The sequence below is a fragment of the Ignavibacteriales bacterium genome (assembly GCA_026390595.1).
GTDB lineage: Bacteria > Bacteroidota > Ignavibacteria > UBA10030 > UBA10030 > UBA9647.
On record JAPLFQ010000007.1, the window covers coordinates 1 to 57671 of the forward strand.

52 protein-coding genes (1 of these 52 running past the window's edge) are annotated in these 57671 nt (G+C 54.3%); 19 read left to right on the forward strand and 33 right to left on the reverse strand.

Annotated features, from left to right (window positions below; translation table 11 throughout):
* Positions 1-89: 89 nt before the first annotated feature.
* Positions 90-791, forward strand: a complete 702-nt coding sequence (locus NTU47_02425; GenBank protein MCX6132644.1) for a cytochrome C biogenesis protein — start codon at positions 90-92, stop codon at positions 789-791.
* A gap of 26 nt (positions 792-817) precedes the next feature.
* Positions 818-1090, forward strand: coding sequence for a hypothetical protein (locus NTU47_02430; GenBank protein MCX6132645.1), 273 nt, complete (start codon positions 818-820; stop codon positions 1088-1090).
* A gap of 609 nt (positions 1091-1699) precedes the next feature.
* On the opposite strand, the gene NTU47_02435 is transcribed toward NTU47_02430, so the two are convergent.
* The 7 genes from NTU47_02435 to NTU47_02465 form a co-directional block, all read right to left on the reverse strand.
* On the reverse strand, positions 1700-3175 hold the full coding sequence (locus NTU47_02435) for an aminotransferase class V-fold PLP-dependent enzyme (GenBank protein ID MCX6132646.1): 1476 nt from the start codon (positions 3173-3175) through the stop codon (positions 1700-1702).
* Between the two features lie 124 nt (positions 3176-3299).
* Complete coding sequence (locus tag NTU47_02440; protein MCX6132647.1) at positions 3300-4082, reverse strand: SDR family oxidoreductase; 783 nt, start codon at positions 4080-4082, stop codon at positions 3300-3302.
* 63 nt (positions 4083-4145) lie between these two features.
* Positions 4146-5396 (reverse strand): Nramp family divalent metal transporter, encoded by a 1251-nt coding sequence (locus tag NTU47_02445; GenBank protein MCX6132648.1) that lies wholly within the window; start codon positions 5394-5396, stop codon positions 4146-4148.
* 1 nt (position 5397) lies between these two features.
* Positions 5398-6693 carry a CBS domain-containing protein gene (locus NTU47_02450; GenBank protein ID MCX6132649.1) on the reverse strand — a complete coding sequence of 432 codons (1296 nt, stop codon included), beginning with the start codon at positions 6691-6693 and terminating at the stop codon, positions 5398-5400.
* 186 nt (positions 6694-6879) lie between these two features.
* The gene (locus NTU47_02455; GenBank protein MCX6132650.1) at positions 6880-8025 is read right to left on the reverse strand and encodes an alanine racemase; all 1146 of its coding nucleotides are present in this window, start codon (positions 8023-8025) and stop codon (positions 6880-6882) included.
* A gap of 309 nt (positions 8026-8334) precedes the next feature.
* Positions 8335-9801: a Xaa-Pro peptidase family protein gene (locus NTU47_02460; GenBank protein ID MCX6132651.1), complete on the reverse strand. Its 1467-nt coding sequence runs from the start codon at positions 9799-9801 to the stop codon at positions 8335-8337.
* A gap of 204 nt (positions 9802-10005) precedes the next feature.
* The gene (locus NTU47_02465) at positions 10006-10722 is read right to left on the reverse strand and encodes a pyridoxine 5'-phosphate synthase (GenBank protein MCX6132652.1); all 717 of its coding nucleotides are present in this window, start codon (positions 10720-10722) and stop codon (positions 10006-10008) included.
* A 188-nt stretch (positions 10723-10910) separates the two neighbouring features.
* Here NTU47_02465 and NTU47_02470 point away from each other — a divergent pair, with 188 nt between their 5' ends.
* From NTU47_02470 to NTU47_02485, 4 genes are all read left to right on the forward strand, one after another.
* Entirely contained in the window at positions 10911-12605 is a 1695-nt protein-coding gene (locus NTU47_02470; protein ID MCX6132653.1) for a DUF5686 family protein, read from the forward strand.
* Between the two features lie 272 nt (positions 12606-12877).
* Positions 12878-14083, forward strand: coding sequence for a M14 family zinc carboxypeptidase (locus NTU47_02475; GenBank protein ID MCX6132654.1), 1206 nt, complete (start codon positions 12878-12880; stop codon positions 14081-14083).
* A gap of 234 nt (positions 14084-14317) precedes the next feature.
* Complete coding sequence (locus tag NTU47_02480; protein ID MCX6132655.1) at positions 14318-14911, forward strand: sigma-70 family RNA polymerase sigma factor; 594 nt, start codon at positions 14318-14320, stop codon at positions 14909-14911.
* 189 nt (positions 14912-15100) lie between these two features.
* The gene (locus tag NTU47_02485) at positions 15101-15790 is read left to right on the forward strand and encodes a hypothetical protein (GenBank protein ID MCX6132656.1); all 690 of its coding nucleotides are present in this window, start codon (positions 15101-15103) and stop codon (positions 15788-15790) included.
* Between the two features lie 31 nt (positions 15791-15821).
* Here NTU47_02485 and NTU47_02490 read toward each other — a convergent pair whose 3' ends face one another.
* Both NTU47_02490 and NTU47_02495 read right to left on the reverse strand, forming a co-directional pair.
* Complete coding sequence (locus NTU47_02490) at positions 15822-16523, reverse strand: metallophosphoesterase family protein (GenBank protein ID MCX6132657.1); 702 nt, start codon at positions 16521-16523, stop codon at positions 15822-15824.
* A gap of 101 nt (positions 16524-16624) precedes the next feature.
* The gene (locus NTU47_02495; protein ID MCX6132658.1) at positions 16625-17281 is read right to left on the reverse strand and encodes a DinB family protein; all 657 of its coding nucleotides are present in this window, start codon (positions 17279-17281) and stop codon (positions 16625-16627) included.
* 126 nt (positions 17282-17407) lie between these two features.
* On the opposite strand from NTU47_02495, the gene NTU47_02500 reads away from it, so the two are divergent.
* Complete coding sequence (locus NTU47_02500) at positions 17408-18619, forward strand: TIGR00300 family protein (protein MCX6132659.1); 1212 nt, start codon at positions 17408-17410, stop codon at positions 18617-18619.
* Between the two features lie 86 nt (positions 18620-18705).
* On the opposite strand, the gene NTU47_02505 is transcribed toward NTU47_02500, so the two are convergent.
* The 14 genes from NTU47_02505 to NTU47_02570 all read right to left on the reverse strand — a co-directional run bounded on the left by NTU47_02505 (position 18706) and on the right by NTU47_02570 (position 37295).
* A complete protein-coding gene (locus tag NTU47_02505; GenBank protein MCX6132660.1) occupies positions 18706-20028 on the reverse strand; it encodes an amidohydrolase family protein in 1323 nt (440 codons plus the stop codon).
* Positions 20015-23101: an amidohydrolase family protein gene (locus tag NTU47_02510; protein MCX6132661.1), complete on the reverse strand. Its 3087-nt coding sequence runs from the start codon at positions 23099-23101 to the stop codon at positions 20015-20017. The genes NTU47_02505 and NTU47_02510 overlap by 14 nt, the downstream gene beginning before the upstream one ends.
* A gap of 88 nt (positions 23102-23189) precedes the next feature.
* Entirely contained in the window at positions 23190-23735 is a 546-nt protein-coding gene (locus NTU47_02515) for a methyltransferase domain-containing protein (protein MCX6132662.1), read from the reverse strand.
* Positions 23736-23847: 112 nt separating this feature from the next.
* Positions 23848-24306 carry a GNAT family N-acetyltransferase gene (locus NTU47_02520; GenBank protein MCX6132663.1) on the reverse strand — a complete coding sequence of 153 codons (459 nt, stop codon included), beginning with the start codon at positions 24304-24306 and terminating at the stop codon, positions 23848-23850.
* Positions 24306-24830: a putative metal-dependent hydrolase gene (locus tag NTU47_02525; protein MCX6132664.1), complete on the reverse strand. Its 525-nt coding sequence runs from the start codon at positions 24828-24830 to the stop codon at positions 24306-24308. The genes NTU47_02520 and NTU47_02525 overlap by 1 nt, the downstream gene beginning before the upstream one ends.
* Positions 24831-24871: 41 nt before the next feature.
* Complete coding sequence (locus NTU47_02530) at positions 24872-26752, reverse strand: PQQ-binding-like beta-propeller repeat protein (protein MCX6132665.1); 1881 nt, start codon at positions 26750-26752, stop codon at positions 24872-24874.
* Positions 26749-27138, reverse strand: a complete 390-nt coding sequence (locus NTU47_02535; GenBank protein ID MCX6132666.1) for a RidA family protein — start codon at positions 27136-27138, stop codon at positions 26749-26751. The genes NTU47_02530 and NTU47_02535 overlap by 4 nt, the downstream gene beginning before the upstream one ends.
* An 81-nt stretch (positions 27139-27219) precedes the next feature.
* The gene (locus tag NTU47_02540) at positions 27220-27876 is read right to left on the reverse strand and encodes a DedA family protein (protein ID MCX6132667.1); all 657 of its coding nucleotides are present in this window, start codon (positions 27874-27876) and stop codon (positions 27220-27222) included.
* A gap of 170 nt (positions 27877-28046) precedes the next feature.
* Positions 28047-30191 carry a S46 family peptidase gene (locus NTU47_02545; protein ID MCX6132668.1) on the reverse strand — a complete coding sequence of 715 codons (2145 nt, stop codon included), beginning with the start codon at positions 30189-30191 and terminating at the stop codon, positions 28047-28049.
* A 198-nt stretch (positions 30192-30389) separates the two neighbouring features.
* Positions 30390-32699 carry a hypothetical protein gene (locus NTU47_02550; protein MCX6132669.1) on the reverse strand — a complete coding sequence of 770 codons (2310 nt, stop codon included), beginning with the start codon at positions 32697-32699 and terminating at the stop codon, positions 30390-30392.
* A 103-nt stretch (positions 32700-32802) separates the two neighbouring features.
* Positions 32803-33831 (reverse strand): zinc-binding dehydrogenase, encoded by a 1029-nt coding sequence (locus NTU47_02555; GenBank protein ID MCX6132670.1) that lies wholly within the window; start codon positions 33829-33831, stop codon positions 32803-32805.
* 241 nt (positions 33832-34072) lie between these two features.
* Complete coding sequence (locus tag NTU47_02560) at positions 34073-35140, reverse strand: serine hydrolase (GenBank protein ID MCX6132671.1); 1068 nt, start codon at positions 35138-35140, stop codon at positions 34073-34075.
* A gap of 62 nt (positions 35141-35202) precedes the next feature.
* The gene (locus tag NTU47_02565; GenBank protein ID MCX6132672.1) at positions 35203-36585 is read right to left on the reverse strand and encodes a M20/M25/M40 family metallo-hydrolase; all 1383 of its coding nucleotides are present in this window, start codon (positions 36583-36585) and stop codon (positions 35203-35205) included.
* Positions 36586-36629: 44 nt separating this feature from the next.
* The gene (locus NTU47_02570) at positions 36630-37295 is read right to left on the reverse strand and encodes an NAD(P)H-binding protein (GenBank protein MCX6132673.1); all 666 of its coding nucleotides are present in this window, start codon (positions 37293-37295) and stop codon (positions 36630-36632) included.
* Between the two features lie 175 nt (positions 37296-37470).
* Between NTU47_02570 and NTU47_02575 the strand changes: the two genes are divergently transcribed.
* Positions 37471-37863, forward strand: coding sequence for an ACT domain-containing protein (locus tag NTU47_02575; protein ID MCX6132674.1), 393 nt, complete (start codon positions 37471-37473; stop codon positions 37861-37863).
* Between the two features lie 5 nt (positions 37864-37868).
* Here NTU47_02575 and hisIE read toward each other — a convergent pair whose 3' ends face one another.
* From hisIE to NTU47_02620, 9 genes are read right to left on the reverse strand one after another with little or no spacing between them, the layout of a single operon-like run.
* Positions 37869-38513, reverse strand: coding sequence for a bifunctional phosphoribosyl-AMP cyclohydrolase/phosphoribosyl-ATP diphosphatase HisIE (gene hisIE, locus NTU47_02580; GenBank protein MCX6132675.1), 645 nt, complete (start codon positions 38511-38513; stop codon positions 37869-37871).
* On the reverse strand, positions 38510-39265 hold the full coding sequence (hisF, locus tag NTU47_02585) for an imidazole glycerol phosphate synthase subunit HisF (GenBank protein MCX6132676.1): 756 nt from the start codon (positions 39263-39265) through the stop codon (positions 38510-38512). The genes hisIE and hisF overlap by 4 nt, the downstream gene beginning before the upstream one ends.
* 6 nt (positions 39266-39271) lie before the next feature.
* Positions 39272-39994, reverse strand: a complete 723-nt coding sequence (gene hisA / locus NTU47_02590; protein ID MCX6132677.1) for a 1-(5-phosphoribosyl)-5-[(5-phosphoribosylamino)methylideneamino]imidazole-4-carboxamide isomerase — start codon at positions 39992-39994, stop codon at positions 39272-39274.
* Positions 39988-40575, reverse strand: a complete 588-nt coding sequence (gene hisH, locus NTU47_02595) for an imidazole glycerol phosphate synthase subunit HisH (protein ID MCX6132678.1) — start codon at positions 40573-40575, stop codon at positions 39988-39990. Before hisH ends, hisA begins: the two co-directional genes overlap by 7 nt.
* Positions 40572-41663 (reverse strand): bifunctional histidinol-phosphatase/imidazoleglycerol-phosphate dehydratase HisB, encoded by a 1092-nt coding sequence (gene hisB / locus NTU47_02600; protein ID MCX6132679.1) that lies wholly within the window; start codon positions 41661-41663, stop codon positions 40572-40574. Before hisB ends, hisH begins: the two co-directional genes overlap by 4 nt.
* A complete protein-coding gene (gene hisC / locus NTU47_02605; GenBank protein ID MCX6132680.1) occupies positions 41660-42709 on the reverse strand; it encodes a histidinol-phosphate transaminase in 1050 nt (349 codons plus the stop codon). Before hisC ends, hisB begins: the two co-directional genes overlap by 4 nt.
* 11 nt (positions 42710-42720) lie before the next feature.
* Positions 42721-44010 carry a histidinol dehydrogenase gene (hisD, locus tag NTU47_02610; GenBank protein MCX6132681.1) on the reverse strand — a complete coding sequence of 430 codons (1290 nt, stop codon included), beginning with the start codon at positions 44008-44010 and terminating at the stop codon, positions 42721-42723.
* Complete coding sequence (gene hisG, locus NTU47_02615) at positions 44007-44882, reverse strand: ATP phosphoribosyltransferase (protein MCX6132682.1); 876 nt, start codon at positions 44880-44882, stop codon at positions 44007-44009. The genes hisD and hisG overlap by 4 nt, the downstream gene beginning before the upstream one ends.
* Before the next feature lie 37 nt (positions 44883-44919).
* Positions 44920-45216 (reverse strand): YerC/YecD family TrpR-related protein, encoded by a 297-nt coding sequence (locus tag NTU47_02620; GenBank protein MCX6132683.1) that lies wholly within the window; start codon positions 45214-45216, stop codon positions 44920-44922.
* A gap of 105 nt (positions 45217-45321) precedes the next feature.
* Between NTU47_02620 and NTU47_02625 the strand changes: the two genes are divergently transcribed.
* From NTU47_02625 to NTU47_02645, 5 genes are all read left to right on the forward strand, one after another.
* Positions 45322-46269, forward strand: coding sequence for a threonine/serine dehydratase (locus NTU47_02625; protein ID MCX6132684.1), 948 nt, complete (start codon positions 45322-45324; stop codon positions 46267-46269).
* A gap of 127 nt (positions 46270-46396) precedes the next feature.
* Complete coding sequence (locus tag NTU47_02630; protein MCX6132685.1) at positions 46397-47143, forward strand: electron transfer flavoprotein subunit beta/FixA family protein; 747 nt, start codon at positions 46397-46399, stop codon at positions 47141-47143.
* A gap of 73 nt (positions 47144-47216) precedes the next feature.
* A complete protein-coding gene (locus NTU47_02635) occupies positions 47217-48194 on the forward strand; it encodes an electron transfer flavoprotein subunit alpha/FixB family protein (GenBank protein MCX6132686.1) in 978 nt (325 codons plus the stop codon).
* 117 nt (positions 48195-48311) lie between these two features.
* Positions 48312-48893 (forward strand): DUF151 domain-containing protein, encoded by a 582-nt coding sequence (locus NTU47_02640; protein MCX6132687.1) that lies wholly within the window; start codon positions 48312-48314, stop codon positions 48891-48893.
* A 97-nt stretch (positions 48894-48990) separates the two neighbouring features.
* Positions 48991-49791 carry a tetratricopeptide repeat protein gene (locus NTU47_02645; GenBank protein ID MCX6132688.1) on the forward strand — a complete coding sequence of 267 codons (801 nt, stop codon included), beginning with the start codon at positions 48991-48993 and terminating at the stop codon, positions 49789-49791.
* An 82-nt stretch (positions 49792-49873) separates the two neighbouring features.
* On the opposite strand, the gene NTU47_02650 is transcribed toward NTU47_02645, so the two are convergent.
* A complete protein-coding gene (locus NTU47_02650) occupies positions 49874-51085 on the reverse strand; it encodes an MFS transporter (GenBank protein MCX6132689.1) in 1212 nt (403 codons plus the stop codon).
* Between the two features lie 119 nt (positions 51086-51204).
* Between NTU47_02650 and NTU47_02655 the strand changes: the two genes are divergently transcribed.
* From NTU47_02655 to NTU47_02680, 6 genes are all read left to right on the forward strand, one after another.
* Positions 51205-52107, forward strand: a complete 903-nt coding sequence (locus NTU47_02655; protein MCX6132690.1) for a deoxyribonuclease IV — start codon at positions 51205-51207, stop codon at positions 52105-52107.
* Positions 52108-52416: 309 nt separating this feature from the next.
* Positions 52417-54003, forward strand: coding sequence for an efflux RND transporter periplasmic adaptor subunit (locus NTU47_02660; GenBank protein ID MCX6132691.1), 1587 nt, complete (start codon positions 52417-52419; stop codon positions 54001-54003).
* On the forward strand, positions 54000-54785 hold the full coding sequence (locus NTU47_02665; protein MCX6132692.1) for an ABC transporter ATP-binding protein: 786 nt from the start codon (positions 54000-54002) through the stop codon (positions 54783-54785). Before NTU47_02660 ends, NTU47_02665 begins: the two co-directional genes overlap by 4 nt.
* Positions 54782-55999: an ABC transporter permease gene (locus NTU47_02670; GenBank protein ID MCX6132693.1), complete on the forward strand. Its 1218-nt coding sequence runs from the start codon at positions 54782-54784 to the stop codon at positions 55997-55999. The genes NTU47_02665 and NTU47_02670 overlap by 4 nt, the downstream gene beginning before the upstream one ends.
* A gap of 251 nt (positions 56000-56250) precedes the next feature.
* On the forward strand, positions 56251-57306 hold the full coding sequence (gene amrS / locus NTU47_02675) for an AmmeMemoRadiSam system radical SAM enzyme (GenBank protein MCX6132694.1): 1056 nt from the start codon (positions 56251-56253) through the stop codon (positions 57304-57306).
* 330 nt (positions 57307-57636) lie between these two features.
* Positions 57637-57671, forward strand: the beginning of a protein-coding gene (locus NTU47_02680; protein ID MCX6132695.1) for a methylated-DNA--[protein]-cysteine S-methyltransferase. The gene runs 1027 nt beyond the window's last position; 35 of the gene's 1062 nt are visible here — the first part of the coding sequence; it begins with the start codon at positions 57637-57639; its stop codon lies beyond the right edge, outside the window.

The window sequence follows — 57671 nt, forward strand, 5'->3', positions numbered from 1 at the left end:
TCTTTCGGCACGAGGGATTTTATCCGGAAGCAGAGATTGACAAGCTACTTCAGAAGCAAGGGCTGAAAATCCTATCGGGGAGTTGACCTATGCTCGACAGCCTTTTTACATGGTTGACAACCGCCTTGAATGAGCAGTTCGGCATTGCACTCGTCGCCGCGATGGGTTGGGGCGTTGCCAGCATTCTGCTCAGTCCGTGTCACCTGTCCAGTATCCCCCTTGTCATCGGATATATCAGCAGTCAGGGACAGCAAGGGATGAAGCGCTCGTACTCACTCTCTCTCGTGTTTGCCCTCGGTATTCTCATCACGATTGGATTGATCGGGGCGATCACAGCTTCAGCCGGCCGGATGATGGGCGATGTCGGCGTGTGGGGCAATATCATCGTGGCAGGAGTGTTTTTTGTTGTTGGTCTCTATCTTATGGACATCATCAGTCTCTCGTGGGGTGGGATCCTCCCGCGAACGTCGTTTGCCCGAGGATGGAAAGGCGCGCTGCTCCTGGGCCTCATCTTCGGCATCGGGCTCGGTCCGTGCACGTTTGCCTATATGGCGCCGGTGCTCGGCGTTGTGTTCAGCGTTGGGTCGATCGATCCGTTGCGAGCTTTCTCATTGATTGCGGCCTTTGGCGCAGGGCACTGCGCTGTCATTGCAGCAGCAGGAGGTGCAACGGGAACAGTCCAGAAATATCTCAACTGGACAGAACAGTCACGAGGCACGACGTACCTTAAGCGCGGCGCGGGTGCGCTCGTGGTCCTGGCCGGTGTGTACTATCTCTACACCGCATTCTGAGACCAGAAGAGGAACGGAGGTTTTTTATGCCAGGATCATGCTGTGTAAAACCGATTACAAGAATCATAAAGGTGGCAGATTTTGAAGCTGGTCTGCTGGGTTTGGATCAAGCGCTTCGAAACGTCTGCACCTCAGGCGTCACCGGAGAAGAGGAAATCAAGCAGGATTTGCTGCGCCTGATCAGGGATTTCGGCAACTATGTCTCTCCATCGAGCGAGAATGAGTACACAAAAGCACTCTTGCGCGAATACAAGAGCTATGTAGCAAGGCAGGAGGATGCTCAGTCTCAGAAACGCTGAGTCTATTGGCCTCGGATACTTACAGGAGTACAGTAATGCTGCAGAACAGCATATGAATATCCCGCGGGAAGAAATCCCGTGGTTTCCCACGATCGATGAGAGCCTGTGCACAAACTGTGGCGTTTGCCTCGAGTTCTGCGCCCATAGTGTCTATGCATTGGACGACGAACACGCGCGCGTAGTGACGCCCTACAATTGCGTTGTCGGCTGCTCCGGATGCGAAACACTATGTACCACCGGTGCCATTCGGTTTCCAGACATGGGAGAATTTATGCTGAAGCTCCACGAATTACGTACACAGTACGAAGGCTGAGAGGAAACCAACCCGGCAAGGGCATTGGGACCCGCGAAAGCGTGATACAGTTACAAAATCAGATAACCGAAAGGGACAAAACCGGCTACCCGAACCATCCATGGAGTAGCAGCCACGGACGCTCTGCAAAGACGAAGCCACGGCACTTCTCACTTCCCTCCTGGTAAGCAAAAAGTGGCCAAGGTGCGCAGCGTGAAGTGCGTGCGATGCTTGTGTAGGAGATAGAAGCGGAGGGATGCGCCGAACTCAGCTAGGACTGGAATTTACTAGTGGGGTTCGGATAGCTGCGACTGCTGCTAGAGCTTAAACCACTGTTGAACGGTGCTTTGCAGAGTCTCGCCTGATTTGTGCTGATACTCGTTCGTGTGTGGATCGTAAGTGTATTCTTGTGCCCAGGTGCTGGCATTTCGCCCGGTATCCCGCAGTGCATCGAGGATGTAAGCAATTTCTTCGTCCGTTGTCGTTGGGTGAACGGAAAGTCGCACCCATCCTGGTTTCGTGGAAAGATCCCCCTCGTTGATCTTATCGGTAATCCGGTTCGAAGTGTTGTGATCGACGTGAAGCAGATAATGGCCGTAGGTTCCGGCACACGAACATCCGCCGCGGACCTGAATGCCGTACCTGTCGTTCAGGAGCTTAACAATCAGGTTGTAGTGTATCTTCTCGAAGTAGAAGGAGATAATACCGAGGCGTTCCTCGACCGAATCTGCCAGAATGGTCAGGCCGGGAATTGCCCGCAGTCCACGGAAAAGTCTCCTCACGAGCTGTTCCTCGCGATGCAGCAGGTTCTCCACCCCCATCTGGTCTTTCAGCTCCATTGCGAGCGCCGCCCGAATGGCCTGGAGAAAGCCCGGAGTTCCCCCATCCTCGCGTTCTTCAATTTCCGGCTTGTAGCTGTACTCTCCCCATGGATTTGTCCAGAGAACGGTTCCTCCCCCGGGCTGGTCTGGTGATCGCAGATGGTAGAGGTTCGAGTCGAAAACCAAAACTCCTGATCCTCCTGGTCCGCCCAGAAACTTGTGTGGAGAAAAAACGATAGCATCCAGTTTTTCGGCCGGATTGGCGGGATGCATGTTGATAGACACATAAGGAGCGGATGCTGCGAAATCGACAAAGGCAAGCCCTCCGTGTTCGTGCATGATCTTCGCCATCGCAGAATACGGAGTCCGGATACCCGTGACGTTCGAACAGGAGGTGAAGGAGCCGATTTTCAGCTTGCGGTCCCGGTACTTCTTCAGCAATGCCACGAGGTCGTCGAGGTCGACGAGGCCGTCGCTTGTGGGTTTGATGACGCAGACGTCGGCGAGCGTTTCATACCAGGAGGTTTGGTTGGAGTGGTGCTCCATGTGTGTAACGAACACGACGGGTTTCATCTCGGGGGGAAGCGAAACGTATTGCTCGATCTGTTCAGGGATTTTGAGACCGAGCATTCTCTGGAGTTTACAAACCGCAGCCGTCATGCCAAAACCGGAAAAGAGCAGTACGTCATCAGGCCCGGCATTGACATGGTTCTTGATGATCTGATGAGCCAGGCGATATGCCTGTGTCATGGATGTGCCGGTGACGTTTGTCTCCGTGTGGGTGTTGCCAAGGAAAGGTCCGAACACGTCGCGCATCTTGGTTTCGATCGGCCCGTACAATCGGCCGCTCGCGGTCCAATCCGCGTAAATAATCTCCTTCTCACCGTACGGAGTTCGAAATGGCTGGTGATAGCCGATCGTACTTCTCCGAAACGGCTCAAAATAGGATTCGAGCTCAGCTGCTTCGATCATATCCCTTGCAGCCTCCTGCATAGCCTCTCCTGTCACCGACCATTCATTGATTTGCGAGCTGCCCTGGAAAATTTCTTCCGTCGAGACCCCGTCTCGGCGGATGTGAACATCACTTTCTGTTTCTCTACTTCGCCGCCGGCGTTCGGTGTACTAGCGTTGGGGACGCCTGATTTGTCGGCAGGATTATTATCTCTGCGATCTGAACGTGCGGTGGCGCCGCTGCGCAATAGAGCACGGCGTCTGCCACATCCGCGGGCGTCAGCGGAGCGAGGTTTTGATAGACTGTCTTTGCTCGTTGTTCGTTTCCGCGGAAACGGACGATGCTGAATTCTGTTTCCACAAGCCCGGGGTCGACGGTGCAGACTCGAAGAGGTGTGTCCACCAGATCGTGTCGCAATCCCCTCGTCAACGCGTCGACGGCGTGCTTCGATGCGCAGTACACATTACCGCCGGTATAGACTTCGTGTCCGGCAATTGAACCAAGGTTGATGATTGTCCCCTTTCCACGCGCTACCATGCCGGGAATGACGGCGCGGCTGACATACAGCAATCCCTTCACATTCGTATCAATCATTTCCTCCCAATCGTCCAGCTTCCCCTCGTACAGCTTGTCCAGGCCGCGGCTGAGTCCGGCATTGTTGACAAGCACTTCGATGTCCTGCCAGCCGGAAGGAAGAGTCTGAATGGCCTTTTCCACTGCTGGCTGATTGCGCACGTCAAGCTGAATCGTCAGTGTCTCGGTGCCATGCTTTTTCTTCAGTTCTTCTGCCAGGGCATCGAGTCTCTCCTTGCGCCGGGCGGTAATGATGAGACGCGCGCCAGTCCGGGCGAACGCTTCAGCACACGCGAGTCCGATGCCGCTGCTTGCACCTGTGACGAGAACAATTTGCTTTGAGAGGTTTGTCATTCGATCTGTTTCTGAGAATTGTGATGTGTACGATTTCCCTGCTGCGTGAGTCAGTGTCGTTCGTCAACTTATCCCCGAGATCACAAGAACGGCGCTCAGTATCATGAGAATAATCGATGTCGTCCATCCAATAACATTCTGGTACCGTTTGTTCGTGTATTCCCCCATGATCTCAGGCTTGTTGATGATGAGCATCATACAGATAAGGACAACAGGCAGCAGAACGGCATTGAGCACCTGTGTCCAGATTGTGATTGCAATGAGCGGAGCGTTGGGGAGCAGGATAATGCCGACACCCGTGAGAATCGTGAAAGTGAACAGAGTATAGAACTGCGGGGCCTCGGAGAACTTCTTGTCTATGCCGGCTTCGAAGCCAAAGGCCTCACAGATGAAAAATGCCGTAGCGAGGGGGAGTATGGCGGCCGAGAACACCGAAGCGACGAAAAGTCCGAACGCGAACACCTGTGATGCAAGCGCCCCCGCAAAAGGCTTTAATGACATCGCGGCATCCTTGGCTTCGTTGATCTGGACTCCGTTGACGTGCAACGTGGCTGCGCATGCGACAATGATAAAGAAAGCCACAACGACCGTAATGATGCACCCGACAACAACATCCCAGATCGTGTATTTGTAGTCGTCGATGCTGATCCCCTTCTCGATCACGGACGATTGCATATAAAATTGCATCCAGGGAGCGACGGTAGTGCCGATAAGTCCCAGCACCGTCGTGAGGTACTCATTGTCCCATTGAATTTTCGGGGCAATCATCTCTCTTCCGATTTGTCCCCAGTCCGGCTTGGCAAGGATAGCCGACACAATGTAGGAAAGCAGAAAGACGCTGAAGAAGAGAAAAATCTTCTCCGATATCTTGTAGTTTCCCTTGACGACAAGGATCCACACGGCGATTGCAGCAAGAGGGACAGAGATGTACTTGTCGACATTGAAGACCGCCATGCTTCCTGCGACGCCGGCGAATTCCGTTGCGGTGTTGCCGATATCGGCAAACAGGAGCAGTGCGAAAAGGTAGAACGTGATCCGCACGCCGAAATTCTCGCGAATCAGATCGGCAAGACCCTTGCCAGTAACGATTCCCATGCGCGCGTTCATCTCCTGCACCGTCAGGAGCGCGATAAACGACGGAAGGAGAGTCCAGAGCAGCTTGTAGCCGTACTTCGCCCCTGCCACCGAGTATGTGGTAATGCCTCCGGCATCGTTGTCGACGCTGCCGGTGATAATGCCCGGCCCGATCACGCTCAGGAAGATAAGCATGTTGCGGAATGCCGGCCGGTCTTTCAATCGTTGCAGCAAACCCATCTTACCCCTCGGCTGCCTGTTTTACTTCCGGGAAGACCGCGTCGAGCGTGTCACGCATCGTAATGATGCCCTGGAGCTTGTCGTTTTCATCAACGACTGGAATCGCTTCGAACTTGTATTTGAAAAACAACTGGGCCATTCGTTTGACGCTGGAATCCAGGCGCACGGAAATGATATTCCCCCGCATAATGCTTGAGATAACGGCTGTGCTCTTCGTGGAAAGCAATTGGCGCAGCGTGACAAGACCCTTCAGCCGTTCCTCATCATCGATGATATAGACGTAGTAGAGCAACTCGGTTTGTTTGATCTCTGCCTTCACCATCTTCAGCACTTCTTTGACTGTCTGAGTTTCTCTTGCAGTGATGAAGCTTGTGTTCATGATGCTTCCAACGCTGAAAGCGGAGAGCTTCGTCAGGTCATGGATTTCTGCGACGCGCTCCTGCGTGAGAAGACTGAAAACCGCTTCACGCTTCTCCTTGTCAAGCTCGTCGAGAAGGTCGACGGTTTCGTCCATCTGCATCTCAGAGATGATGCTTGCGAGCTTTTCGGTGTCGAGCGCTTCCGCCATCTGGACGCGAAGGTTAATCGCCATTTCCTGAAGTGTAGCGGCCGCTGTTGCCGGACTGATCGACTCGAGCAGCGAGATGCGTTCGTCTGTGCCGAGATCTTCAAGGATGTCCGCAAGGTCCGCCGGGTGTATGGCAGAGAGCTTCGAGGAATCGGCCTTCATAATCACGGCTCCGTGGACGTTTGTCGCCGTGGTCGGCTGAACATTCTTCCACGTGAGAAACTTGTCGTTGATGTCGCGTGCGATGAGCCAATGGAAAATCGGATTGAGAAAATTCACCCAACCCAGGCGCCGGAGTAACCCCTTGACGCCAATATCAATGTGCACCAGCCAAAGGTTCGGGTTATCCTTAGAGGAATTGTCTATAAGCAACTGCAAGTCATTGACCCGCACAAGCTTATATCCTGACGTCGAGATAATCTGCTTGTCGAGGAACGTCTCCTTGAGAAGAATTTCGTTTTCTACCGATTCCTGATTGGTGCTCTCGAAAGGATATTCAACCGTGACATGCTTCTTGAAGACTGTCAAACGTACGAGATTCCAGGGAATGTACAGCGGCTTCTCACCTTCGTGCATCGAGGCGATCAGCGCCGTGATCTTCGGATACACGTGGCTTGTCCGTGCGGCGAGGTCATCGATCCGGCCGATCCTCTTCCCGGTCGAGGCGTTGAAGATCGGAAGGTGAAGGATCTCCGAGATATATATGAAATTGAAGTTGTCGCCGCTCATGCGAGGTCCGTTTCTCTCAGGAAGTGCTTGAAGATAACACGAAAGATTGAGAAAGTCTATGCGGGATGTGAAGAGAAGGGATATCCGTGTTGGTGCGTGAAGCGTGTTCGAAGACTACGTGTTGCCCCTACACGGCACAGATGAGCGTCTTGTCATCTGCTGAACGCCGGGCGTTGACAGCGGTGATCAGACTCTTCCGCGGAGTATCTTCCACCGGTCAATCACCTCGTACCCCTTGACCACATTATAGTAGTCGAAGTTGGCGGCCGTCAGGCAGGAGTGATGTTCCAGGATGCGGACTTTGTCTCCCACCTTGTAGTGATCTTGCAGCCTTGAACTCTCTGAAATCAGGACTTTTCCGTGTTCCTGTGACAAGGTCTTCACGTGCACGTGAGCCTGAAGCCGCTTGCGGTCATAGTCCTCATAAAGAATCCCCATATCCATATCATTGCTGATATGCAGGGGGCCGGGGTCCTTTGAGAGGGCGAGCGCTCCGGCATCGATGATGAAGTGTGATGCCCCCGGCTGGTGCGAAACAACCGAGGCAAGCACCGTCAGGGCGCAATCAGCGACGCCGCAACTGCCGAGCATGACTTGTGTGTTGTCGTAGAAAGCATAGTTTCCGGGTCGGATTTCGTTGATGCCCTCAAAGTTTTCCGTCACGGACATGGTTGGAGTGGAGCCGACACTCACCACAGGAATCTTGTACCCCTTGGTTCTCATGCGCTCCGCAAACTCGACCATCACGGAGCGTTCCTGATCGGCGACAACCTGTATGTCTGCCCGGTTGCGGGAGTCGTACGCGTGCCCTGAGTGAGTCAGGATGCCATCGAAGACGAGATTTTTTGATTCGTTGAGTGACCGGATGAGTTGTTCGGCATTCGGGGATTTTGGATCGACGCCGGCGCGATGGTAGCCGCAATCGACCTTGAGCCACACGTGAATTCGTTCGCTGCCGACCCGTTCGATCGCATTGAGCCTCTCGAACATTTCCATGCTATCGATAACGACACGCGCTGTCGTTTTGTCGGACAACGCCAGAATTTTTTCGATGTGATCCGGTATCAGCGGAAGAGCCCACGTGATGTCGTTGAATCCGGCAGCGGCGAACTGTTCCAGTTCGAACAGCGTCGAGACGGTGATGCCGCGGGCTCCCAACTCCAATTGATGATTGGCAATCTCCACGCACTTATGGGTCTTGATGTGTGGACGCAGTGAAACGCCGAAGGAGTTCGCGCGGTCCTGCATTCTGGTGAGATTCCGCTCGAGTATACCCTGGTCGAGGAGCAGCGCTGGGGTTGGAAGTTCGAAGATGGATCCTGCTGGTCGCATAGAGTTCGTCACAGTGGTAACGTTGGGTCTGGCGTGATCGTGTTTGGTATCATTCGCTCTCTTTTCTCTCTGCGCAAAAGCGGGGGATGCGTGGTGAGCGGAGAGCCCCGCTCTGTGCCCGCCGAGCACAGAGCACGAATTTCTATAATGTCGACACTAATATCAGAAAACTCCAGATTATTCTTGTTGATGCAGTGCACACCGGTTCAATCGATGGATCATAGCTGATTCGCGCAAGAATTCTGGCGTCCAAAGGGGCTGGAAACGAGGTTTGTCTGCGCTCTTTCCGCGCCGCCTCTCATTCGAACATCACTTATCCACGGCATGTGCGCGTGGATATTGCTGAAGCATACCGTTTCCCCGCATCAGCTTTTCTATTCCCGCCATATCCAGAGGCACAAAATCAGAGACGACTTCAGCACCACGATCTGTGATGACGATAAGGTCCTCACAACGGATACTAATCGACTCTTCCGGAATTGTGAACGCGGGTTCAATCGTGAACACCATACCTGCGCGCAGGGGGCCGTAATCTTGTCCGACGTCGTGAGTTGACATTCCAACCCAGTGGCCCAGCATTGCCCGTGGATTCTGAGACGATGACCGGAATGTGCCAACGAAACGCTTGGCGGCCGCTTCATAGACTGGTTTCGAAAAGGCTGTCTTCGAAAGAATGCCATCCATCTCCCGGACGGCATCCAGCAAGATTGCTTGCGCCGTCGCCCCTGGCCGAATCGCCTTCAGAACAGACCGGTAGCATCCAACGTAAAACTCATACAACTCGCGTTGGTGTGTGCTGAACGTTCCGTTCACGGGCCATGTCCGCGTCAAATCGCTCATGTAATATCCATAGTCTGGTGCAAAATCCATGAGGAGAAAATCTCCATCCTGCATTTTCCTCTTGTTGGCATTATAATGTCCCACCATTGCATTGGGCCCGCTCTGAATAAGCGAGAAGTACGCTTCCCCCTGCGCGCCGTTTCTGTAGTAGACGTACTTTGCAACAGCATCCAGTTCGTATTCCATGATCCCGGGTTTCGTCGATCGCATACACTCCATCAGGGCCAGACCGGAGAGTTGTGTTGCCTTCTTCATTAAAGCGATCTCACGCGGGCTTTTAATGAGCCGCAAGTTGTCCAATGGAGGGGTGAGATCCCTTATTTCGAATTGTGGAAATCGCAGGCGGAGCAACTGAATGAAATTCCCTTCACGTGAAGCGCGGCCATCAAACGGATCCGCCGCAGCGTCTCCGACGGAGCGGACGGCAAGGTCGCGGCTCATTGCGAAACCCTCCGCAGGGCTGAATGGGGTAAAGAGTGTACGGAGTGTGTTTCCCCTCGCGTACCGGGCGAGATGCTCAGGCAGGAGATCAATACCGTACACAGCATCGATTCCCGAGAGCTGTTTCACGGTAACAGCTTCTTCGGGTATCAGCGTTTTTCCTTCTGATCTCTCCCGGCCTTCGTTGCGATGGGGAAGATAGAGAGTTGCCCGTCGTGTTGAACCGTCAAGAAGAAGGTACGAGTGGGGAATCTCAATTCCGCTCAGATAGTAAAACTCGTTGGATTGGCGAAAGCGAACATAGCCGGCTGGTCCCGGGGCTCCCTGGAGTACAGCGATGGCCGAAGAACCGATGACATCGTACAGGGCGGCGCGTCGGGCGGCAAATTCTTCAGGCGGAAAGTCCGTCGTGAAGAGAGCAAACCCCTCTTGAGCCAGGGAGACCAACGGTGAGAAGACGAGAAGGCATATGAGGAGCAGTGTGTTCTTGCGCATTAAGGTTTCTCTTCGATTGAGTTAGTAAAGCGGAACGTTTGAGTTCTGTATCATGATGTTGTGTGCCTTGCCGCCGGCCCGAAGGAGGAAGGAGAGGAATCTTGTTCTGCCGCAGAGGGTGTGAGAAGCGGCAGAAGAAAAACGCAGATCGTCAGTCTCATGGGTCATTCGTAGAGAGTTGGCTGAGGGAGACATTGTGGAACGTTAGCTCGCCTCAACGAGGGAGCGCATTTCCTGGACGGCGGATTCCAGGCCAACGAACATCGAGCGGACGATGACTGCAAAACCAATGCTGAGTTCATCGATTTCCGGGATAGCGGCAATTGCACCGACATTGACATAGTTGAGACCATGGCCTGCGTGGACGCCAAGACCAAGCGATTTGGCAAGGGACGCGGATTCTTTGACCTGCGCCAAACACACTTCCTGTTCACGGGGAGTGTGAGCTTCGGAATACTCGCCCGTGTGAATCTCGATCATGTCGGTACCAATTTCGCGTGCCGCCCTGATCTGCTCCACGATCGGATTCACAAAAAGACTCACCTTGATCTTGTGATCGTGGAATGTTCTGATGACGTCGAGAAGATGTTTCTTGCCGGCGACAACATCGAGCCCGTCCTCTGTTGTCAGCTCCTGCCGCCGCTCGGGGACGAGCGTGACGAAATCAGGAACCACCTCGAGCGCAACCCCGATGATATCCCCAGTTGCAGCCATTTCGAGATCGAGCTTGGTTGTAATGGTCTTTCGAAGTTCCCGGACGTCGGCATCGCGGATGTGCCGCCGGTCCTCACGGAGGTGACACACAATACCGCGGGCGCCGGCTGTCTCACAAATCCGGACCGCCTGCACGAGGCTTGGTTCAGTCCCTCCCCGGGCATTTCGGAGTGTGGCAAGATGGTCGATGTTGATGGCTAAGCGCATACGGGCCTCTTAAAATGTAATCAGCTTCCACTCCTAATATACGAAAATACAGACTCTTTGGGAATTTTGATGAAAAAGGAGATCTTCCGGTGCATCCGATGCCGGGCGCATCTCACCTCGCCCGCCGCAACTTTTGCGGCAAAATCACCGTAGGTTGAGAAAGCCACAACACTTTCCGAGGTGATGCCATGAATACCCTTTCAAGAATCTCCATGATATGTATGTGCGCCGTCTTTATTCTGGCAGCTACGGAGGCACAAACCACAAAAAAAGAGAATGCTGAGAATGACAAACATGAAAGTCTCGGTCAACGGATAGGATCAATCGTCGAAGGTGTGATCGACAAGCTTGAAAAGGAATTCTCGGGCCGTTCCGACGAAACGGGTTTGAGAAAGGACTCATCGAAAAAGCTTCATGGACAACCATCGCAGGGTGATATGTTCACGAAAGTGAACGAAGACAGCAATGTAACGTACCAGGGGAACACGGTCATCCAGAGGGGCGATACTCTCAATACGAATGTGATCGTCAAGGGGGGCGACCTCACCATCTATGGGCACGTCAATGGCGACGTTCTTGTCATCGGCGGAGACGTCTACCTGCGGGACGGGGCGTATGTGGGTGGTAACATCAAGGTCATCAATGGCGAAGTCAATAAAGATGACGATGCGATTGTTATGGGATATATTGACAAGGGCAGTTCCAAGAAAGAGAAAGCCTACAGAGAAGAAGAGAAAAACTTCAGAAGATCCTCTACGAAACTTAACGCAAACTGGGTCAGCGAGACGACCAATCTGGATAATTTCATTTTCCGGTACAACCGCGTTGAAGGTCTGTTCCTCGGTGTGGGATCGGAGAAGCGATACTATTGGGACAATCAACGTTCCTACAGTCTCTACGGTTCAGCGGGATACGGGTTCAAGTCCCACCACTGGCGCGGTAACCTGGGGTTGAGCAGGCAATTCGCTTTCGACGACGGACAGCTGATTGAAATTGAAGCCGAAGCGCACAGCCTTACGGATACGAAAGACGATTGGCTTATTGGTGTACAGGAAAACACTGCTGCGGCTCTTTTGATTCACGAAGACTACCGTGATTACTATCGCCGGGATGGATATGGTATTAACCTTGGATATGCCACCCAGCGCGAGTACATCACCGGTCAACTTAAAGTAGGGTATTTGGCGGATGAGTACCGGTCTATGGAAAATCAGACGGAATGGTCTTTCTTCGGAGGGAGCAAGCAGTTCCGTCCGAATCCGGCGATCGACGATGGAAAGATGGGAAGCATCTTCACCTCGGCCGGACTCAGCACCGTGACGTCCACAATCTATGGTCCTGAAGGGTGGAGCATACTGGCGACGGCAGAGGTTGCTGACAAAAATCTTGGTGGAGTGTACACGTTCAACCGGTATGTTGCCGATGTGCGCCGCTACCAGCCGTTGGGACGATACGACAATCTTAATATCCGCGTTCGCGTAGGGTCATCCGAAGGAGCACTCCCGCTTCAGAAGACATTCGAGATCGGGGGGCTTGGAACAGTCCAGGGTTTTCCGTTCAAAGGTGAGATGGGAAACCGGATGGTACTGATGAACGCAGAGTTGATCGTCAATGGTGATTTTCTCGGTGATCTCAGTTTCTGGCCGAGTTGGCTGATGCGCGGCATCAATCTGCTGGTCCTCACAGATGCAGGTCTTGTGCGCACGGTAGATAACGGAGCACTCTGGACGAATGGCTTCGACGGAATCAAAATCTCGGATTTCAGACATGATGTCGGGGCCGGTGTGGCGTCGCGCAGCGGTGCCTTCCGGCTGGCATTTGTTTGGCGTACGGACAGGAGTGAACCGGCTCGTTTCATTTTCCGGTTCTCGCGTCCCTTCTGAGAAAACATAGAGTGCAGCCGCTTGAGAAAAAGGTCGGACGCCACGTCCGACCTTTTTCTTTGCTTACCGGTGGCTATGGCTTCGTAAGTCCCGGGTGACAGACGCTGTTTCCTCAACCATGCCACCCCATGAAAGAGATGCGATTGTGAAAATTTCCCCCTATCTTCAGAGCAGTGACAAAGAAGTGAAATGACGCACCGTGTCGGTCTTCTTCTGTCAGCCCGCTCGCTCTGAGCAATCATCAGATCAACTCACGTTTGCAGATTTCCCCTATGAACAACCCTCAATCACCGGATCACTCTCTCATAAGCTCGGCGCTGGCTCGGGAACTTTTTGACGTGTATGAGACCTGCCGTGTTTCGGAAATTGCCTCCCGCAGGTTTGGCCAGGCCGACATGCTTCGCTGGCTGGAGCCGCTGAACGCGGCGAACTTCTTTTCGACAACACCGTTGGGGATCTCCGCCGAAGGGCGAACCATCTCTCTGCTTCGGCTCGGAAGGGGAACAGTGAAAGTCCTTCTCTGGTCGCAAATGCATGGAGATGAATCAACCGCCACCATGGCATTGCTGGACATCCTCAGCTTCTTCCGGCGGAATCCCGATCATCGAGCGACGCGCGCGATTCTCGATTCGCTTGATCTTCTGATGATACCGATGCTCAACCCGGATGGAGCAGAGAGGTTTCAGCGACGTACAGCCCAATCTATTGATATGAATCGCGACGCGCTTGCGCTGGAAACTCCTGAGGCACGTATTCTGAAAGAGATTCAACAGACGCACCGTCCGCAATTCGGGTTCAATCTTCACGATCAGGATCCGCGTTACACGGTCGGGAATACAAGGGATGTCAGCACGATTGCGTTGCTCGCTCCCGCATATGATGAATCACGAGCCGACAACGCTGTGCGGGAGGCCGCGAAGAAAGTTGCCTCGGTGTTTGCGTCTGCAGTACAGGAGTTTATCCCGGGTCATGTCTCGAAGTACGACGACACGTTTGAGCCGCGCGCGTTTGGAGACAATATTCAACAATGGGGAACGAGCACGGTCCTGGTTGAGTCGGGCGGATGGCCGGGCGATCGCGACAAAATGTTCATCCGTAAACTCAACTATGTTGGCTTGCTCATCAGCCTGTATGCTCTCGCAACCGAAACGTTTCAGCAGGCAGACCTTGCGATCTATGAGGGGCTTCCGTTCGGGACGAAGTTCCTGTACGATGTCATTCTTCGAAACGCACGGTTGAAAGCGAACGATCAAGTGCCTGCGGCCGTTGTCGATATTGGTATCAACCTTGACGAGGAGCTGAACGCGGAGACGGGACAAGTGGAATTGGTGGGGAAGGTCGTCGACATTGGTGATCTCCGGGTCTACGGTGCATTCAGTGAAATTGATGCTCATAATGCACTTTTCAACGGCGGAGAGATGCGGATGGACCAGCGTTTTTCCTCCAGGCAGGTTGAGGCGCTGACAGCCGGGCATTGACTGTTGTTCCTCTGTGCACCGTTGTATTGCACTCAGGAGCGGATTTTGCTACCTTGAAGCGCGAGTATCTTCACACTGCATCACCCCCGTTGGTACAGGGAATGTTGCCTGCCAGAGACATTCAGGTTTTGAACCCCTGACAATGTTTACATGATCGTACTGCGGGCCGTCACTGAGTGCCCACGATCAATGGGCCGATTCATCTTTTCGAGTGGGAAATAGTCAAGGCGATCCATGAATCCTGGCGTACAGGCTGTCGTTTCCCGGAGCACGAAGAAAAAGCACACCGAGTTTGAGGCAGAAGCATTGCCTCATATGGACGTGCTGTACAACTTCGCTCTTCGTACGACCGGGAATGAAGCGGACGCCCGCGACCTGCTGCAGGAGACCTACCTCAAAGCGTATCGTTTCTGGGATAAGTACGAGAAGGGAACGAATATCCGCGCGTGGTTGTTCAGGATTATGAAGAATTCGTACATCAACCGGTACCGAAAAGAAACGAAAGAACCGGACAAGGTTGATTACGAGGACATCGAGAATTTCTACAATACAATTCGTGCCGGATCGACGAATCCCAATGATCTCCAGGAGCAGCTCTACGGCAACCTGCTCGGCGATGAGGTGACGAAGGCTCTACAGAGTTTGCCGGACGATTTTCGAACCGTCGTCATCCTCTGCGACATCGAGGGATTGACGTACGAGGAGATTGCGGAGTTCGTTGAGTGTCCAATCGGAACCGTCCGATCGCGCCTCCATCGGGGGCGGAAGCTATTGCAGGCAGTACTGTTCGAGTACGCGAAACAGCAGGGAATAATCAAAAGTGACTAGGGAGGATAACAGAGTACTTGTTATCTTGCTCCGTGAGGTGGTGTTGTGGACTGTGAAGAAGCCCAGCGGCGCGCTGGTGATGCTATTGATCGATCTCTTCCCAATGGTGTAGCAAGGGAATTCCAGGTTCATCTCGAGCAGTGCAAGCCTTGTCGAAGAGAGGTTGCGCTGGAACAACTGTCGAAACACATGGTTCGACAGAATGTGAAGCAGGTTGAGACCCCCCGCAGCGTTCAATCCCTTATCCTCAGTTCCCTTCGGCTCGAATTTGGTCAACAGGCATTGGTTGTCGGAGGATTGCTGTCCGGCTGGCAGCCTTTCCGCATCGTTGTACCGGCGCTGGCCGGCGGTATCATGGCCATTGTGTTTTTCCTGACGGTTAGTTCGCAGGCCGATCCCCGTAACCAGATGACGGCGCACACAGCGTCAAACGACCTCATCCATTTGTCATTCGGAAACTTCGCGCTTCTACAGTCGGGCAGGATGCAATCGGCGATGGTGACATCGGCTCCCGAACATTTCGGCGATGTCTTTCGGACGAGCAATTTGCAGTTCGGCGTACACGTTCCCCGGTTCAGTAACTGCGATTGGTGCGGGGGGGCGTCCTTAGAGTGCAACGGCGTCAAGCAGGCGCACCTTCTCTACAAAATTGGACGCGAGCTTGTGTATGTATTCGAGGTGAGTGACGATGATGCTCTGTATGGCACGCGGGTATCGCTCCCCCTTGCGGCCAAGAGAGGTCTCACGCAATCGGGGTGGTATACAGACCCCGATCATCCGGACTGCAATGTAGTGTTGTGGAAAACAGATGAAGCGGTGTGTGTTGCGGTGTCAACAATGAAGAAGAGTCAACTCCTCGCGTTACTTACCACGAGATAAGCCCCGTTCCGGGCAGTTTCCGCGTCACGCCCTACAAACCCTGATACAACCGTTCCGCGAGTGAGCGCGGCAAACCGGCTTTGCGGATTTTTTGAGCGGCTGCCTCAACGTCATATCCGACCCGGATGTTTTCGTACGACCATGCGTCGGTATCGAATATCCCGAAGCTCAGGTGCGGGTTCCCGTCGCGGGGTTGACCCACACTCCCTACGTTTACGATGAAGCGTCCTGATCGCTCGACAGCAGGTACTTTTTCCCTTCCCGAGAAAATGACGGGGATATGCGAGTGCCCGATGAAACAGATCTTCTCAGCAAAGGCCTCGAATGCCTCCCGGGTATCGAACTCACTGATAACGTAGTGCCATTCCTCAGGCTCAAAGGGGGACGCATGGGAAAACAGCAGATCTCCCTGCGGCTTCATCTGCGGAAGATCCTTCAGGAAGCTCTTGTTTTCTTCGAGAAGGGCGCCCAAGGTCCAGATGGCGGAAAGCTGGGCGTTGAGCGTGAATTGATTTGCGACTGAAAGATCAATCGCTGCAGCATCATGGTTTCCCTGGAGGATAACCGAACACCGTGAACGAATCAGCCCGAGACATTCATTCGGATTCGCGCCGTAGCCAACAGTGTCCCCGAGGCAGACAACCTCATCAACGCGTCGGGATTCCATCGCCCCAAATGCGCTGGTCAGCGCTTCAAGGTTGGAGTGTACATCAGATATGATTGCAATTCGCACGTCGATGCTCGAAGTTGTGACTGCCTGCCTGCTGTGAAAATGATTTCATGGATAAGGTAGCCAAAAGTTGGGCAAGATCCCACGCCGTGTCCGCATGGCGCTTATCCGAGGATTTGCCTGAGATGGTGTTTCACGTGGCGGACATAGTCCACAAAAATGAATTCAAGAGTCACCGGAACGTTGCCGCCAATAAAGCACATATTGTTTAACTTCTCGGCCGGAACATTGGTTCCAACGTGAAGCAAGTGAAGATTGTATACGTTCCAAAGCCGCACGAGGTTTTCCCACGATTCAGTCTGGTACGACTGTGTCGCGACCCAGCCTTCCTGTTCATAGTCCAGTAGCCTGATCTCGCTGCTCAGCTGCGCCCGAACAAAGCGCTGGTGATTGTTGCTGGCTGAATCGATGAGATGGCCGAGAATTTCCTTCCCGGACCATTTCCCCGGCGCAGGACGCACGCAGCTTTCGGTTTCAGAAATGTTCAGAAGGCGCGGCAACGCCATTGCCAGCAATGACTCCAGTTCGATCCGCGCATTCTGCATTCTCGCTTTTCCTTTCCAGGCGATCCCTGCGACCCATCGTGAAAATACGGCAAGCACCCATACCGACGCGGACATTCCAATCAGAAGAAGAATGAAGGCGGGCGCATATCCATCGGGAGGTCCGAGAAGAAGCAGCTTCAGGATGAGGTGTGAATCCTTGCCGGGATGCCACACGGAAGTTTGACTAAATGTATGGATAATCAGAAGCGTAATCAATGACGGTTGCCAATGGTGCGGAATCTCTTAGATTATAGAAGAGAAGAACGAGGCTGGAACTATCGCGCTCCCAGCCCGGTATACCAACAGAAACAGAGAACATCACGAACGAAGGAAGGCGAAGCGATGTATTCTGAAATTGTGCACACAGACGGACATCTGGTCGATTCACAGATTCTCTCGAAAATATTCGACCGGGTGATTGCATGCGGATCTGAATTCGAAGTTGTGGAATTTACGCTGGGCAAGACCAACGAAGCTTTTTCCCATCTTGAGCTCAGAGTATCCTCGAAGTCTCCGCAAGTTCTGGCCAGAACTCTCGAAGAGCTTGTCGAACTCGGGTGTCTGCAGACAGACATCGCGGACGCATTTCTCCGGCCTGCCGAAGCAGACCGCGTTGTGCCCGATGACTTCTATTCAACAACGAACCATCGGACGTTCATCCGGTTGCATGGTGGCTGGCTTGACGTGGCAAACCAGCGCATGGACGCGGTCATCGTCGTTTGGGATGCGAAAGCTGAGTGCCGTAAATTGCGGGATGTACGTGCAGGGGACATGATTGTGTGCGGCGTGTACGGGATACGCATACAGCCGGAGTTCAAAGAGCGCGATCGGCTTGGCTTCGCGTTCATGGCAAACGACATATCGTCCGAGCGTCGAACGGAGACTGCTGTTCGCAAGATCGCTGAACTCATCCGGCAAAGCAAGAAGGAAGGCGGGCGGATTGCGTTTGTCGCCGGCCCGGTTGTGGTACACACAGGCGCTGTCGGCGCGTTCTCGGACCTGATTCGGGGCGGATTTGTCGACGCGTTGCTTTCGGGAAATGCGCTCGCGGTCCATGATGTTGAACATTCGTTGTACGGCACGTCTCTCGGTGTGGATCTGGAGCATGGTGTGCCAATCGAAGAAGGGCACAAGAACCACATGCGGGCCATCAATGCTGTCAATCGATGCGGATCAATTCAAGGAGCTGTTGCTTCCGGCGTTCTGCAGTCGGGGATCATGTATGAATGTGTAAAACAGAGGGTGCCATTTGTACTTGCCGGCTCGATTCGCGACGATGGTCCGCTTCCTGATACCATCATGGATCTCGTCAAAGCGCAGGAGGCGTATGCGCAGCAGCTCGCCGACGTGAAAATGGTGATTTGCCTTAGCTCGATGCTGCATTCGATCGGAGTCGGCAACATGCTTCCCTCGTGGGTGAGGGTTGTGTGCGTTGACATTAACCCCGCGGTCGTGACAAAACTGTCGGACCGTGGATCGCAGCAAACGATCGGCGTGGTGACTGATGTAGGGGCGTTCCTCGTATCGCTTGCGCGTGAGCTGTGTGGGGGATGACAAAAAAAAGAGGGCGCACGGTCTCGGGCGCCCTCGCTTACCCCCCCCCACGACTGAAGTCGTGGGCAATCTGTTGAAGTTGCGGGCTATCTGTCGTTCAATTGCATGTATTTCTGCTTGTACTTCTCATACAGCTGCTTGTGTTTGTTCCCCAGGTCGATTTTCTTCCCCTGAATGAACATGTGTTCGGTCACGGTCGGCGGCTCCAGCGGATCGCCGTTGGTGACGATAAGCGTCGCGTCCTTGCCCGCCTCAAGAGATCCCACCTTGTCAGCAATGCCGAGGATTTGAGCGGCATACAGCGTCACAGATTTGAGCGCCTCGTCCTTCGGCAATCCATAGGCGGCAGCGTTCGCGGCATGGTACGGTACATTCCGTGAATTCGAAGGAGATCCGTCTCCGGCAATACAGAACCGCAGACCGGCTTGCTGCAACCGCAAGGGGAGCGTGAACACTTCGTTGTATCCCTGCCATATGCGGGAGGGCGCAGACTGGACGTCCGTGATGATCACCGGAATATCTTTCGCTTTGAGCTGACCGCGGACAAGCCATGCGTCTCTGCCCCCCACGATCACGAGTTTCACTCCTTCAGTCTCAGCCCATGTGATCGCAGACTGTATCTGCGTCATTTCGTTCGCCTCAACGAAGACCGGAATGGTCCCCTGAAGTACGGGAATCATCGCCTGCCAGCGGGGATCGCTATCGTGCATAGGAACACCTTGTTGTTTTTCGGCGTTCTTGGCGGTCATGTAGGCGCGAGCACTTGAAAACGCCTCCCGGATAGCCTTGAGTTGATCGTCGCGTTGTTTCTGCCACTCCTCTTTCGTAACGCGGAATCGAGGTGAGGGAGTGTAGATCATCGAGGGCCAATTGACAACGAGTCCCAGACCGCCTTTCAGTGTGAGGTCTTCCCATGTCCATCCATCGAGCATGAGCGCCGCGCCGAGTCCGGAGATGAGTCCGCCGCTTGGCATCGTCGCGACGATCGCGATTCCGCCAGCCCGAGCGACGGGAATCAATTCGCTCTCGGGATTCACGGCGACTTCAGCGCGAACGTTCGGATTGATAAGACCCGTCTCGGCCTGGTCGATTGTTCCCCGCACAGAGCCAATTTCGGTCAACCCCATGCTGGTGTACGAGTCGATGATTCCCGGATAGACGTGCTTGCCCGCGATGTTGATGCGCTCCGCGTCCGCCGGGATTGTCACGTTTGTGCCGAGCGCAACAATCTTCCCCTTGTCAAAGAGAATCGTTGCGTTTTCGATCACCGCTCCGCTCACCGTGTGGATTGTCCCGCCGATGAGAGCGATCGGTTTCTTCTGCTTTGCAGCTGGAATCGCATCCGATGCGACAGCACAGGATGAGCAAAGAACGAAGACAGCGAGGAGGAGGATGTTAGTTCGTTTCATGGCTCTGGCCCTCCCCGATGGTTGATTGTTGATCGGATTCATTCGGACGCCGGAATCGCCCGGGCGGCCCTCCTGCTGGTGCTGCCTGGGGTTTCTTTGTCGCCAGGACCTTCTGGATCAGCGCTGCCCGCTCCTTCACAATCTGTTCCTGCATCTGCTTGTCTTCCTGGATATCGAAGTACTTCTTTCCGTCGACCCAGGTTTGTTCGCACCTCGAGTAGACCGAGAGAGGGTTGCCGCTCCAGAGAACAAAGTCGGCATCCTTTCCAACCTCCAGCGAGCCGACCCACTTGTCAACTTTGAGATGTTTTGCCGGGTTGATCGTTACAAACTTAAACGCCTCCTCTTCGCTCAGTCCGTACTTGACTGCTTTTGCCGCTTCCCAGTTCAGACGTGAAGCGAGCTGGTCGTTGTCCGATTTGTAGGCAACGAGAACCCCCTGGTTGTGCAACAAGGGTCCGTTCCCGGGAATTGCATCCCAGGCTTCGATCTTGTACGCCCACCAGTCGCTGAATGTCGATACACCGGCTCCGTGTTTGGCAATAACATCAGCGATCTTGTACCCTTCAAGTCCGTGCTCGAAGGACGCGACATGAATACCATATTCCTCAGCAACCCTGATGAGCATGAGCATCTCATCCTGGCGGTATGCATGTGCATGGATCTCACGCTTTCCTTTGACGATTTCCAGCAGGCAATCAAGCTCAAGGTCCTTCCGGGGTGGAACCATCAATTTGTTCCTCTCCCACTCTTTCCACGACCGTTCGTAGTCAAGCGCCGCATTGAACCGGTCACGTATCAGCTCTTCCACGCCCATGCGGGTCTGCGGGTAGCGCGCTGCAACGCCGCGTTGCGGGGTCATGCTGCTTTGCTTGACATTCTCGCCGAGAGCGAACTTCACTCCGAGGGGTGCCCCGGCCAGTGGCAGCTCCTCGGCAGAAGCGCCCCAGCGCCACTTCAGGATCGAGCTCTGACCGCCGATTGGATTCGCCGAGCCGTGCACAACCAGCGCCATCGTTGTGCCACCCGCCAGTTGTCTATATATCCAGATGTCATCCGGGTTGATGACGTCTTCCACGCGGGTTTCTGGTGTGATCGCCTGTCCACCTTCGTTGACGCCTCCGTTGATCGCCGTGTGGGAATGAGCATCGATGACGCCCGGGCTCAGGTGCTTGCCGGTCGCATCGATCACTACGGCATCCTTGGGGACTGCGATGTTCAAACCGACTTGTGCGATCTTTCCCTTTGTTACGAGCATATCCGCATTCACGAGTTTTCCTTGCGGACCCTGCGTCCAGATCGTTGCATTCTTGATGAGAATATTCGCCGGCTGTTCGGGGAGTTTTGGCCGGCCGTATTCCGTTGGAGGAAACATCAGGGATGCAGTGGCCATATCGACTTTTTTCGGCTTCGCTGTATCTGGCTCGACTCGAGCTGGGGATGTACGTGTTGCATGCCAGCCGAAGGAAGACCCGTCGGGAGTTTCAATCACCCCGAACATCTCCTTGTCATTTCCCGTGCCCGACATCAATACAATACCCGGAATACCAATTGAGTCCGCTGCAAACGTAACAGCGAGACGTCCCCCGCTCACAGATACCGTCGCAAATCTGACGTCTTTTGCGCGGGCGTTCAGTGAACCCGTCGGCTTTTCTATGTCGCCCCTGAGCGTCAATGTTCCGTTCGCGCGATCCGAGGTGAAGTCCCAGATTCCCCGGACATCAGCCAGCGGTGGTGGTTTGACATCATATCGCTTTCCATCGATCCATACTTCCTGAATCTTCGTCCTCTCAGCAAACAAATCGCCGTCTGTAATTACGAGGTTGGCGACCTTGCCTTGCTCAAGCGTACCGTACTGTTTCTCCACACCGAGCATCTTCGCAGGCGTCGTGGTGAGAGCTGTCAATGCAGCGTCGGCGCTCAATCCGCGTTCAATCGCCTTGCGTGCCTGGGCGAGGAATGTGCCGGCATCTTTCAATTGCGCAGCGGTGAGGGCAATGGAAACTCCTGCGTTCTGGAGCCGCCCCGCGTTTTCCGGAGCAGCATCATAGTGGCGCATGTCTTCCAGAGAGGCGTTCAATGCTTCCTCGGGCGTTTCCACGGAAGGCGCTTCCGGGAAGTTGAGCGGCACAAGAACCGGAACCTTCGTTGCCTTCACTGCATCGATCCGGAGGTATTCCTGACCGCTGCCCAGGATCCAAAGGTTGAGAGAGAACTCCTTTCCGAGCTTCGCTGCGCGCAGGAAATTGAGATCGCTGGCGACTTCAATGACTGTCGGTATCTTGGTCTGGATGGCATCGGCCAGCGCAGAAAGCGCATTGTTCACCTCCGGATGCTTCTGGCCCGCAGGGTTTCTGGCGTATGCATCCTGCGCTTTGCGATACCAGTCGGCATCAAAGTACGTTTGGCGTACGAATGCGATAATTCCCATCAGAGAGCTGGGATATCCGCTGCCGAATCCGCCTGAAGATTCAATGTTCAGGTGTTGCGCCACACGCCGTTTTACCACGAGGCCTGTCACCACATCATCGCCGAGACCGACAAGCGCGCTTGTGCCCCGGAAAATGCCGGTTTGTGGAGCGACCAACGCAAGAGTGAATCCCTGTGAACGCAATTTCTCAGCGGCTTTCGAATCGGGAGTGAACTCCTCGTCGGCGTTCACTTCAGCGTGCATTTTGGCATTCCAGTGTGCCGCCCCCTTTGGCTTCTCCGCCTGGGTTTGCTGTGCCGGAGCTGCGAATGGGCCGCCTGTTTGAGCCTGCGCCGGTTTCGGCATGCCAAGATCCGAAGAGAGTTCAATCAAGCCCGGGTAGAGAGTACGACCGTCAAGATCCCAAATTCTGGCATCGGCGGGGGGGGAGACTTTCTCGCCGACGGCTTCGATTGTCCCGTTACGGACAACAAGAGTACCGCGGGTAATTATTTTTCCCGGAGCGACAACAATGCGTGCATTGGTGAACGCATGGATGGTGGGCGTATTGTCGCGCAATCCCGTCGTCGGAGCCGTCTGACCGAACAGCCAGCCAACAGCCAACGAGAGCAGGAACATAAGTGTACTCCAGCGACGAATCATAAATCCTCCTGGAACTGGTGAACGAATGAATTGATAACGGAAATACTTTCTGTCAGAACAATGCCCGGGGCTGTTCCGTGCAGCCGGGTCAGAGGCGCCGGAACACAAGTACCTGCCACGCGAGCGTCGTACGTTTGTACGTTAATGAGAATCCCTGTGAGAGGACGAGAGCTTCTAGCTCCGCCCAGTCGTGCCAGAAAGGATGAAACGACCAGCCCAAGATCCGGGCGAGGGCCATGTGCCCCTTGAACAGGCCCTTCATAAGAATGTTTTCCTTCGGGTGGCTTAAAGCGTATACGCGCTTCGTTTTTCCGGTCGAAGATATCACGAGAGAACAAATGTCCTCATAGCAGCAAACGACCTTGTCGAGCACGGTAATGTCGCATGCTGTGATTGATGACGCGAGAGCCGCAAAGTCGCCATTGACGTATTCAGTGCGCCCTTTCAGTCCGAGTATTTCTGCAAATTTCCGTGCTTCCTGAAGCATCCCTTCGGAGATATCGACACCGAGAGAGGTTGCTGCGCCGCGTTGAAGGAGAGAAAGGTGCAGCGAGCCGACGCCGCAACCGATATCAAGCACTGTGCTGCCGGCGAGAGGCGCCGTTCCGATGCCGTCGAGGAGGTACTTCTGCACGGGTTCCAGTCCGCCGCTGCGAAAGCGCCGGGCGTAATAACGGGACCAACGGCTGAAGAACGCGTTGGTTCCGCAACAATCCCCGCCGGGTGAGCAACATGGAGTCATAAGGTCACAGGACGAAATCCATCTCGTACATTCTATAGTGAGAATGCTTCATCCCGAGGCGTTCATAAATCTGACGTGCCCGGGCATTGTTCTCTTCGACATACAGACGAATCCCGCAGATGTCGGGGCGGCCGGCTGCGAGAGCATGGATGTGGTCAAAGAGCGATTTGAAGACACCGGCTCCACGCGCCTCGTTGGCAACATACACACTCTGGATCCACCAGAATGTTCCGTTGCGCCAGTCGCTCCACTCGTAAGTGATCATGGTTTGTCCGACCACCGTGCCCCCTGACTCTGCAAGAAAATAAATTCCTTTTGAGGGATCGGCGAGAAGTGCCTCAACGCCTTGTTGAAGCAGCTCAGCGTCAAGCGTCTTCGATTCGGTTTCGAGAGCAATCAGCTCGTTGAAGCGGGCAACGACGGCCGCATCAGCGACCGTGGCTTGTCGAATTGTGATATCCATTACCAGCCCATTCTCTGACGTTGCGCGGTGATGTGTGCGACGTGGTGCCTTCCATGCCACGCGTAGAGCTGAAGCACACGATCGAGGTTCATCGGTCCGTTTTGCGGATGGATCAGCGTCCTCGCGAACTGTTCGGGTTTCATCGAGCGGAGAAACATCGCCCACCGCGCATGAAGAGACTCCATCAGAACCAACGAGAGCTCGGGGGGAGCAAGCTTGCCATCAACGAGTTCTGCCCAGAGCTGCTCATGATATGGTTTGATCGTCGGATTCTCCTCAGTGACGGCCAGCTTGAAACGAATATATGCGTTCATATGACTGTCGGGAAGGTGATGAACCTGTTGCCGGATTGTCCATCCGCCTTCGCGATACGGCACATCGAGCCGCTGATCTGAAAGGCCGCGTAGCGCCTCGCGGAGCTTCTGCGGTACCCACGCGATCTGGTTGATAAGCGCCTGGCGATCAGTGTCAGTGATGGTCAGCTTTGGATCGAATGTGCCGACGGGATAGCGGATATCTGACATACGTGTTTCTCCTTCTCCTCGCGATGTCACGAGTACGTTGATTATTGAGCGTGTTCCAGAAGCGTGAGAGAGCCGTCAAGATCGGACACAAGGATGTGATGGCTGTCCACGATTGTCGGTGTGTGTACGATGGTTACGCCAATCCGGTGGACCCACGCCACCGTGCCGGTCGCCGCGTCGAGTGCGTACACAAATCCGTTCTTTGTGCCAAACATGACTTCGCCATCGTGCTCGATGGGCATGGAAGGATCGATATCGTATCCGTAGCCGCACGCCGAGGCCCAGACCGCCGTTTGCGTTGGCGCTCTTGAAGAGAATGCCACCACCGTGTCGGTCATACACCGGGCGTAGACGCGCTCGCCGTCCTGCGAAATGCCCACACACTCACGCACTTGATAGCGTTTGGACCGCCACACAGTCTTTCCGGTCCCGGCATCGATTGCGGTCATGAAGCGGTCGGGCCCCACGACAAAGATCTTTCCGTCGGCAGCAACCGGCCAGCAGGCAGCAGGCGAGTAAAGAATACCGGCGTTTCCGTTGGTCCATTTCCATGCAAGGGAGCCATCCTTTGCGTTCAATGCGTAAAGAAAAGTATCCCACGCGCCAAAGACCACGTTACCCTTATAAAGAAGCGGTTTTGTTTCGACGAAACCACCGACGCCGGCATATTCCCACTTGACCCTTCCTGACGAAAGATCAATCGAGCGGAAAACCCCGTCACTGCCGCCGATATAGACAGTTCCTTCGTCAATGGCGGCCGCGGCGACAACGGGGGCGCCAGTGACCACCTTCCAGGCCAGCGTTCCGGTTTTGATCTCCAGGCAGTAGATATTTCCGTCGGACGAACCAATCACGACTTTTCCTTCGGAAGCATCGGGGGTCGAATAGACGGTCGATCCTGTTTTGAAGCTCCACTCCGTCGCACCATTCTTCAGAGAATAGCAAAACACACCGCCGCTGCTGTTCCCGATGACGGCATAGTCACGCCAAACGGCCGGTGTTGAAGCGATGGTGAATCCTGTTTTGACAGTCCAAAGTGGTCTGACGTCCTTATACGATGCATTGACAGTGAATTTTGGCCGGACGGTCGAGGAAGTGTCATGAGAGAAATCCTGTGGGCCAAGGCGGAGCGCGTACCACGGTTGCTTCAAGCCCGGACCGGGGATGCGTTCTGAGAAGAGGGCGGAATCTTTTCGAACCTCAACAATCGTGTAGCCGCCAGTTGAATTGTTCGCACGAAGATTCGAGCGACCCATAATTCCCGGAATCCCCTCGAAATTCATAGCGAGGTTGCCGTGCCCGTGGCCGACAAGCGCCATCTGGGTGTTCTTGTGCTTCAGTTTTTCCGTGACTGTGTACCAATTGTCGATTTCGGGATTGAGAGGATAATGAGTGACAAAGATGAGAGGTTTGTTATCAGGAAACGTCGTCAGAATTGAGTCGAGCCAGCGCACGTCCTCGGCAGAAAAATGCCCGTCTCCCATTTTCATAATGGGTCCTTCATGCATGCCGACGAACTGCACGCCGCCGTACTGAAAGACGAACCGGTCTTTTCCCCAGAGCGAGGAAAACGTTGTGCATCCGGAGGGGGACCATTTTGTGTCGTGGTTGCCCGGGATGATGTAGTACGGCTTCTTCAGACTGTCGAGAATTGCTTTGGCGAGATCCAGTTGAACATCGAATCCCATTTCGGTGATATCTCCTGAAAGGATGACGAAAGCAACGTCGTCCATTGCGTTGATGTCGCGAATCGAATTGCCGAGGTCCGCGGCACCCGTGGTGCTGCCAACGTGTGTATCGCTCAACCAGGCGAATCGAAACTTCTGCGGTTGGCTGAAAGCGGCGGAGAAGATACAGCACAGTATGAGAATTGCCGCACTGCGAATCGAGTGCTTCATAGAATAGATATGGAGGCGCGTCATTCTGGGATAATTGCGTCGACTTCGATTTCGACGAGCATATCCGGATCGACGAGAGCAGTCACAGCAAGCATCGTCGATGCAGGGCGGATATCGCGAAAGAATTCACCGTGGGCCTTCCCCACAGCCTGCCAATCGTTGATGTTGGTAAGAAACGTCCTGGTACGCACGACATCTTTCATGCTTGCCCCAGTCTTCTGCAGGGCGGCTTCGATGATCGTGAACGCCCGCACGGCCTGGGCGTATGCGTCCCCTTTGGCGACAACTTTTCCGTCGGAGCCAACACCGGTGGTGCCGGCAACATGAATATAAGGTCCAACGCGGACGGCGCGTGAGTACCCAACGATGGTTTCCCACGGCGCACCGCTGGAGATTGTCTGTCGCGGCATGGCTTTGTTCCTTCGAAAATCTGTATTCTTGCTTTCTGCTTGTTGTCCGACAGAGGATCTGTCCAAGAATGCTGGGGGAAGTCAGGGACGGACGCTCTTCATTTTCTTCAACTGCATCCTGATTACTTCTACGACAGTCGGTATGCCCGGAATCAGCACAAGCGCAATGATCACGAGACTGAAGTTATTCTTCACGAATGGTACGCTGCTAAAGAAATATCCAGCCGGCACAAAGAGAAGTACCCACAAGGCTCCGCCAACGACGTTGAACATGATGAACCGCCTGTAGGTCATGCTGCCGATGCCGGCCACGAACGGCGCAAAGGTCCGGATAATCGGGATGAAGCGTGCAATGATAATCGTTTTGCCGCCATGTCTTTCGTAGAACTGGTGGGTGCGAACAAGATATTCTCTGTTCAGGAACCGACTCTTCTCCTGGTGAAAGACTTTCGGTCCGACGTAGTATCCGATCCAATAATTGAGTGTGTCGCCAAGGATGGCAGCCACAATCAGCAGTATGATTGAAAGCGTCAAATCGAGTGCTTGAATGGCTGCGAGGGATCCCACCGCGAAGAGCAGCGAATCTCCGGGCAGAAACGGAGTCACTACAAGGCCTGTTTCACAGAAGACAATGAGGAATAGGATGGCATAGACCCATGCACCGTACTGGGTGCACAGATCAAACAGATGCTTATCGAGATGAAGGACGATTTCAAGTAGGTCCTGAAGGAAACCCATGCGTTACTCCTGCGTGAACGATCGGTGAGAACATGTGCTGCACGTGCCATTGCACACCATAGAATATCACTAATAACCCGTTTTCTCAAGGCCTACGACCGCCCCAAAGGCATGGGGCGGCCTGAGACAGCCGGAGCTGAGATACACGGATCGGTTGATCAGGTTCCTTTTTAGAGTCCGAGTTCTTTCAATACGTGCGCCGCGCCTCCCACCTTCTCCGTCACCCAGAGCACATACCGGATATCCACCGCAATCGAGCGGCTGTACGATTCGCTCCAGGCATAGTCGTTGATGGTTGCTTCATAGGCGCGGTCGAAGTTCACGCCGATCAGTTCTCCTTTGGCATTCATCACCGGGCTCCCGGAGTTGCCCCCCGTCGTATCCATATCATAGAGAATAGCCACGGGAACGTCTTTCAACTTCGCGTTCTTGTACTTGCCGAAATCCTTCGCCTTGTAGAGATCGAGCACCTTCTGCGGGGTTGCGTACGGGTCTTTGCCCGTCGTCTTTTCTATTACGCCTGTGAGTGTCGTGATCGGACTGTAGTGTGTCGCGTCAGCGGGAGTGTATCCCTTGATCCGACCGAAGGTGAAACGGAGTGTGCTGTTCGCATCGGGAATGAAATTAGTCTTCTGATACTGCTGCTTCACATCGACGAGCAACGCCGAGAGCTTTGAAAGCGCTCCTTCACGCCGCTGACGCGTCTCGCGAAGCTTCTGGTATGTTGCGTACATCAACTGTGCCGCACCGATGAACGGATCCTTCATTTGTTGCAGCTCAGCAAGCGGTTTCCCGAATGAGGAGAGCAGAACGCTTTCATCGGTCAATTTCGTTTGCGCATACGCCTGATCGATGGTCTGGTCGATTTCCTGTTCCGTACGCCCTCTGAATTGCTTCTCGATAGCTTCGATTCTCTGATTCTCCGGCAGTGCAAGTGCCTGCATGACGATGTGCTTGAGAAACGCTCTGTCTGTCGGCTCGTAGTAGTTTCTCAGTCCGGATTTCAGCCCCTGTTTGGTGTTGGCGAGGTTCCGTTCCGTGTATGCTGGAAGGCGCTCCATGTCAGGCTTCTGCATTTCGATCGCTGATTCATAGAGCGCAAACCCGTAACTCAGAAGCTGAGAGTTGGAGCGGAGGTTATCGAGGATGAGTTCAGAGGCACCGCGCTCGGACATTTCCTGATACACTTTTCCGATTTCCTCAAGCACTGTGCCATACTGCGCTTTTCTCTGCTTATCGGCATCGATGAATTGCTGGAGGAGTTGTTCTTCCCCCTGTTTGTTCTCCGTGAGATGAAGTCGATTCATCCCGAGGAGTTTGCCCCGGTAGTTCTTCATTGTGTTGGCAAGCCCCTTGATGCGCGCATCATGCTTCAGTGCGATCGCCCGATCATTCTTCCCGATAGCTTCCATGGTGGCAATCTGCCAGTCATAAAGATCCGCAACGTACGGCATTCGGATGTTCTCTTCATATGCCATGTAGTGGGACGTTCTATGCCTGAATGTGCGCCCGGGATAGCCGAGGATAAACGCGAAATCGCCCTCGTCAACTCCAGCCGGATTCACTTTGAGAAACTTCTTGGGATGGTACGGAACATTGGTTGAGGCATATTCAGCGGGTGAGCCGTCGGGGGTGGCGTACGCACGCAGGAAGGAAAAATCGCCCGTGTGCCGAGGCCAGACCCAGTTGTCGTTCTCACCGCCGAATTCTCCGATGGAACGCGGGGGAACATACACGAGCCTGACATCGCGAAGAACCGTTGAAAGAAAGAGCACATACGTTTTGCCCGCAAACATCTCCGACACTTCAGCCCGCTTACCCGAATACTTCTTTTCGGCCTCAGCGACGATTTCCCTGATCTTCTTCTCGATGGCTTTTGTCCGATCGGCAAGATCCATCTTCTCACTCAAGACGCCCAGGACGTCTTTTGAGACATCTTTGTACGATTCCAGGATTCTGGCCGAGATCCCGCGTGCCTGGATCTCCTCTTCGCGGACTTTCGCGAGGAAACCATACGTGACATAATCATTCTCTTTTGTGCTGGCAGCCTGCACAGCCCCGAAGGCACAGTGATGGTTCGTGATGATCAGCCCGTCCTTCGAGACGAACGAACCGGTGCATCCGCTCAGCTGCACAACAGCATCGATGAGGCCGATACCGTTGGGATTGTAGATCGCTTTGGGGTCAATCTTGAGCCCCTTGGCTTTCAGATTGAGTTTATAGAGCTCGCTGATGGGATACATTCCCTCGTCGGCGAGAACCAGCTGTAAGACGACAATCAACGTGAACATAGTGAAAAGCAGGCGCTTGAACATGGTGAAGTCTCCCTGTAAGAAATGTGTGTGGAGAGAGTGTATCCAAAATTTGGAGAAAAGCCAAGGACAGGTTGAAACGAGGGGTGAATAGTGAAGAGTAAACAGTAAACAGCAAACACGTAAGACAACACCCTTTTGCTATTGGCGATTAGCTTGCAGAACTGACGACTGGACAGTAGAACTTCTGAACTTGAAACCCTAGACTCGAAACTGTTTTAAGAACACCTTTACGTCTCCGAACTTCATGTCGAGCCGATGGTCGCGTGATGTCGCCCCCCCTTCTGATGCTGCCAGCGGCTGAGGAAAACGAACATCCCGCTCTCCGTCGCTCGAAGCTATGATGGTTGCAGCGTCGCGGGTCGCCCGGACACAATCAGGCTTCGAACTCCAGAGTCGTACGCCTGCGCTTGTTGCAAGCCAGCGCAACAGTTCGACAGGAACAGGTCCGCTTCCGACATAGACCGACTCGAAACCCGCGTGCATTTTCGAGGCGAACGCAATGTCGCTGGAGTCAAACCATGTGCCAAGGAGGCTAACCGAAGCATCGCCTGGCTCGACGGCGAAGCGGGGGGAATGTTCTTTCGCCACTCCGAACTTCTGATTGATATTCGCCCCTTCATGCATGAAATCGGCCTGTATCATCATCGATCCCGGCTGATCCAATCTCCTGAACTTGAACCCTGTCAGATCTTCCATTTGTGCCGGGTTCAAACCGGAGGGAGTAAGATAACCCGGGGCGTAGTACCAAAGCACGGTCGCCTTGCTGTCCTTCAAAATGCTCTTGAGCTGCGACGCTTCCTCTTTTGTAAGATAAAAGAGATTCGGCATGATGAACAAGCGATACCGCTTCGCGTCTTCCTTCTTCAAATCGAACCGATAAAGAAAATCGATAGGTGCGCCGATCCTGTTCAGCGTCCTTGCCTGGGTATTCACGAGCCAATGGTTGAAGAAATCGGTGATGGAAATGCCGAACCCTTTCCAGGGTTCTTCCGCTTTCCAGTGTTGGGTGACGAGGAAGCTTTTGACGTCGTACACAGCTGCGATCTCGGCAACGGAGCGCGTGTCAAACTGCGTGCGCGTCTTCTGGCCGAGGTCAGCCCATGTCCGGATCTCCTCGATCATCGGAGCATCGTCATACCAACCCTTCTTTGCCTTGAAGGTTGGAACGTGGCCGAATTCAAACAGCCACCCGCCGTTCCCCTGAGCAAGGACCTGGGTTAAATCGCGGCGTAGAATGTGCAGCGTGCCATCCACCGTGTCGAAACCTGAGCCTCCCTCGGTGGTTTTCTCCGGTTCGAGATAGGTGCTCGGATCCATCTCGGCGATGTACATTTTCTTGTGCCGGCGCAAGGACTCGAGGAGCACCCTGTATCCTCCGTCGCCGCCGACTCCTCTTGCTCTGCCCATCCAGTTGCCCGCGTCATCCACGATGTCGCTTTCCCACCGCTGTTTGCCGGGAACGTTTCCGTGCTCGTAGGTGTATGGGGAAGCAATGTAATCGATGTCGTTCGACTCGAGGATCTTTTCCGGGGACAGGTACCCTGCTTCCTGGATGCACACGTTCTCCATGACATAGCAGAAGAACACGCCCGCAATAAGCCTGCGCCGGGTTTCTTTTTTTGTGATCCGCGCAAAGTGAAGGACCGTCTCAGAAGTGTTCTCGTGGAACTTCCTGTAGAATTCTATGACGTCGCTTTCTGCCACCGGATCGCGGAGCAAACCGTAGGTCGTGCGCATGCGCGCTTCTGGCGAAGGAACCGGTCCGGCGAGACGCTGCATTGGATTGCTGTAGTCCGGCATGTAGCGGGAGCCTGTATGGTGCCACTCGGCCGTCATTGCGCCGGAAAGATGATAGCCGATGATTCTGCTTCGCAGGGGAGAGAGTTCCATGTGGCGCAGGAAATCCTGCAGTGCGTTGCTCATCTCCGATTTCCATACGTCGGAAGCGAGCGAAGCGGCGTATACATCAAAGACGCAATTCCAATCGAACCCGCTGTCGATCGCTGTCTTGCCCATCTTGAACTGGGTCTTGTCGATGGGAAGCCCGTATTGAGTGAGCTCGTCCGGGTGGGTATCCTTCCACCAGAGGGGGGCGTAGAGGTGAAGCCTGGGAAGAAAGAACGCGTCGGGGTCGAGCGAAAGGAGTTTCGCAAAATACTGGTCAACAGAATCCCAGTTGTACTTGTCGGGGCCAACCCAGCCGTTCTCTATACTGATCAACGGGTGAAAGTACTTGATGCCCGAGGCCTTGAAGCTCTTGATGGTATGGATCAGGCCTGAACTTCCTGCGAAGAGAGGATACTCTTCTTTGCCGTTGACATAGAGCCGTGGTCCTCCGCGTTCGAAGCGAATGGCAGATGTTGCCGCGCTCTCGCCTTCGAGTTTCTGAAAACTCTTCAGAATCGAAGGATTGGAGGGCATATCGAGGTATTCAAATCGCGGCAGGCGGGGAATGGCAGCCGAGCCAAGTGCAAGGCCGAGTAGCTTCATTGTTTCACGGCGATTCATGTGACCTCTTTGATGTTTGGGAAGATCTATAGCCTGCGAGAGCTGCGGTCAGGACGGAAAGAAGCATCACGGAGCGGGATCCTCTCGCGCGTTGAACCGGAGTTCAAGTGACTATCACAGTTCGGACGCCGCCGCCAAATTGTTCGAGGGCGTCAAGCGTTTGATTGATGGCACCGGCATCCAGCGAAACCGTGCGCGTAATGACCTTCGAAGTGTCGAGTACTTTGCGCCGCGCAAGTTCTACCACAAGAGGAAGCTCCGAGAGCAGGTGATCGTTAGAGCCGATGATTTCGACTTCGTTCCCGAGCAACTCATAATAGGGGTCGATTTCGAGTGGCTTGTTGCTGACGCCTGCGATAACGGCCCTGCCGAGAACCCCCAAACATTGAACTGATTGCCGCATTGTTTGCGGGAGTCCGATCAACTCCAGTGAGACGTTCACCCCGCTGCCCTGAGTGAGTCTCCTGATTTCTGCAACCGGATCGACCAGTCTGGCATTCACCGGAAGGGCGCCATAGGATGTGGCGAGTTTCAATCTCTCCTCGTTGATGTCGACAGCATACACATCCAACGCGCCGAATGCCCGAGCGAGCTGAATGGCAGACATTCCAAGTCCGCCGACCCCGAAGACTGCGACGGATTCTCCCGCCTTGAGTCTGGATTTGCGCAGAGTGTGGAAGGCCGTGGCAGAAGCGCACATCAATGTCGCCCCTTGCTCGAAGGGAATTTCTTCCGGAAGCGGTATGGCATTGCGTTCAGGCACGACGATGTATTCCGCATAGCCGCCGTTTGTATAGTGACCGAGCATGAGGCAATGCGGGCAGAATTGCTCGTTTCCTGTGCTGCAATGATAGCAATCGCCGCAGGTGAGATTGTAGTGAATGCAGACACGGTTGCCGATCCTGGCGGCAGAGACCTGCGACCCGACCTGCTCGATTACTCCGGCGATTTCATGCCCCAGCGTCATGGGGAGAGGACGGACAGGAGCAAGACCCGATCTGTAATGCGCATCGGAATGACAGATGCCGGCGGCACGGACACGCACGAGCACATCCCTTTCTCCAACGGCGGGAATGGGGATTTCCTGCATCTGCAGGGGTTTTCCTACTTCTATGAGGCGGACTGCTTTCATGGACATAATCTCTCAGTTTAGAATTATCAAGTCATCGGTCGGACAACATATGTTTGCAATGGCGTCAGGAGTTACCTCCTGACGCCAACAGGCCCAGGTTCTCAAATTCGGGCACTGAAGTGTCAGGACGTTCCGCTTTCCCGAATCCCGCTATGTGACGGAATCCTGAAAAGCGGGAGAAGTCCTGACACCGGCCCTTCTGGAAATAGTACTTTTTGGACAGCTCAGCATGTGCTGGGTTCTATTGCGCCAGCATCAAATCCACGATCTTCCTCGCGAGCTCGATCGGCTCTCCTTCGTTGCGGTTTGTCAGTATGATAACTGTCAGATGCTGATCCGGTAAACGGAGGATCGCGTTTCGAAACCCTCTCGTTGAACCAGTGTGGTAGACTGAAGTGATGTTCTTGTAAGGTTCGATGAACCAACCATATCCGTATTTCGTCTGAGTACGGTCGTTCAACACGCCGGGTGTAAACGATTGCCGGCGCAATGAAGCGCTGATTATTTTGTCTAAGTAGAGGTTCTGATCCCATGTAGAAAGATCTTCGACCGAAGAATAAATTCCGCCATCCCCCAACACCGCGCTTGTGTTGCTCTGGTCTGTCCGGACATAGCCCTTGTCTGTCCGTGAGTGACCATAGGCCCGGTTGACGACTGTGGAGATTCCATTCTGGAACGCCACTGTATGGCTCATTCCGAGCGGTTCAGAAATGTTCTGCTTGAGGAATTGTGCGAAGGACTGTCCGGAGACTTGCTCCACGATCAGGGCAAGCAAAGCGTACCCCGAGTTGCTGTACTTGAATTTCGCCCCCGCCGGGAAATACATCGAATCAATCCTGCTGAGCAGCCTCAACACGTCAGCGTCGAGTACTTGCACCGTTTGGGTATCGGGAACAAAATCCTCATAATCCACCAGTCCTGATGTATGATTAAGAAGATGTCTGATCCGTACATCGCGGGCATAGCCAGGGAATCCCGGCAGAACATCGGGCAGGCGACTGTCCAGGGAGAGCTTCTCCTGATCGATCAGTTTCAGGATTGCCGTGGCGGTGAATTGCTTTGTGACGGATGCAAGGCGGTAGTTGGTGGATATGGATGCCAGGACGTTGTTCTCGACGTCTGCGAGACCGTAGGCCTTACTATAGAGCACCTTGCCATCATTGATTACCGCGAGAGATGCTCCTGGAACACCCGGTTGATTGAAGTCGGAAAAGAGCGCATCGATGGATTCTGAAAGAGATCTCTGCCCCGCGTAGGGGGCACAGGAGAGGAAGCAAAATGTGAGGAGGACACAAAGCGAAGTCTTCACGATGCCTCACGACGAAAGTTGACCCCGCGAAGGCATGGTGCCTTCGCGGGGTGTATTCGAGCTTACATTCCTTCTTGCGCGAGGACGAACGTGAGAATCGCCATCGCGGCAGCCCCAAGAGCCAGCTCGCGTTCGTTGACAGCACCAAGGTTGTCGTTTTCAGAGTGATGTGAGTCGAAGTATCGTTGTGTGTCAACAGAAAGCGCGATGAGCGGAACGCCCTTCTGAGCGAGGGGACTGATATCGGCAGCACCGCCGCCGAGTTGAATGCGATCGGCGCCAAATGAAGCGAGGAGGGGTGCCCAGGGCGACATGCGCTTGTAGGCAGCCGTATCGGCGATTCCGAACCCGCGGGGCATGAATCCACCTTCGTCGGATTCAAGCGCGGCAATGTGTTTCTCGCCGGGACGATCCTTCGCGGCATAGCCGATGCCGCCGCGAAGCCCGTTTTCTTCATTCATGAACATGACTGCGCGGATTGTTCTCTTTGGTTTCAAACCCAGCTTCTTCAGAATACGAAGCGCCTCGATCGATTGCACGCAACCGGCCCCATCGTCGTGAGCTCCCTGGCCAATGTCCCAGCTGTCAAGATGTCCGCCCATGACTATTACTTCGTCGGGCTTCTCAGTACCACGTAATTCGCCTACGACGTTTGCTGATTCAACATCGGGAAGCATTGTGGCCGACAGTTTCAATTGGATGCGGACCTTTGTTCCTTGAGCAAGGAGCTTGCTCAACTCTTCGGCACCGCGTGTGCTGATCGCAACGCCGGGAACCTTCTTCACCGAATCCGCGTAGCCCATGCCACCGGTGTGAGGGAAGTCGTCGACGCGGGTGGTCATGGAACGCACCAACGCCGCGACACCGCCGGCTTTCGCCGCCATATTAGCGCCGCCGCCGCGCTGATCGACGGCTCCGCCGTACGCCGCGAATGTCGAGAGGAGCGTTCGATCCATCGGTCTGTTGAAGAAAACGATCTTTCCTTTTGCCTTATCCCCAAGATTCCGAAGCTCTTCGAATGATTTCACTTCTATCACGTCGGCCGTGATACCCTCGGCCGGTGTCCCGACGCTTCCGCCCAGCATGGTGATCTTGAGTTTTTCCTTTTTTCCAGAGGGCAACAAAAGGTAACCCTCTTCGACCGGTCCACGCACCCAACGGGGAACCATCACAGGCTCGAGATGAACATTGTCGAAACCGTACTCTTCCATTTTCTGTTTCGCCCACTCGACGGCCTTGGCCGCCTGAGGAGATCCGCTGATTCTGTGTCCGACCTTCGTGCACAGGTCGGTGAGGTTCTCCATCGACATGTTCGATCCCAACGCCTCTTTGATGATCCTTTGAGCGTCAGCTTCGTGGCGCTGCACGACGGATGATTGTGCGGCCAGCAGGGAAGTCATGAACACGACAAAGAAGGTGATGATCATGAGTCTCGATCTGTGCATGTGGATTTGTTCTCCGGATAATGAGTGTACTGAACAGCGATTACTTAAACCTGACCCAGAACCTGAATACGTTCGGATTCATAGATTGCGACGCCGGCAATTTGTTGTTTCGCGACAGCGAGCATCGCTTTTGCAACCGTCAGCGCATAAATAGCCCGATACCTGCGCAAGCTGCCTGCCAGAGCGAAGGAAAGAGACTTCATCAGAACAATCGCCATCTTCTCGCCGCGGCGGAGTTCCTTCCTGTCGCCAAGCAGAAACGATGGTCGAAAAATCTGAACTGCCTTGTAGGGCAGCTTTGACACCGCATCCTCCACTTCGCCCTTGACCCGGCTGTAAAAAACGCGGGAGTTCGTGTTTGCACCTACTGAAGAAACCATCAGAAATTGTTCTGCGCCGTTGTTCAGGGTGAGGGCTGCAGTCTGGACGACATACGTACAATCGACCTTCCGGAAAGCTTCCTGTGACCCCGCGACCTTGATCGTTGTTCCCAGGCAGCAGAACACATCATGAGCGCGAAGAGAGTCCTTGTGCTTGTCGAGTTGGTCGAAATTCACCACATACTCCTGAAGCTTCGAATGCCGCAAAGCCAGTGGCTTTCTCACCAAAACAGTCACCTGGTTGTAAGCATCGTCGTCAAGCAAGAGCTGCAGAAGGTGTCCGCCAATGAGGCCGCTGGCACCGACAAGAAGAGCTGATCGTGATTGCACTGTCAATGTACGGGGGTGAAGGGATTCGCAATGTCTGATGAATACTACTGAATTTTGTCCTGTCGATCAATCAATGCGGGATACAAACTTGCGGGAGAGCACGGGATGTGGTACATTTTCCAAGCACAGGCTTTCTGCTTCCACAACTCATCCGACCGATGAAGGGCTCTTCGCAATGAGGAAACTGAATCTTCACATGCTTGGGGAAACTTTCACGATCAACAAACTTCCTCAATTCGCCGAAATCCCATCCATCCTGAGCCAGGGCGACATGGTCTTCATCGTCAGGACGGATGAAGAATTGTCGATCGTCTGCCCCGACTACATGGCGCCGAACAACGTGCAGCAGGAACTTGGGTGGAGGTGCTTCAAAGTCGATGGCGAGATGAAGTTACAGGAGGTTGGTGTGCTTTCCTCGCTTGCCCAGCCCCTGGCTGAGGCCGGCATCCCGATGTTCGTTGTCAGTACGTTCAATACGGATTATGTCTTCGTCATGGAAGAGAATCTTGTGAATGCTGTGCACGCACTGCAACAAGCGGGACATACGTTTCTTCACAAAGAGACATAGTAGTCTTATCCCGCCGGTGAAGTTGTCTTTGTTTCCCCAATCGCCGGTTTGACCATTCTCTTCTTCAGTACTTCCGTCACATCTCCCAGCGCCATTCCCTGATCCTGAAGAAGCACGAGAAGATGATACAGAAGATCAGCCGCTTCCTCTTTGAGCGCGTCCTTGTTGTTTTGCATGGCTGCGATCACCGATTCAACAGCTTCCTCGCCGACCTTCTGTGCGATTCTGGGGGTTCCCTGTGCAAAGAGTCTCGCCGTATACGATTCGGCAGATTTCTGCTGCCGGCGTTCCCGGATGATTTCTTCCAGACCTTCAAGCACGTTGTCGGACTCTGAGCTCTTTTCCTCCCCAAAGCAGGTGAACGATCCGGTGTGACACACAGGTCCTGCCGGAATCGCCCGCACGAGAAGCGCATCGCCATCGCAATCGATCTGCATCGATGACACGGCAAGTGTGTTGCCTGATGTTTCTCCTTTTTGCCAGAGGCGCCCCTTGGTTCTGCTCCAGAACGTGACCTTTCGTTCCTGAATCGTTTTCTGCACCGCGTCCCTGTTCATAAATCCGACCATCAACACCTGGTTGGTCGTCGTGTCCTGAATGATGGCAGGGACCAGGCCGTTCAACTTGGCGAAATTGAGTTTGTCGATCATAATCGTACCGGTATTGTATTCATGTCCAGGAATTCCTTGATTTCCATCAGCGAAATCTGCTGATAGTGAAAAATACTCGCCGCGAGAACAGCGTCAGCGTTGCCGAGGGTGATGGCGTCTCTGATATGTTCTTTTGATCCCGCTCCGCCGGATGCGATCAGGGGAACGCTTGTGCAGGCCGAAATTGTCCGCAGCAATTCGAGATCGTACCCTTCTTTTGTACCGTCAGTATCCATGGAAGTTACGAGGAGCTCACCGGCTCCGCGCCTGACCGCTTCCTGTGCCCACGCAATTGCGTCGAGCGTTGTTTCTTCCGAGCCTCCCTTGATCCAGACTCCCCATCCGTTCGACCGTCGTTTCGCGTCAATTGCCGCCACGATCGATTGTGCGCCGACAGCCGTGGACGCTTCCTGAAGAAAATCGGGGCGCTGGATGATGGCGGTGTTCAGGGATACCTTGTCTGCTCCCGCATCGAGCGCACGAAGAACATCATCAACCGTGCTGATCCCGCCGCCGACAGTGAACGGGATTTGGATCGCCCTGGCGACGCGCTCCACGATCGAGAGAAATGTCTTGCGTCCTTCCTGCGAAGCGCTGATATCGAGAAACACCAACTCGTCGGCCCCTTCGTTGGAGTAGCGCGCAGCGAGCTCGACCGGATCGCCTGCGTCGCGCAAATCGACGAATTTTGTCCCCTTCACGGTTCTGCCGTCCTTGACATCGAGGCATGGGATGATACGTTTTGTCAGCATGCGGTGTCAGGCCTTAGATAATCGGGACAGCTCGGACGGGTTCAGGTGTCCTTCGTAAATTGCTTTACCGACCACGGCTCCCCAGCATCCGGCCTTCTCCACGCTTTCGATGTCGCTTATCCGGGAAATACCTCCGGAAGCGATAAAGTGGAGAGTTGGAAATTCCGTGCTCAACGTGGAGTAGAGCCCTGCGTTCGCTCCTTCCAACATCCCGTCTTTGTCGATATCGGTGCAGAGGAAATATGAAGCGCCAAACTGGGACATCGACTCAATGAAGACAGAGGGAGTCAGGTTCGCCTGTGCGAGCCAGCCCGAATGAGCGACACATCCGTCTCGGACATCGACGGCGATCACAAATCGATCGCTGCGGAACTCTCTGAGCCATTCCTGAACGATATGGGGCGTTTTGACGGCGACACTGCCGATCACGACGCGTGTGGCACCCGCGATGAACAGATATGAAATGTCGCTTCGCGACCTGATACCGCCGCCGACGTGGGCGTGAATTCCCGGAACGCGGAGCACAGCCTCGATTGCTTTTCGGTTCACGATGCGCCCCATCTTCGCTCCCTCGAGGTCGACGATATGCAGATGGTCTAGACCGCTTTCTACGAACGAGCGTGCCACGTCTGCAGGCGAGTCCGAATACACTTTCTGCGTCGCGTAATCTCCCTGGCGAAGCCGGACGCACTTTCCTTCAAAAATGTCTAGAGCCGGATAGATTAGCATAATTCCGAGAAATTCCTCAGCAGTTGAAGCCCGGCGTTTCCCGACTTTTCCGCATGAAACTGAACGCCGTAAAAGTTATTGTGTTGAACAGCAGCAGAGAACTCTCTTCCGTATTCTGTCGAACCGATCGTATCGGGCACGAGCGGTGCGGCATATGAATGCACAAAGTAGAAGAACTCGCCATCGGGGATTCCTTGAAACAGGGGACTCTGAGTCTTGAGGTGCACGCGATTCCAGCCCATGTGCGGTACTTTCATCACGGTATCATCGAATCGGGCTACGCGTCCCGGAACGATTCCAAGGCATGCTGTGTCGCGTTCATCTGAATGCTCGAAGAGAATCTGCATGCCGATGCAGATGCCAAGGAACGGAACCCGGATTGTCGGGAGCCAACCGAGCAGCCCGCCGCGGTTCAATGACTCAATGGCCGAGCGCGCCTCGCCTACGCCCGGAAGCATCAACTTGTCTGCCCGTTGAAGCTCCTGCACGTTCCGCGAGACAAAAAACTGTTTGTCGAGCCTTTCCAGTGCATTGCCAAGCGAACGGATGTTACCCGCTCCGTAATCGACGATGCCTATCACAGTATTCCCTTCGTCGATGGGAGTGTTGATGGCGATCGCTGGTCGAGGGCGACCGCCTGCTTCAGCGTTCGTGCAACGGATTTGAATATCGCTTCAATCTTGTGATGGTCGTTCCGCCCCTGGACGGTGATGTGCAGATTCGCGCGAAGTCCATCTGCTAGAGCACGGAAAAAGTCCTCCACGAGTTCCGTCGGAAACTCTCCAACCTTTTCCCGCTCAAACGTACCGTTGAAGACAAAATAAGGCCGGTCGCTGAGGTCGAGAGCAACCTGTGCTGACGATTCGTCCATCGGGAGAAGAAAACCGTACCGTTCGATTCCCCGTTTGTCACCTAATGCCTGCCGGATGGCAGTTCCGATTGCCAGGCCTGTGTCTTCGACCGTGTGGTGTTCGTCGACCCGCAGGTCTCCTTTCGTGGAGACCGTCAGATCAAGAAGAGAGTGTTTCGAGAGCTGGGCGAGCATATGGTCGAAGAAACCAACGCCGGTGTCGATGGTGTGCTTGCCCGTACCGTCAAGCGCAACGCCGATGGAGATGGATGTCTCGGCTGTGGTCCTTTCGACATGCGCCGTCCGCTCACTCCGGACCATATAGTGGCACGCTTCGAGAAAATCCGTTGTCACAAAATCTGCATTGCTCTGGACATCAGAAGAAAGCCGGATTGTTTTGCAGCCGAGGTTCTTTCCCAGCTGAACATCCGTCTCACGATCTCCAAAGACGAATGAGCGCGAAAGGTCAAGAGAATGTTCCTTCAAATATGGGTCAAGCAGACCCGTTTTTGGTTTGCGGCAGTTGCACTGGTCTGCCGGAACATGCGGGCAGACAAAAACCTGCGAGAACGCAATTCCTTCCCCCGCGAGAATACGGAGGAGTTTGTTCTGTGGGGCCTCGAATGCTGCAAGGGGGTAGCGGTCGGTTCCCAATCCGTCCTGGTTTGTGACCATGACAAGTTGAAATCCGCGGTCGCAGAGGAGTCGCAGCCCTTCGATGGCATGAGGGATGAGCTCGAGCTTGTCCAGCGAGTCGATTTGCTCGTCCGGGGGTTCGACGATGATTGTGCCGTCGCGATCGATAAATACTGCCTTCATGGGTTCAGTTCCTTCAGGGCGGTAAGGAGAAAATCGTTCTGTTCGGGAGTCCCGACAGAGATCCTGATGCAATTCGACAGCTTTGGCTCGGAACTCCGATCGCGCACAATGATACCACACTGGGCAAGTTTTTGGTGAATACCCGGGGCGTCGTTGACGCGGACGAGGAGGAAATTCGAGTCAGATGGGAACACCTGTTTCACACAACTCACCTGCCCAAGTTCCCGGATGAGACGGTTGCGCTCTGTGGTCGTCGCTGAGACGCTCTTCAAAACGTGCGTGGTTGTTTCCAACGCTTTGAGAGCTTCAACACTTGTCAGCATATTGATGTTGTAGGGAGCTTTGGATTTCATCAGGTACGAGACGATCAGCGGATGAGTTACCGCATATCCAAGCCTGATTGCAGCCAGCCCCCATGCTTTGGACAGCGTCCTGAGCACGACGAGGTTGGGATTGCGATCAAGAGCGCTGATCACTGATTCCGCTTGTGCGAAATCGAAATACGCCTCATCGACGACAACAATAGAAGACGTCGCCGCACAGAGGGCAAGGATATCCTCGCGTCGCAGCAGGTTGCCGGTTGGGTTGTTGGGAGAACAACAGAAGATCAGTTTCGTGCTCGCACCGGTTTTCTGCCGCACTGCATCGAGATCGATCTGAAAATCATCGGTCAGGAGACAAGAATTCACCTTCACGTCATTCACGTCGGCAGCGACGCGATAAACGCCGTACGTCGGTTCAAGAATGAGGACGGAATCGGTGCGCGGCTCGCAGAAGATACGGATCAATAAGTCGATGACCTCATCCGATCCGACACCGACGAAGATATTTCCGGCCTCGACGTTGTGGAGCTGCGCAATCCTGGACCGAAGCTGTTGTTGCGACGGATCAGGATATCGATTCAGTTCCAGACCGTCGAACGTCACGGCGCCTCCAAAAGCGTTCTCATTTGCGTCGAGGAGGACTCCAGAGGTATAATCCTGTCTTGCACTCCGATAGGGCTTCAACCTGCGGATATTGGGGCGTATAAGGGCTTCAATGTCCATTGTAGGTATGCTCAGTTATCAAATCGAATCGATACCGCGCGGGCATGTGCTTCGAGTCCTTCGACTCCGGCCAGTGTCGTCAGTGTGGGGGCGAGCCGCTTCAATCCATCGCGTGTAATGCTTTGAAACGTGATGAGTTTTTGAAAGCTCTCCAGAGACACACCGCTGAACCAGCGAGCAGTTCCGCCCGTGGGAAGCGTGTGATTCGTCCCTGATGCGTAATCGCCGGCGGTGACAGGAGCGAATGGTCCGAGGAAGACGGAACCCGCATTCTGGATGAGCGGCACAAGGTCGTTCGGCTGCCGGACGTTGATTATCAGATGCTCAGGGGCGTACAAGTTGGAAAACGCGGCTGCTTCCTTCAACGATTGCACGACCACGACGAAGCTCGTTTCAAGAGCCTTCGCCGCGACGGCATTGCGGGGAAGCTGCATCAGTTGCCGGTCGATTTCGTCGAGCACGTTCTTTGCCAGGCGGTCACTGGTCACAGCGAGCACTACCTGTGATTGAGGGTCGTGCTCGGCTTGCGAGAGCAAATCGGCTGCGACGATTCGTGCATGGGCAGTGTCGTCGGCAATGATCAGCAGCTCGGAAGGGCCGGCGAGCAGATCGATAGCGGCGCCCTCGGGGTCGGATGCGACAAACCGCTTTGCCTCGGTGACATATTGATTTCCCGGACCGAAAATCTTGTCCACTCGCGGCACCGACTCCGTTCCGAATGCCATGGCAGCGATGGCTTGAGCTCCTCCGATGGCATACACTTCATGAAGTCCAATCTGCGCGGCTGCGGCAAGAACGACCGGATCAGGTAATCCGTTCGCTTTCGGCGGCGAGCAGAGAATGATACGCTTGCAGCCGGCGAGCAGCGCCGGTATGCCGAGCATCAGTACGGTGGATGGGAGGGGGGCCGATCCGGCGGGGACGTAGAGTCCCACCGTCTCGAGAGCGCGCTGTTCACGCCAGCACACGACGCCGATTTCGGTTTCGAGTTCTTCTTCTTTTCTGATCTGTGAAGCGTGAAACGCGCGGATGTTGCGCGCAGCCTGATCGATTGCTGCGAGAACAAAGGGAGGTACGGCCTTCTGAGCGGCTTCTATGGATGAAGGGTTCACCTTCACATCGATGACCTCAGCAGTATCGAATCGTTTGCTGTATTCCCTCAGGGCCGCATCGCCGCGTTTCTTCACATCAAGGCATAGTGCCTCGACGGAGCCTCGCGTGGAGCTTTCCGCGGTCCACAGACGGATACAAAGAGCTTTCTGCTCGTCGCCGGTGAGTTGTGCAGAGTGATAGAGTCTCATTGGATGATCGTCTCAATTGGTACAACAACAATGTCGCTTGCGCCTGCTTTCTTGAGTTTTTCCATCACGTCCCAGAATACATCCTCGGCGATGACGGAGTGGAGGGCCACCATCCCTTCCTCAGCCAGCGGGACAACCGTCGGGCTCTTCAGGCTCGGGATAATCTGCTTGAGCCGTGGGACCGCCGTCAAGGGCGCGTTCATCATCATGTAGCGCTTTCCTTTTGCCTGGAGGCTGCCCGAAATGCGGATGATAAGCCGCTCGACCAGCAGCTTCTTCCCGGGATTTTTCATCGTTTGCCGGTTGGCAATCAGAATTGCCTCCGAGTGCAGCACGACGTGCAGCGGGCGAAGGCCGTTCATCCGCGACGTTGTTCCCGTGGAGACGATATCGCAGATCGCATCCGCCACATCCAGTGTCGGCGCGAGCTCGACGGAGCCGCTCAGCTCGATCACCTCTGCTTTGAGTTTCTGTGAGCGAAGAAATTGCTTCAGCGTCGACGGATAGGTCGTCGCGATGCGCTTCCGGTTCAACTGACCGACCGTCCTGATTGCCGATCGCTGCGGGACGCTGATCGTCAGGCGGCAGTGGCCATATCCGAGCTTCGTGATGATCTCCACCTGAGCGCGCTTTTCGCGTACGATATTCTCTCCGACGATGCCGAGGTCCGCGACGGCGTCCTGCACGTACTCGGGAATATCATCATCGCGCAGCGCGAGGACGTCGAGATCAAAATTCCGGCATGGAGAGTAGAGGCTTTGTTTTTGAAATTCAAACTCCAGTCCGCATGCGCGAAGGAGGGCAAGAGAATCGTCCGTTAACCGTCCGCTCTTCTGAATGGCAATCTTCAGTCGACCGTTGTGCGCAATCATACTTTACCTTGATAAAGTGCTTTGGGCAAAAAAAACATCAGGAATTTTTTGGACCATCAAGACGCTTCAACATCATCGTGTAGCCGCCTTTTCCCTGCTTCAACCACTTGTGTACGCGCGCGATCGTCCTGGAACTCAGTCCGGTTTCCTTTTCGATGGCTGTGTAGGGGACTCCCTGGGAGAGCAAGCGGGCGACCTTCCACCGTTCGGCGAATTCGCGGATCTCCGTCTCAGTGAGCAGATCGCGTAGAAACCTGCGGCACTCCTCGAGGCTCTCCAGGCGTGTGATCGTCACGTACAGATCGTCGATATCTCGCTGCTTGATGTGTTTCATGCTTTACTCAGGTAAAGTATACATGAAGATCGGGAAATATGCAAGCGGGAACAGAAAGAAATTTCCCTTGTCAATCAGGCCCAATTTTTCTACCTTTTTCAGGCCATGATAACCTTTTCCGATATCGAGAATGCCTGCGCTGTCGTGCGACCGGTAGTGTACAAGACGCCGCTGCTGAGCTCGGAGACGCTGAATCAGGAGCATGGGAATGAGGTGTTCTTCAAAGCTGAAAACCTGCAGAAAATCGGCGCGTTCAAGATCCGCGGTGCATACAACAAGATTGCATCGCTGACGAAGGAGGAGCGTGCGCGCGGGGTGGTGGCTCATTCGTCAGGTAACCATGCGCAGGGAGTCGCCCTGGCGGCGAAAATGCTCGGGACCAAAGCTGTTGTGGTGATGCCCAAGAGCTCACCTCCCAACAAGGTGGCAGGAACGAAGGTCTATGGCGCGGAAGTGGTGTTCTGCGAGGATTCGTCCGACGACCGGGAGCGCGTAGCGAAGGAAATTCAAGAGCGCTGCGACTATGTCCTCGTTCCCCCATTCGACGACGACAAGATTATTGCCGGTCAGGGTACGGCGACCGTGGAGATTGCGCAGGACGTTCACGCGCTCGACTATCTGTTTGTACCAATCGGCGGCGGAGGCCTGATCGCAGGGAGCGCGATCGCAGCAAAAGCATTGTTTCCACATATCAAAGTCATCGGTGTGGAGACCGAGCCTGCAAATGACTGCTACCAGTCGTTCAGGAAGAAAGAAATCGTCCGCATCAGCCCGCCAACCACGATCGCCGACGGTATGCGCACACAGGCGGTCGGGAAGAGAAATTTCGAAATCATCCTGAAATATGTCGATGACGTCATCACCGTGACAGACGCGCAGGTCATTGAAACGATGCGGTTCTTCCTGGAGAAGATGAAAATTGTTGTCGAGCCGACAGGTGCGGTCGCGCCGGCGGCTGTTTTTCATGACGTGCTCGGAATAACCGGCAAGAAGATCTGCGCAATCATCAGCGGAGGGAATGTCGACCCGGCGTTTCTGAAGAAGATTATGTGACAGGGGCAGCGACCGTGAACCGGCGGCCTTGCCGCTCAACTAATTCCTTTCTATCATTGACATCGTCTGTTCCGGAACTCAGGTATTCACGCATTCAGCAATCATCAATCAACAATCAGAAATAATCATGAAACTCGTAGCCTGTATCAACCATGTCCCCGATACTGCAACGAAAATCAACCTTGCGGCTGATGGGAAGAATATCGACAAAGCGGGCGTCACCTTCATCATCAGCCCGTATGACGAATTTGCGATCGAAGAATGCCTTCGATTGAAGGGAAAAAACGGCGGCGACGTCACCGTGGTCTCTCTTGGGGGAGATACGCACAAAGAGACGCTGCGGAAGGCACTTGCGATGGGGGTCGATAAAGCCGTCCTTCTGAAGGACGACAGCCCGCGCGATTCGTTTGGCGTAGCACAGGCGCTGGCCGGCTATCTGAAAGAAATCGTTCCGGACGCGGTTTTTTTCGGAAAGCAGTCAGTTGATTACGATGACGGCGCCGTAGGCGTCATGGTCGCCGAGATGCTCGGGCTTCCGTGTGTCTCGGTCTGCGTGAAGCTCGATGTGACTGGAGGAAAGGCGACGGCCGAGAGGGAAATCGAAGGAGGTCGGGAGGTCGTCGAGACAACCCTGCCTGCAGTATTTACTGCTCAGAAGGGGCTGAACGAACCGCGTTATCCTTCGCTCAAAGGAATCATGGCGGCGAAAAGCAAGCCAATCGAAGAACGCCCTGCGCCTCCCATGGTGGGAAAAACAGAACTGATCGCCATGCAAAAACCGCCGGCGAAAGCAGCTGGAAGAATCGTGGGGACCGATGTCAGCGCCGTGCCGGAATTGGTGCGATTGCTGCACGAAGAAGCGAAAGTGATCTAATATTGTCGATTGCCGATTTTCGATTTGGAGATACCAATCACCACTCACCAATTAACTCCTGACTGGTAACACCATGAAGATTCTTGTCTTTGCAGAGCAGCGAGAGAACAAATTCAAAAAACCGGCATTCGAAGCGGTCAGAACCGCCAGAACTCTTGCCGATCAGCTCAGCGGCGAAGTGGTTGCACTCGTCATCGGCGGCTCTGTTCAATCTATCGCCCCTATGCTGGGAGGATACGGCGCTCACAAGGTGATTGCTGCGGAAGATCCCCGGCTGGCGCACTATGCATCGAGTGCCTACGCGAAGTTGGTCGCAGATGCAGCCAGGGCGGAGCAGGCAGATGTCGTAGTTCTTCCCGCGACCGCAATGGGGAAGGATCTCGCTCCACGCGTGGCGGTCAAACTTGATGCCGGTCTCGCGTCTGATTGCACAGCCCTCAGTATTGAGGGGGGAGAAATCCTCGCAACGCGTCCCATTTATGCCGGCAAAGTACTGACGCGGCTGAAGATTACGTCGGCCTTGAAGGTCTTCACGCTGAGGCCGAACGTGTTTGTTGCAGGTGAATCAAATGGCTCCGCTTCTCCCGTGGAGGCGTTTGCTGTGGAGCTGAAGGACCAGGATCTTGGCTGTATCGTCAAGGAGACAAAACAATCATCCGGCAGGCTCGACGTTGCGGAGGCGGATATCATTGTCACAGGAGGCCGCGGACTCAAGGGGCCCGAACATTTCGGTATGATCGAACAGCTTGCCGAAACACTTGGTGCTGCAGTCGGCGCATCGAGGGCAGTCGTGGATGCCGGCTGGCGTCCGCACGACGAACAGGTTGGTCAGACAGGCAAGACGGTCTCGCCCTCATTGTACATTGCCGTTGCCGTCTCCGGTGCCATCCAGCACCTTGCGGGAATGTCATCTTCAAAGTATATTGTAGCCATCAACAAGGACAAGGACGCGCCGATCTTCCAGGCTGCCAACTACGGCATCGTGGGTGACGCGTTTGAAATCATCCCTGCCCTGACGGCGGAAGTGAAGAAACTACTCGGGAAGAATTAGCGTCCGGCAGAACCTTTTGAAGCAAGTCCGCCGGTACTTTTCTATCAATGTGCTTTATATCTTTGCGTGAGCTCTTGGATTTAAAGCGCTCCGGCGGAGCGCTAGAAGGAGATCTTTTTGGAGAGGATTCAGGTCGACATATTGGGGCTTTCAACGAGCCCGTCAAGCGGCGGAGCCTACGCTCTCATCCTTAAGGAAGTGAATGGCCTGCGTCGGCTGCCGATTATCATCGGAGCATTTGAAGCGCAGTCGATCGCCCTGGAAATGGAAGGGATCAAACCGCCCCGGCCTCTGACGCACGATCTGTTGAAGAACATCATGGATTCACTCGGCGCCAGCTTGAGCGACGTGTTCATCAGCGATCTCAAGGATGGCACCTTCTATGCACGGCTGACACTCGACTCTCAGGAAGTCGATTCGCGCCCGAGCGATGCGATTGCTCTCGCCGTCCGATGCGGAGTTCCGATCTATGTTGCTGACAAAGTTATGGACGAAGCCGGATTTGTTCCCGACGGCGACGAAGCTGAAAAGACGACACCACCGGCGGCAGTTGAACCGGAACCCGAGAAGCCCAAAATCAGGCTCTCGAAACTCGAACAGTTGCAGCAGCAACTTCTCGAGGCAATAACAAAAGAAGAGTACGAAAAAGCTGCAAGACTCCGCGACGAGATCCACAAACTGGAAGCGCGGAACTCATAGCAGCTGAAGATACCGTTGAGACACGCGCAGGCCGACGCGACACACCATCGCATACACCATTACCCACCATCTGCCCACATAAGGGAGGCACTCCACAGTGAAAACCACCGTACAACGAGAACGGACCCTGTTGTGCATACTGCTGCTTTCAGTCTTCTGGGTCATGACCGCATCGGCAGCCGCGCCCGATTCATCCAAAGCCGAACAGCTCATTGCCCAGGGAAATATCTACTCAGAGCAAACGTTCGATAATCAAAAAGCGCTCCAGAGTTACGAGGCAGCGCTCGCGCTTGAACCTAATAATTATGAGGCACTCTGGCGCATCAGCCGCGCGCATGTGGATATCGGCGAACATTTCGCCGCCGCCACAGACCAGGAAAAGGCGAAACAGCTTCAGACCTACGAGAAGTCGCTCGAGTTCGCCAACAAGGCCATCGCGGCGAATGCAAAAGGAGCGATGGGATATACACGACGGGCGATTGCAAATGGTCGCATCGCACTCTTCAAAGGGGTGTGGGAATCGCTCGATCTCGTGAAGCAGACGAAAGCCGATTGTGAAAAGGCCATCGCGCTCGACCCCAAAGAGCCGGCCGCATACTATGTCCTGGGACGGACAAACATGAAGGTCAGCGAAAAACCGAAAATTGTGCGCTGGCCGCTCGGCCTTGGCTGGGCGAACCTCGACGATGCAGTCAAGAACTTTGAGAAGGCAATCGCTTTGCGGCCAGATTTCATCATGTACCGCCTGGACTGCGCCCGCGCGTATGTTGAACAGGATGAGTACAGCAAAGCACGGGCACATCTCACTGCCATCGGAACGCTATCAACAATGGACGAAGACGACGGCCAATTCAGAAAAGAAGCACAGGAGCTGCAGGAGAAGATCAAAGGCAAGTAGTTTGCGTTATGCTCCCACCATACAAAAGCCCGGGCTTTCTTGAGAAAACCCGGGCTTTGTGTTGTCGGTGAGATCAACAGAATCAGATTTTCGACCCGGGCCTCTCTTTGTCGGAGAGAACGCGAGCGTGGCCATGGAAATCAGGTGATCTCCTGAATTGCAGGGCGATGATGAGGGAGAAGATCATCAGAGCTGCCCCAAGGAAGAAGGGATAGCCGTCGTGGATCTCGAAGAGAGCTCCGCCTGCGATAGGGCCCACGATCATAGAAGCAGCCATAATGGATGTGAGGATGCCAAGAGCTTCTCCCTTCATGAGGGGATTAGTTTTGCCCGTGACTTCGCTTGTCAGCACGACTCGCTGCACCGATTGGCCCGTCGCGAACAGCGGGAGGCCGACAAAGAACAAGGCAATCATGTCCGAGCCCATCAGGAGGAAACTCACGCCCAGAATGACGGTCATCAATAGTTCGAGTTGTGACTCGGTAAAGTACTTCAGCCACATTCTCCGAAGAAGCACGGTCTGGTTCAGCACCGCAAAAACGCCCGTCGCTGCGAATATCAAGCCGGTCTGGAAAGAACCGAAGTTGAAAGCATGCAGCACGTAGAGAGCGAACACCGATTGTGATGCGGACATGGCAATTGCGAAGAAGAGCCAGCTCAGGAAAAGGGGTCGAAGTGTTTTGTTGAAAGCCGCGCGAGCTAACGGCGCGAGCGGATTAAACGAAATCGCCGCATTGGAATCGCGCCTCTTGTGAGTCTCCGGAAGGAAAAAATAGGCGAGCATCGCATTGATTGCCGCGAGTATGCCGGAACACCAGAATGGAAAAGAGTGTGACACGGTGCTGAGTGCCCCGCCGAGGATCGGTCCCACCATGAAACCGGTGCCAAACGCCGCCCCGATAAGACCCAGATTGGAGGATCGCTCTTTCTCGTCACGCGCAAGGTCAACGAGACATCCTTGTGCCACGGTGAAATTGCCGGCTGCGGCGCCGTCAATGATCCTTCCAAGGAAGAGAAAAGGCAGGCTGCCTGCCCCGGCAAACACGAACCAGCCGATTGCAGTGCTTGTGATGCTTGCAATGAGCACGGGGCGTCGCCCGATCTTGTCGGACAGTGCACCGAGAAACGGGCTGCTCAGAAACGCGAAGAACGCAAACGAAGCGAACAGAAGAGTAATGACAAAAGGCGAGGCTCCAAACGAACCCACATAGAACGGCAAAATAGGAATGACGATCCCCACCCCGATGACATCGACAAAAACCGTAAACAGTACGACGAACTTTTCTCGCTGCATAGTCCTGTAGCAAACGAAACGGCAGTGAATAATTCCGGTCGGGCGTTGCTTTTTGAGGTTCTAATTCACTTCTTCAATCAGAACCAAATAACGATCTCTCCCAATAAACCAAGTACACAATGTCCCGTTCTCCCGACCGCTCAATCCTCCTCGGTGCTCATATGTCCATCGCCGGCGGAGTACACACCGCTGTGGAGCGTGGAAGCTCCATCGGTTGCACGACCATGCAGATGTTTGTGAAGAACAACAACCAGTGGCGAGGGAAAGAGCTCTCGGATGAGGATGTCTCAACCTACAAAAAGCTGCTGCGGGAGTCAAGCATCGGTCCGGTCGTTGTCCACGATACCTATCTGATCAACCTGTGCGCGACCGACAAGCAGATTCTTCAGAAGTCGCGCGCTGCGCTGAAGGATGAACTCGATCGGTGTGAAATTCTGGGGGTCGAGTACCTCAATTTTCATCCCGGCTCTCACGTGGGTGCCGGTGAAGGGGAAGGGATCAAACGGATCGTCGAATCTCTGGACATCATTCACGACGAGACGAAGGGATACGGGGTACAAAGCGTACTCGAAACCACAGCCGGGCAGGGAACAGCGATCGGCTACCGGTTTGAGCAGCTGCGTGAGATTATCGACATGGTCGCTCAGCCGGATCGCATGGCAGTCTGCGTGGATACCTGTCACGTCTTTGCCGCCGGGTACGATATATCCACCGAGCGGGGGTACGAGACGACGTTCGAAGAGTTCGACGCGATCATCGGGCTCGCACGCCTCGTTGCATTTCACGTGAACGATTCGAAACGGGAGCTGGGTTCTCACGTGGACAGGCACGATCATATCGGAAAAGGAACAATCGGGAAGACCGGCTTCCGGCTTCTGATGAACGACGAGCGTTTCCGTGCAGTTCCGAAAATTCTCGAGACGCCAAAAGGTCCGGAGATGAAGGAGGATGTGGAAAACATGAGGACGTTGAGAAATATGATGATAAAACGTGAAAAGCAAGACGGGGGACGGATGGTGTAGATCGAAATTTATTTCGGGACCGGTAAGAAACGCGGACAGGGGCATTACCCGGAAAGTGACCTGCACCCCGCTCCAAAACCGCGAAGGTGACAGCCACTTCTCGTTTTCCGATATCTCCGGGTCCGCCTCTTTATAGAGATTACCCCCGCAGAGCTTCCGCGATCGATTCTTCCCGCGAAACAGTCTTCGTTCACCAAAGTTTTCGCGAAACTTTCTTCCGAGAAGTCTGTCTAACTCTTGTCTGTCGGAGAGTTTCCGGCCACCATCGGCAGCCCGAATATCTCAAGAATCGTCTGTGAGGAGTGAATAATGAAGAAAACGGTCTATATCATTGGAATTATTGTGGTCGCGCTCGCGGTTTCGGCGTATTTCCTGTTTGCCAGGCGTGATTCGCGTAAATACGACTTCAGGCTTGACAAGGTATCAAAAGGTGATCTGATGGTGTACGTCACAGCGACCGGCACGATCAATGCGGTCATCAGCGTCGATGTGGGCACCCAGGTCTCTGGAATCGTCACGAAGCTGTACGCCGACTTCAATTCTGTCGTCAAGGCGGGCCAGGTGATCGCCCGAATTGACACGACGTTCCTGTATCAATCGGTAAAGGACGCAGAAGCAAGTCTCGATCGGGCAAGAGCCCAATATGCCGATAGCAAGCGAAACTCTGATCGGACGACCAATCTGTACAAGAAGGGGCTTGAATCGGAGTTGAATTACTCTGCTGCGTTGACCTCCTTCGAATCGAACCAGGCGTCATTGAAGCAGGCAACGGCAGCTCTCGACCGGGCGAAGATCAACCTGGCGTATGCGACAATCTATGCTCCGATCAACGGCGTTGTGACAGACAGGAAAGTAAATGTCGGCCAGACCGTCGCGGCGAGCTTCTCTTCCCCAACGCTGTTCACCATAGCAAATGATCTCAAGCGCATGTGGGTACAGACAACAGTGGACGAAACTGATGTCGGCAAGATCAGCATCGGACAGGAAGCCACGTTTACAGTCGACGCCTATCCTGAGGATAAATTCACAGGGACAGTTTCACAGATCAGATTGGCTCCACAATCCATTCAGAATGTCGTTAACTACATCGTCATCATTGATGTGCAGAATGACCAGTTGAAACTGATGCCGGGCATGACGGCGAGCGTGAAGATTCTCGTTGCGAGTGCCAGCGATGTACTCAGAGTTCCGAACATGGCGTTGCGGTTCCAGCCGCCGGCGGATCTTATTGATACGACTGGGACAGGCGGAGCGAATGGCATGAGGGGTGGAATGGGCGGGAGAGGTGAAACCGGGCGGGACAGTGCGAGCGGAGGTCGTAACCCCGGTGGAGCTCAAGGAGGCGGTCGGGGAGAATTCGGACAGAATCGCGAGGGAGGAGGACCGGGTGGTATGGGAGGTGACATGGCTGGTCGTTTCCAGGCAATCAGGGATTCAATTCAAGCCGCTCACGGCGGGAAATTGAGCCAGGAAGACATGCGGACGGAAATGCGAAAATTGTTTGCCGGCAGAATGCCCCAGCGGAATGAAACGCAGCAACAAGCGCCGCCGACGATCACGAGACCGAAACCAGTTGCCTCCGGCGATGCGGCGAAATTCGGAATCGTCTCGAACTTCCCCGAATATCAGAAGAGCGTCTACAATCCCTCGCATCAATCAGGACGAGGAAGAGTGTGGATCCTGAAAGCGAACGGATTACTCGAACAGGTATTTGTCCGCACGGGTCTGAACGATGGACGATTCACAGAAATCACCTCCATGAGATTGAATGTCGGAGACCAGCTCGTTCTCGGCGCGTCGTCTGGTGACACGAATGCCGACCAGGCGCGAAGCCCGCTCACAGGTCAGGGTCAAGGACAAGGACGGCCGATGGGAGGAGGCGGGTTCGGACGATGACCCACGATCTCGATACATCGCCGGCACAGGATGGCGTGCTCATTCAGATTGATCACCTCACGAAGGTGTATCAGCTGGGTGAGGTCGACGTCCACGCCCTGCGGGGAGTCTCGGTGCATATCTCCAAAGGTGAGTTTGTAGCGATCATGGGGGCGTCCGGTTCCGGCAAATCGACGTTCATGAATATTCTCGGATGTCTCGACAAACCCACCAAGGGATCGTACCTGCTGGAAAGAATCGATGTCGGCAAGCTGACACGCGACGAACTTGCTGCCATCAGAAACCTGAAGATCGGATTCGTTTTCCAGGGATTCAATCTGCTTTCCCGGACATCGGCGCTCGAGAATGTTGAGCTCCCGCTGTTCTACTGCTCGGTATCGAACAAACTCCGGAAATCCAGAGCCATCGAGGCTATTGATAGGGTCGGTCTTGGAGACAGGATTCATCACTACCCCAACCAGCTTTCGGGCTGCCAACAGCAGCGCGTCGCGATCGCGCGGGCGCTGGTCAACGATCCCAGCATCATACTTGCCGATGAGCCGACGGGCAACCTCGACAGCAGGACCAGCGTGGAGGTGATGGGGATTTTTCAGGAGCTGAACAACAACGGCATCACGGTGATTCTCGTGACCCACGAACCCGATATTGCACAGTTCGCAAAGCGACATATTGTGTTCCGCGATGGAAAAATCAAGTCGGACAAGCTGAACGCCAGTCCCAGGGTGGCAGCAGAAGTGCTGAAGGAATTGCCAGCGATTGACGAGGAGGACGAAGCAGCATGAAGACTTTGAATATTATTCTTTCCGCATTCAGGGCTTTGCGGCGCAACAAGATGAGATCCTTTCTGACGATGTTGGGCATTATCATCGGTGTGGGGGCTGTGATTGCCATGCTCGCGATCGGTCAGGGGGCTGAGTATTCTGTAAAGGAGCAGATCGCCGCGCTGGGCACGAACGTTCTCATGGTGTTCCCGGGCGCTCAGCAGCAGGGGGGCGTGCGTACGGCAGCGGGTTCGGCGGTGACGTTGACCGAAGAGGACGCTCTCGCTATTGCACGGGAATGTCCTGCTGTGCAATACGTCTCTCCCGGGACGGGCGCAGGGGGACAGGTTATCGCGGGAAATCTCAATTGGTCCACAGGAATTTCCGGCGTAGGAAACGACTATCTGGAAATTCGTCAGTGGACGGTGGAGTACGGAGAATTCTTCACGGACGCAGATGTGAAAGCCGCAGCGAAAGTCTGTGTGCTTGGCAAGACCGTGGCTGACAATTTGTTCCCGGAATCGAGCCCGGTCGAACAGACCATCAGGATCCGCAATGTGCCGTTCAAAGTTGTGGGCGTGTTGATGAAGAAAGGGCAGAATACCGCAGGGCAGGACCAGGATGATATTATTCTCGCGCCGTACACGACGGTCATCAGGAGACTTTCACACTGGCCAAACCTTCGCTCCATCCTCGTTTCCGCGACCAGCGTGAAAGATATCCCCACGGCGCAGGCGCAGATTTCCGCCATCCTGAGAATGCGTCACAAGATTCAGACGTTTGATGCAGACGACTTCACCATCCGCAATCAGACTGATCTGGCGGCAACAGCAACAGCCACGACGGAGATCCTGACGATCCTTCTGGCAAGCATAGCCTCCGTCTCGCTGCTTGTCGGCGGTATCGGCATCATGAACATCATGCTCGTATCGGTAACCGAGCGGACGCGCGAAATCGGAATCAGAATGTCCATCGGCGCGCGCTCGCGCGATATCCTGACGCAATTTCTGATCGAAGCGCTTGTCCTCAGCCTCCTCGGCGGCATCATAGGCATCATACTGGGAACGACCGGCTCTTCGGTCATTTCAAAAATCGCGAAGTGGCCGACAATTGTCACACCATTCTCCATCATTCTTTCATTTGGGTTCTCGATCGCCATCGGGATTTTCTTTGGATTCTATCCAGCCAGAAAAGCGGCCATGCTGAATCCGATTGATGCGTTGCGATACGAGTAAGCGGTTATTGTAGGGCGATTCACTTTCGCCCTACAAGTTTCATCCTGACGAAGCAACTTGTCGACTTGTAGTTCGCCTCCTCTCGGGGAGCCAATTGCGTTTTCTCCTCCCGTTCGCCAATCACAGCACTCCTAAGATTCCTCTCAGCTCATTCCATTCCAGTCCCGGCTTCTTCATTCCGTGGAGCGATCTCGAATTGTCTGCTTGACATCAGCAGCGGGCAATGGTACATTTCGCATAGAGGTGATCTGATGGAAGAATCAACATCACTACGTGACCTGCTTGCGCAGAATACCAGGGTGGGCGAGTTGTTCGACAGAATGACCCACGACTGGGTTTTGTGTCACGCGTGCGGGCACCGATGCAAAATTCCTCCCGGAAGAGAGGGAATCTGCAAGGTCCGCTTCAACAAAGACGGAATGCTGTATGTCCCATGGGGCTACGCCGGCGGCGTGGCCCTCGATCCAATCGAAAAGAAACCCTTCTTCCACGCATACCCCGGGGCGAAGGCACTGAGCTTCGGCATGCTGGGGTGTGATTACCACTGCGCATACTGTCAGAACTGGATCACCTCCCAGGCGCTCCGTGACCCCGAAGCCGTCGCAGGCATTGATCTGATAACTCCCGAATCCTTCGTCGACGCAGCGATCCGGTCCAAAGCACAGGTTGTCACCAGTACGTACAACGAACCGCTGATCACGAGCGAATGGGCAGTGGAAATTTTCAAGCTCGCGAAGCGTGTCGGTTTGATAACTTCCTACGTCTCAAACGGAAACGGCACACCCGAGGTGCTCGAATACCTCCGTGAGTGGGTCGATCTCTACAAAGTCGATCTTAAGGGGTTCAATCAGAAATCGTACTCGCAGCTTGGCGGTGTTCTGCAGAACGTGCTTGACACAATCCAATCGCTGCACAAGATGGGAATCTGGGTTGAAATTGTTACGCTTCTCGTGCCTGGATTCAATGATTCCGACGCAGAACTGACCGACATCGCGCAATTTCTCGTCTCCATCTCGCCCGACATACCATGGCATGTCACAGCTTTTCACCAGGACTATCGGATGACCGATCCTCCAAACACGTCTGCCAATACGCTCCTTCGTGCGCGTGAAATCGGCCTGAAGGCAGGGCTCCGATACGTCTACGCAGGAAATCGTCCCGGTGAAGTGGAGGACACGGAAAACACGTTCTGCCCATCCTGCAATACCGTGCTGATCGAGCGCAGGGGATTCCGGGTGTTGAGCAACAAACTCAAGAACGGAAACTGCTACAAGTGCTGGACGAAGATTGCGGGAAGATGGGGGTAAAGAGAGTGTCGAGTTTGGAGTTTTGGGTTTAGAGTTTCAAGTTGCGGGCCCTCGCAGGAACAATTCTGCAGTTGCATTCACACCGTTTCGCGAACAATCATCCCGAAATCCATGTTCAATTTTCGGTGGAGGAATCGTTTCCTTTGCTGTATCATTCTCCTGCAAGACGAAAGAAGCACTCACGCAAAGACGCCAAGCCGCAAAGAAATAATACGATAACGATTCTACGAAGCGCCTTTTCGTTCTTTGTTTACCCCGACCCACTTTGTGGGGGCGTCTTCAAGTGAAGATCTCATCTTCTCAAATGGATGACGACACATGGAGAACACGATGCAAAATCTTCCTTCACTTCCTGAAATGAAACG

Coding starts and splice junctions, on each gene's coding strand:
- hisIE (MCX6132675.1), bottom strand. CDS start 38,513: ATGATCGACAAACTCAATTTCGCCAAGTTGAACGGCCTGGTCCCTGCC.
- NTU47_02455 (MCX6132650.1), bottom strand. CDS start 8,025: ATGCGACCAGCAGGATCCATCTTCGAACTTCCAACCCCAGCGCTGCTC.
- hisF (MCX6132676.1), bottom strand. CDS start 39,265: ATGCTGACAAAACGTATCATCCCATGCCTCGATGTCAAGGACGGCAGA.
- NTU47_02425 (MCX6132644.1), top strand. CDS start 90: ATGCTCGACAGCCTTTTTACATGGTTGACAACCGCCTTGAATGAGCAG.
- hisB (MCX6132679.1), bottom strand. CDS start 41,663: ATGAAGGCAGTATTTATCGATCGCGACGGCACAATCATCGTCGAACCC.
- amrS (MCX6132694.1), top strand. CDS start 56,251: ATGGAAGAATCAACATCACTACGTGACCTGCTTGCGCAGAATACCAGG.
- NTU47_02660 (MCX6132691.1), top strand. CDS start 52,417: ATGAAGAAAACGGTCTATATCATTGGAATTATTGTGGTCGCGCTCGCG.
- NTU47_02460 (MCX6132651.1), bottom strand. CDS start 9,801: ATGCGCAAGAACACACTGCTCCTCATATGCCTTCTCGTCTTCTCACCG.
- NTU47_02520 (MCX6132663.1), bottom strand. CDS start 24,306: ATGGATATCACAATTCGACAAGCCACGGTCGCTGATGCGGCCGTCGTT.
- hisC (MCX6132680.1), bottom strand. CDS start 42,709: ATGGACATTGAAGCCCTTATACGCCCCAATATCCGCAGGTTGAAGCCC.
- NTU47_02430 (MCX6132645.1), top strand. CDS start 818: ATGCCAGGATCATGCTGTGTAAAACCGATTACAAGAATCATAAAGGTG.
- NTU47_02630 (MCX6132685.1), top strand. CDS start 46,397: ATGAAACTCGTAGCCTGTATCAACCATGTCCCCGATACTGCAACGAAA.
- NTU47_02550 (MCX6132669.1), bottom strand. CDS start 32,699: ATGAATCGCCGTGAAACAATGAAGCTACTCGGCCTTGCACTTGGCTCG.
- NTU47_02555 (MCX6132670.1), bottom strand. CDS start 33,831: ATGAAAGCAGTCCGCCTCATAGAAGTAGGAAAACCCCTGCAGATGCAG.
- NTU47_02625 (MCX6132684.1), top strand. CDS start 45,322: ATGATAACCTTTTCCGATATCGAGAATGCCTGCGCTGTCGTGCGACCG.
- NTU47_02435 (MCX6132646.1), bottom strand. CDS start 3,175: ATGATCGAAGCAGCTGAGCTCGAATCCTATTTTGAGCCGTTTCGGAGA.
- NTU47_02480 (MCX6132655.1), top strand. CDS start 14,318: ATGAATCCTGGCGTACAGGCTGTCGTTTCCCGGAGCACGAAGAAAAAG.
- NTU47_02470 (MCX6132653.1), top strand. CDS start 10,911: ATGAATACCCTTTCAAGAATCTCCATGATATGTATGTGCGCCGTCTTT.
- NTU47_02620 (MCX6132683.1), bottom strand. CDS start 45,216: ATGAAACACATCAAGCAGCGAGATATCGACGATCTGTACGTGACGATC.
- NTU47_02475 (MCX6132654.1), top strand. CDS start 12,878: ATGAACAACCCTCAATCACCGGATCACTCTCTCATAAGCTCGGCGCTG.
- NTU47_02565 (MCX6132672.1), bottom strand. CDS start 36,585: ATGCACAGATCGAGACTCATGATCATCACCTTCTTTGTCGTGTTCATG.
- hisD (MCX6132681.1), bottom strand. CDS start 44,010: ATGAGACTCTATCACTCTGCACAACTCACCGGCGACGAGCAGAAAGCT.
- NTU47_02575 (MCX6132674.1), top strand. CDS start 37,471: ATGAGGAAACTGAATCTTCACATGCTTGGGGAAACTTTCACGATCAAC.
- NTU47_02665 (MCX6132692.1), top strand. CDS start 54,000: ATGACCCACGATCTCGATACATCGCCGGCACAGGATGGCGTGCTCATT.
- NTU47_02445 (MCX6132648.1), bottom strand. CDS start 5,396: ATGGGTTTGCTGCAACGATTGAAAGACCGGCCGGCATTCCGCAACATG.
- NTU47_02650 (MCX6132689.1), bottom strand. CDS start 51,085: ATGCAGCGAGAAAAGTTCGTCGTACTGTTTACGGTTTTTGTCGATGTC.
- NTU47_02545 (MCX6132668.1), bottom strand. CDS start 30,191: ATGTTCAAGCGCCTGCTTTTCACTATGTTCACGTTGATTGTCGTCTTA.
- NTU47_02510 (MCX6132661.1), bottom strand. CDS start 23,101: ATGATTCGTCGCTGGAGTACACTTATGTTCCTGCTCTCGTTGGCTGTT.
- NTU47_02655 (MCX6132690.1), top strand. CDS start 51,205: ATGTCCCGTTCTCCCGACCGCTCAATCCTCCTCGGTGCTCATATGTCC.
- NTU47_02635 (MCX6132686.1), top strand. CDS start 47,217: ATGAAGATTCTTGTCTTTGCAGAGCAGCGAGAGAACAAATTCAAAAAA.
- NTU47_02505 (MCX6132660.1), bottom strand. CDS start 20,028: ATGAAACGAACTAACATCCTCCTCCTCGCTGTCTTCGTTCTTTGCTCA.
- NTU47_02530 (MCX6132665.1), bottom strand. CDS start 26,752: ATGACGCGCCTCCATATCTATTCTATGAAGCACTCGATTCGCAGTGCG.
- hisA (MCX6132677.1), bottom strand. CDS start 39,994: ATGCTAATCTATCCGGCTCTAGACATTTTTGAAGGAAAGTGCGTCCGG.
- NTU47_02670 (MCX6132693.1), top strand. CDS start 54,782: ATGAAGACTTTGAATATTATTCTTTCCGCATTCAGGGCTTTGCGGCGC.
- NTU47_02525 (MCX6132664.1), bottom strand. CDS start 24,830: ATGTCAGATATCCGCTATCCCGTCGGCACATTCGATCCAAAGCTGACC.
- hisG (MCX6132682.1), bottom strand. CDS start 44,882: ATGATTGCGCACAACGGTCGACTGAAGATTGCCATTCAGAAGAGCGGA.
- NTU47_02450 (MCX6132649.1), bottom strand. CDS start 6,693: ATGAGCGGCGACAACTTCAATTTCATATATATCTCGGAGATCCTTCAC.
- NTU47_02500 (MCX6132659.1), top strand. CDS start 17,408: ATGTATTCTGAAATTGTGCACACAGACGGACATCTGGTCGATTCACAG.
- NTU47_02540 (MCX6132667.1), bottom strand. CDS start 27,876: ATGGGTTTCCTTCAGGACCTACTTGAAATCGTCCTTCATCTCGATAAG.
- NTU47_02485 (MCX6132656.1), top strand. CDS start 15,101: ATGGTTCGACAGAATGTGAAGCAGGTTGAGACCCCCCGCAGCGTTCAA.
- NTU47_02440 (MCX6132647.1), bottom strand. CDS start 4,082: ATGACAAACCTCTCAAAGCAAATTGTTCTCGTCACAGGTGCAAGCAGC.
- NTU47_02535 (MCX6132666.1), bottom strand. CDS start 27,138: ATGCCGCGACAGACAATCTCCAGCGGTGCGCCGTGGGAAACCATCGTT.
- NTU47_02465 (MCX6132652.1), bottom strand. CDS start 10,722: ATGCGCTTAGCCATCAACATCGACCATCTTGCCACACTCCGAAATGCC.